Annotated in this window: 51 protein-coding genes, 1 tRNA gene and 4 pseudogenes (2 of these 56 only partly in view); 20 read left to right on the top strand and 36 right to left on the bottom strand. The window is 49.7% G+C overall.

Features of this window, described 5'->3' with window-relative positions:
* The 4 genes from IPG80_RS09965 to IPG80_RS09950 form a co-directional block, all read right to left on the bottom strand.
* Nucleotides 1-652, bottom strand: the 5' portion of a protein-coding gene (locus tag IPG80_RS09965) for a DUF6754 domain-containing protein (RefSeq protein WP_345105918.1). It extends 80 nt beyond the left edge of the window; 652 of the gene's 732 nt are visible here — the first part of the coding sequence; its start codon is at nt 650-652; its stop codon lies off the left edge, out of view.
* On the bottom strand, nt 649-894 hold the full coding sequence (locus IPG80_RS09960; protein ID WP_345105915.1) for a hypothetical protein: 246 nt from the start codon (nt 892-894) through the stop codon (nt 649-651). The genes IPG80_RS09965 and IPG80_RS09960 overlap by 4 nt, the downstream gene beginning before the upstream one ends.
* A gap of 117 nt (nt 895-1011) precedes the next feature.
* On the bottom strand, nt 1012-2259 hold the full coding sequence (locus IPG80_RS09955; protein WP_345105912.1) for a glucose-1-phosphate adenylyltransferase: 1248 nt from the start codon (nt 2257-2259) through the stop codon (nt 1012-1014).
* A gap of 372 nt (nt 2260-2631) precedes the next feature.
* Nucleotides 2632-2714, bottom strand: a tRNA-Leu gene (locus IPG80_RS09950).
* 66 nt (nt 2715-2780) lie between these two features.
* On the opposite strand from IPG80_RS09950, the gene ychF reads away from it, so the two are divergent.
* The 3 genes from ychF (at nt 2781) to IPG80_RS09935 (ending at nt 5823) form a co-directional block, all read left to right on the top strand.
* Nucleotides 2781-3839, top strand: a complete 1059-nt coding sequence (gene ychF, locus IPG80_RS09945; RefSeq protein WP_345105910.1) for a redox-regulated ATPase YchF — start codon at nt 2781-2783, stop codon at nt 3837-3839.
* Between the two features lie 110 nt (nt 3840-3949).
* Entirely contained in the window at nt 3950-5203 is a 1254-nt protein-coding gene (locus tag IPG80_RS09940; RefSeq protein WP_345105908.1) for a M3 family metallopeptidase, read from the top strand.
* Nucleotides 5116-5823, top strand: coding sequence for a M3 family metallopeptidase (locus IPG80_RS09935; RefSeq protein WP_345105906.1), 708 nt, complete (start codon nt 5116-5118; stop codon nt 5821-5823). The genes IPG80_RS09940 and IPG80_RS09935 overlap by 88 nt, the downstream gene beginning before the upstream one ends.
* A 117-nt stretch (nt 5824-5940) precedes the next feature.
* On the opposite strand, the gene IPG80_RS09930 is transcribed toward IPG80_RS09935, so the two are convergent.
* From IPG80_RS09930 to IPG80_RS09905, 6 genes are all read right to left on the bottom strand, one after another.
* A complete protein-coding gene (locus tag IPG80_RS09930) occupies nt 5941-6660 on the bottom strand; it encodes an IS3 family transposase (protein ID WP_345106046.1) in 720 nt (239 codons plus the stop codon).
* Nucleotides 6661-6702: 42 nt separating this feature from the next.
* Complete coding sequence (locus IPG80_RS09925) at nt 6703-7047, bottom strand: helix-turn-helix domain-containing protein (RefSeq protein ID WP_345105904.1); 345 nt, start codon at nt 7045-7047, stop codon at nt 6703-6705.
* Between the two features lie 90 nt (nt 7048-7137).
* On the bottom strand, nt 7138-7776 hold the full coding sequence (locus IPG80_RS09920) for a hypothetical protein (RefSeq protein WP_345105902.1): 639 nt from the start codon (nt 7774-7776) through the stop codon (nt 7138-7140).
* A gap of 119 nt (nt 7777-7895) precedes the next feature.
* Nucleotides 7896-8735: a penicillin-binding transpeptidase domain-containing protein gene (locus IPG80_RS09915; protein ID WP_345105900.1), complete on the bottom strand. Its 840-nt coding sequence runs from the start codon at nt 8733-8735 to the stop codon at nt 7896-7898.
* Nucleotides 8736-8794: 59 nt separating this feature from the next.
* Nucleotides 8795-8983 (bottom strand): hypothetical protein, encoded by a 189-nt coding sequence (locus IPG80_RS09910; protein WP_345105898.1) that lies wholly within the window; start codon nt 8981-8983, stop codon nt 8795-8797.
* Complete coding sequence (locus IPG80_RS09905; RefSeq protein ID WP_345105896.1) at nt 8980-9675, bottom strand: transglycosylase domain-containing protein; 696 nt, start codon at nt 9673-9675, stop codon at nt 8980-8982. Before IPG80_RS09905 ends, IPG80_RS09910 begins: the two co-directional genes overlap by 4 nt.
* A gap of 229 nt (nt 9676-9904) precedes the next feature.
* Here IPG80_RS09905 and IPG80_RS09900 point away from each other — a divergent pair, with 229 nt between their 5' ends.
* The 4 genes from IPG80_RS09900 to IPG80_RS09885 all read left to right on the top strand — a co-directional run bounded on the left by IPG80_RS09900 (nt 9905) and on the right by IPG80_RS09885 (nt 12094).
* The gene (locus IPG80_RS09900; RefSeq protein WP_345105894.1) at nt 9905-10453 is read left to right on the top strand and encodes a toll/interleukin-1 receptor domain-containing protein; all 549 of its coding nucleotides are present in this window, start codon (nt 9905-9907) and stop codon (nt 10451-10453) included.
* Nucleotides 10454-10477: 24 nt separating this feature from the next.
* Nucleotides 10478-11260, top strand: a complete 783-nt coding sequence (locus IPG80_RS09895; RefSeq protein ID WP_345105892.1) for a toll/interleukin-1 receptor domain-containing protein — start codon at nt 10478-10480, stop codon at nt 11258-11260.
* A gap of 8 nt (nt 11261-11268) precedes the next feature.
* The gene (locus tag IPG80_RS09890; protein WP_345105890.1) at nt 11269-11517 is read left to right on the top strand and encodes a hypothetical protein; all 249 of its coding nucleotides are present in this window, start codon (nt 11269-11271) and stop codon (nt 11515-11517) included.
* A gap of 301 nt (nt 11518-11818) precedes the next feature.
* A complete protein-coding gene (locus IPG80_RS09885) occupies nt 11819-12094 on the top strand; it encodes a DUF3764 family protein (protein WP_345105888.1) in 276 nt (91 codons plus the stop codon).
* Between the two features lie 91 nt (nt 12095-12185).
* Here the strand turns inward: IPG80_RS09885 and IPG80_RS09880 are convergent.
* From IPG80_RS09880 to IPG80_RS09845, 8 genes and pseudogenes are all read right to left on the bottom strand, one after another.
* A pseudogene (locus IPG80_RS09880) lies at nt 12186-13777 on the bottom strand (carboxylesterase/lipase family protein).
* 450 nt (nt 13778-14227) lie between these two features.
* Complete coding sequence (locus tag IPG80_RS09875; RefSeq protein ID WP_345106043.1) at nt 14228-14494, bottom strand: HNH endonuclease; 267 nt, start codon at nt 14492-14494, stop codon at nt 14228-14230.
* A 199-nt stretch (nt 14495-14693) separates the two neighbouring features.
* Nucleotides 14694-15047 (bottom strand): DUF5615 family PIN-like protein, encoded by a 354-nt coding sequence (locus IPG80_RS09870; RefSeq protein ID WP_345105886.1) that lies wholly within the window; start codon nt 15045-15047, stop codon nt 14694-14696.
* Nucleotides 15044-15283, bottom strand: a complete 240-nt coding sequence (locus tag IPG80_RS09865) for a DUF433 domain-containing protein (protein ID WP_345105883.1) — start codon at nt 15281-15283, stop codon at nt 15044-15046. Before IPG80_RS09865 ends, IPG80_RS09870 begins: the two co-directional genes overlap by 4 nt.
* Nucleotides 15284-15497: 214 nt before the next feature.
* On the bottom strand, nt 15498-15860 hold the full coding sequence (locus IPG80_RS09860; protein ID WP_345105879.1) for an HNH endonuclease: 363 nt from the start codon (nt 15858-15860) through the stop codon (nt 15498-15500).
* Nucleotides 15861-15904: 44 nt separating this feature from the next.
* Nucleotides 15905-16333 (bottom strand): putative toxin-antitoxin system toxin component, PIN family, encoded by a 429-nt coding sequence (locus IPG80_RS09855; RefSeq protein WP_345105876.1) that lies wholly within the window; start codon nt 16331-16333, stop codon nt 15905-15907.
* Nucleotides 16334-16417: 84 nt separating this feature from the next.
* The gene (locus IPG80_RS09850; RefSeq protein WP_345105873.1) at nt 16418-16591 is read right to left on the bottom strand and encodes an AbrB/MazE/SpoVT family DNA-binding domain-containing protein; all 174 of its coding nucleotides are present in this window, start codon (nt 16589-16591) and stop codon (nt 16418-16420) included.
* Nucleotides 16592-16805: 214 nt separating this feature from the next.
* Complete coding sequence (locus IPG80_RS09845) at nt 16806-17018, bottom strand: HNH endonuclease (RefSeq protein ID WP_345105870.1); 213 nt, start codon at nt 17016-17018, stop codon at nt 16806-16808.
* A 128-nt stretch (nt 17019-17146) separates the two neighbouring features.
* Here IPG80_RS09845 and IPG80_RS09840 point away from each other — a divergent pair.
* Nucleotides 17147-17393 (top strand): annotated as a pseudogene (locus IPG80_RS09840) (type II toxin-antitoxin system RelE/ParE family toxin).
* Nucleotides 17394-17404: 11 nt separating this feature from the next.
* On the top strand, nt 17405-17707 hold the full coding sequence (locus tag IPG80_RS09835) for a HigA family addiction module antitoxin (RefSeq protein ID WP_345105867.1): 303 nt from the start codon (nt 17405-17407) through the stop codon (nt 17705-17707).
* Nucleotides 17708-18166: 459 nt separating this feature from the next.
* Here the strand turns inward: IPG80_RS09835 and IPG80_RS09830 are convergent.
* The 3 genes and pseudogenes from IPG80_RS09830 to IPG80_RS09820 form a co-directional block, all read right to left on the bottom strand.
* Nucleotides 18167-18292 (bottom strand): annotated as a pseudogene (locus tag IPG80_RS09830) (HNH endonuclease); the annotation flags it as partial.
* A gap of 244 nt (nt 18293-18536) precedes the next feature.
* Nucleotides 18537-19184: a DUF3883 domain-containing protein gene (locus IPG80_RS09825; RefSeq protein ID WP_345105865.1), complete on the bottom strand. Its 648-nt coding sequence runs from the start codon at nt 19182-19184 to the stop codon at nt 18537-18539.
* Nucleotides 19185-19203: 19 nt separating this feature from the next.
* Nucleotides 19204-19473 carry a hypothetical protein gene (locus IPG80_RS09820; RefSeq protein ID WP_345105862.1) on the bottom strand — a complete coding sequence of 90 codons (270 nt, stop codon included), beginning with the start codon at nt 19471-19473 and terminating at the stop codon, nt 19204-19206.
* Nucleotides 19474-19535: 62 nt separating this feature from the next.
* Here IPG80_RS09820 and IPG80_RS09815 point away from each other — a divergent pair, with 62 nt between their 5' ends.
* Together IPG80_RS09815 and IPG80_RS09810 are read left to right on the top strand one after the other, a co-directional pair.
* Nucleotides 19536-20933 (top strand): DNA/RNA helicase domain-containing protein, encoded by a 1398-nt coding sequence (locus tag IPG80_RS09815; protein WP_345105859.1) that lies wholly within the window; start codon nt 19536-19538, stop codon nt 20931-20933.
* Nucleotides 20894-21508, top strand: a complete 615-nt coding sequence (locus IPG80_RS09810; protein ID WP_345105856.1) for a DNA/RNA helicase domain-containing protein — start codon at nt 20894-20896, stop codon at nt 21506-21508. Before IPG80_RS09815 ends, IPG80_RS09810 begins: the two co-directional genes overlap by 40 nt.
* A gap of 151 nt (nt 21509-21659) precedes the next feature.
* Here IPG80_RS09810 and IPG80_RS09805 read toward each other — a convergent pair whose 3' ends face one another.
* Nucleotides 21660-22784, bottom strand: coding sequence for a Fic family protein (locus tag IPG80_RS09805; RefSeq protein ID WP_345105853.1), 1125 nt, complete (start codon nt 22782-22784; stop codon nt 21660-21662).
* 259 nt (nt 22785-23043) lie between these two features.
* On the opposite strand from IPG80_RS09805, the pseudogene ettA reads away from it, so the two are divergent.
* The 4 genes and pseudogenes from ettA (at nt 23044) to IPG80_RS09785 (ending at nt 26518) form a co-directional block, all read left to right on the top strand.
* Nucleotides 23044-24736, top strand: a pseudogene (ettA, locus tag IPG80_RS09800) (energy-dependent translational throttle protein EttA).
* Between the two features lie 390 nt (nt 24737-25126).
* Nucleotides 25127-25696, top strand: a complete 570-nt coding sequence (locus IPG80_RS09795; RefSeq protein ID WP_345106041.1) for a TetR/AcrR family transcriptional regulator — start codon at nt 25127-25129, stop codon at nt 25694-25696.
* Complete coding sequence (locus tag IPG80_RS09790; RefSeq protein ID WP_345105851.1) at nt 25696-25827, top strand: hypothetical protein; 132 nt, start codon at nt 25696-25698, stop codon at nt 25825-25827. The genes IPG80_RS09795 and IPG80_RS09790 overlap by 1 nt, the downstream gene beginning before the upstream one ends.
* A gap of 37 nt (nt 25828-25864) precedes the next feature.
* Nucleotides 25865-26518, top strand: coding sequence for a maleylpyruvate isomerase family mycothiol-dependent enzyme (locus IPG80_RS09785; protein ID WP_345105848.1), 654 nt, complete (start codon nt 25865-25867; stop codon nt 26516-26518).
* Between the two features lie 82 nt (nt 26519-26600).
* Here IPG80_RS09785 and IPG80_RS09780 read toward each other — a convergent pair whose 3' ends face one another.
* From IPG80_RS09780 to aguA, 3 genes are all read right to left on the bottom strand, one after another.
* Complete coding sequence (locus IPG80_RS09780; RefSeq protein ID WP_345105845.1) at nt 26601-27737, bottom strand: spermidine/putrescine ABC transporter substrate-binding protein; 1137 nt, start codon at nt 27735-27737, stop codon at nt 26601-26603.
* Nucleotides 27734-28648: a nitrilase-related carbon-nitrogen hydrolase gene (locus IPG80_RS09775; RefSeq protein ID WP_345105842.1), complete on the bottom strand. Its 915-nt coding sequence runs from the start codon at nt 28646-28648 to the stop codon at nt 27734-27736. The genes IPG80_RS09780 and IPG80_RS09775 overlap by 4 nt, the downstream gene beginning before the upstream one ends.
* 101 nt (nt 28649-28749) lie before the next feature.
* Nucleotides 28750-29853, bottom strand: coding sequence for an agmatine deiminase (aguA, locus tag IPG80_RS09770; protein ID WP_345105838.1), 1104 nt, complete (start codon nt 29851-29853; stop codon nt 28750-28752).
* A 159-nt stretch (nt 29854-30012) separates the two neighbouring features.
* Here aguA and IPG80_RS09765 point away from each other — a divergent pair, with 159 nt between their 5' ends.
* Both IPG80_RS09765 and IPG80_RS09760 read left to right on the top strand, forming a co-directional pair.
* A complete protein-coding gene (locus IPG80_RS09765; protein ID WP_345105836.1) occupies nt 30013-30600 on the top strand; it encodes a TetR/AcrR family transcriptional regulator in 588 nt (195 codons plus the stop codon).
* Nucleotides 30601-30744: 144 nt separating this feature from the next.
* The gene (locus tag IPG80_RS09760; protein ID WP_345105834.1) at nt 30745-31302 is read left to right on the top strand and encodes a hypothetical protein; all 558 of its coding nucleotides are present in this window, start codon (nt 30745-30747) and stop codon (nt 31300-31302) included.
* A gap of 101 nt (nt 31303-31403) precedes the next feature.
* Here IPG80_RS09760 and IPG80_RS09755 read toward each other — a convergent pair whose 3' ends face one another.
* The 6 genes from IPG80_RS09755 to IPG80_RS09730 form a co-directional block, all read right to left on the bottom strand.
* Complete coding sequence (locus tag IPG80_RS09755) at nt 31404-32420, bottom strand: HD domain-containing phosphohydrolase (protein ID WP_345105831.1); 1017 nt, start codon at nt 32418-32420, stop codon at nt 31404-31406.
* 28 nt (nt 32421-32448) lie between these two features.
* On the bottom strand, nt 32449-33906 hold the full coding sequence (locus IPG80_RS09750; RefSeq protein ID WP_345105829.1) for a response regulator: 1458 nt from the start codon (nt 33904-33906) through the stop codon (nt 32449-32451).
* A gap of 128 nt (nt 33907-34034) precedes the next feature.
* Entirely contained in the window at nt 34035-34685 is a 651-nt protein-coding gene (locus tag IPG80_RS09745) for a response regulator transcription factor (protein WP_345105827.1), read from the bottom strand.
* Nucleotides 34682-35752, bottom strand: a complete 1071-nt coding sequence (locus IPG80_RS09740; RefSeq protein WP_345105825.1) for a response regulator — start codon at nt 35750-35752, stop codon at nt 34682-34684. The genes IPG80_RS09745 and IPG80_RS09740 overlap by 4 nt, the downstream gene beginning before the upstream one ends.
* Entirely contained in the window at nt 35749-46392 is a 10644-nt protein-coding gene (locus IPG80_RS09735) for a PAS domain S-box protein (protein WP_345105822.1), read from the bottom strand. The genes IPG80_RS09740 and IPG80_RS09735 overlap by 4 nt, the downstream gene beginning before the upstream one ends.
* A gap of 127 nt (nt 46393-46519) precedes the next feature.
* Nucleotides 46520-50140 carry a PAS domain S-box protein gene (locus IPG80_RS09730; RefSeq protein WP_345105819.1) on the bottom strand — a complete coding sequence of 1207 codons (3621 nt, stop codon included), beginning with the start codon at nt 50138-50140 and terminating at the stop codon, nt 46520-46522.
* Nucleotides 50141-50426: 286 nt separating this feature from the next.
* On the opposite strand from IPG80_RS09730, the gene IPG80_RS09725 reads away from it, so the two are divergent.
* Entirely contained in the window at nt 50427-51881 is a 1455-nt protein-coding gene (locus IPG80_RS09725; protein WP_345105816.1) for a LysM domain-containing protein, read from the top strand.
* A 78-nt stretch (nt 51882-51959) separates the two neighbouring features.
* On the opposite strand, the gene IPG80_RS09720 is transcribed toward IPG80_RS09725, so the two are convergent.
* From IPG80_RS09720 to IPG80_RS09705, 4 genes are all read right to left on the bottom strand, one after another.
* Entirely contained in the window at nt 51960-52607 is a 648-nt protein-coding gene (locus tag IPG80_RS09720) for an MOSC domain-containing protein (RefSeq protein WP_345105813.1), read from the bottom strand.
* A 240-nt stretch (nt 52608-52847) separates the two neighbouring features.
* Nucleotides 52848-53702: an ABC transporter permease gene (locus IPG80_RS09715; RefSeq protein WP_345105811.1), complete on the bottom strand. Its 855-nt coding sequence runs from the start codon at nt 53700-53702 to the stop codon at nt 52848-52850.
* Nucleotides 53703-53815: 113 nt separating this feature from the next.
* Nucleotides 53816-54664: an ABC transporter permease gene (locus IPG80_RS09710; RefSeq protein WP_345105808.1), complete on the bottom strand. Its 849-nt coding sequence runs from the start codon at nt 54662-54664 to the stop codon at nt 53816-53818.
* Nucleotides 54648-55664, bottom strand: coding sequence for an ABC transporter ATP-binding protein (locus tag IPG80_RS09705; protein WP_345105806.1), 1017 nt, complete (start codon nt 55662-55664; stop codon nt 54648-54650). The genes IPG80_RS09710 and IPG80_RS09705 overlap by 17 nt, the downstream gene beginning before the upstream one ends.
* Nucleotides 55665-55959: 295 nt before the next feature.
* On the opposite strand from IPG80_RS09705, the gene IPG80_RS09700 reads away from it, so the two are divergent.
* The gene (locus IPG80_RS09700) at nt 55960-56697 is read left to right on the top strand and encodes a PIG-L deacetylase family protein (protein WP_345105803.1); all 738 of its coding nucleotides are present in this window, start codon (nt 55960-55962) and stop codon (nt 56695-56697) included.
* Between the two features lie 47 nt (nt 56698-56744).
* On the opposite strand, the gene IPG80_RS09695 is transcribed toward IPG80_RS09700, so the two are convergent.
* Complete coding sequence (locus IPG80_RS09695; protein ID WP_345105801.1) at nt 56745-57149, bottom strand: OsmC family protein; 405 nt, start codon at nt 57147-57149, stop codon at nt 56745-56747.
* A 64-nt stretch (nt 57150-57213) separates the two neighbouring features.
* Between IPG80_RS09695 and IPG80_RS09690 the strand changes: the two genes are divergently transcribed.
* Nucleotides 57214-57671, top strand: the 5' portion of a protein-coding gene (locus tag IPG80_RS09690; RefSeq protein WP_345105798.1) for a lysoplasmalogenase. The gene runs 211 nt beyond the window's last position; only the first 458 of its 669 coding nucleotides appear in the window; it begins with the start codon at nt 57214-57216; the stop codon falls past the right edge of the window.

Raw genomic sequence — 57671 nt, 5'->3', positions numbered from 1 at the left:
TCAGGCTGGCAGCATGAGCAGTATCTTGATTAAGATATGCCACACCCGCAAAAAGTTCTTCGCCGATCAATGGGTCTTGTGTGCTGGCAAACAGAACGGCCTGCCCCGCCAGGTTATCAGAGGCGCCGATCAAATTGATGTTCGCCCGGTCAGATGCATCGGTCAGCAGCCCTACTTCAGGTCCTACATGCCCGATGATGATATTCGTGGAAACATCTTCATTCTGCGCAATATGCATGGCTCCGGCCGCATAACTGAAGGGAGTCAGACCGGTAACACGCCCCATAGTATGGACGTAGTCCTCTTCAACACCGGCAGCCAGATACCCTGCTTGCAAAGTATCCTGCGTCAGCAAACCCAGCGTTGGGTCACCTGCAGAAGCGACAGCCGGTTTATCACTAACCGAAGTGCGCTCGGCAATATTCCTTAAGAGCGCCAACCCGGCAAATGCAGAACCGCCGCGTGCATCCAACAGGTTGCCATTACCGAGCGAAATATGAAGGCGCTTGCCGTCTTCAATGCTCAAACCCAGGGTATGCACAAGTTTGGTAAAAGCCGCAATTTCACGCAAATGCGCGGGGGAACGCCGCTTCCACAGCGTAATGACAAGTAACAGGAAGGTGGCAACTACAAGGATGGCAGGGGCAATCATGAACTCGCTCCAGGGTAATTTAAAAAGGAGACGAAAGCGCGGGTCTCGGATTCATCTTCAAGCATACCGGCAAGAGCAGAAAGCTGGTCGCTTTTGAAAAAACCCCCGCCAAAATAAATCGCCTGTGCACCGAGCAGAGCAAGTGGACTTCCTGCTTCGAGGAACGAGGCGACAAGATCGTGAAGTTGATAACGGCGCAAGGACTCAGCCCAGCGTTGCCAGAATTCGCGGGTTGACTTCATATTAATGCGAGTATAGCATAATTTTAAGGTTGACCCCGCCATATCCAGCCGGGAAATGTTACAGTTTTGTGAAATTTAAAAAGACCCTAAAGGGTTTCAACCTTTAGGGTCTGATATTTACGGAGCGATCACTGTATCGGGCGGGATCTCCACATCCTTAGGGATGATGACTATACCATCACGCACATACCATTTTTCATGGTCAATATCCGTATTGCGCGGGAAGGGTCGAATGGTCACATTGGATCCAATACGCACGTTCTTATCCAGGATGGCGCCTTCGATATGGCAGTTGGTACCAATGCCAATCGGCAATACACCCGAATCACGTTCAAAATAATCCGAACCCATCACGATACTATCCTTGATGACACAGTCCGCGGCGATCTGGCTGCGAATACCAATAATGGAATGTGAGATATCCGACTTCAACACACGACTGCCTTCGGCGATCAAAACATCCTTGAACTTGCAATCCTCCACGATCGAAGCAGGCAGGTACCGAGTGTCTGTATAGATCGGCAGTTTTGCATCGTAAAAATCGAAGGGAGAATCCGAACGGGTGAGCATCAGGTTGGTCTCATAAAACGAGCGGATCGTTCCAATGTCCTGCCAGTAGCCGTCAAAATCAAAGCCAAAGACCTGATGCGTCTTGATTGCCTGCGGAATGATGTCGCCGCCGAAGTCATCATAGTCCGGAAAGTTATTAATGAAATCAACCAGAACCTTCGTGTTAAACATATAAATACCCATCGAACCAAGGTATGGGCGTTTGGGATCATCCCGGCTGACGAATCGTTTCTGGGTTTCTGGGTCTTTGGGCTTTTCAAAAAAGTCTGATATCTTGCCATCGGATTCACGCTTCAAGACTCCGAAGCGGTCTGCTTCTTCCTTGGCAACCGGCTGCACAGCGACGGTGATATCCGCCTTATTCTCCCAATGGTATTCCGCCATGGCTTTGTAATTCATTCGGTAGAGATGATCCCCCGCCAAAATGAGCACGTACTTTGCTCCAGAAGCCTGGATCTCCATCATCTGTTTACGCACGGCATCGGCAGTGCCCTGATACCAGTCGGCGCTTTCAATGGTTTGTTCCGCCGCCCAGATCTGCACCCAACCCTGGTGAAACGAGTCGAAGTTATACGTGCGGGTAATGTGACGGTGAAGCGACACCGAATTGAACTGCGTCAGGATCGCAATTCGAAATATCTCTGAGTTGATGCAATTGCTGATGGGAATATCAATGAGACGGTATTTCCCCGCAATGGGAACGGCAGGTTTCGATCTCATCTGCGTGAGCGGATAAAGACGCGCCCCGCGTCCACCCCCTAGGATCACTGCCAAAACTTCGTTATACGACGGCATACTGGAACCTCCTGGATTTTTTCGTTCAGGATTGTCGAGCAATGTCCTCTATTTTACACCCTTCATCTTACGAATGCGATGAATTACGTAGGCGATTGGGTATGCCAAAATGATAATAAGGTCAAATAGAGCAAAGAAGAGTGAAAGCTTCATTGCGGGTCTCCTTCCCAAATAAGTTAATTGACCAAATACTGATCATGTACAATTCTTATACGCATTAAGTACAAGAATTGTTGCTACTTTCACATTTTATACCCCCCAATAGGGTAGTCAATATTATTGAGGGGTTCACATATATGAATCAAACGTCCTCCATTTCTGGAGGACGCAGCCCTGGGGGTAGTAAACTACCCGTGCGGTATAATTTGCGTGTGCCGAAGGAGGGAATCGAACCCTCATTCCCGGAGGGAACACGATTTTGAGTCGTGCGCGTCTGCCTATTCCGCCACTTCGGCTCGTTGTCGAACACCCCGCTCTAGCGGGGCGAACGCAAGTATACCACTCCCAAGAACAAGGTCAAGATGAAACTAGGAATTATCGGTCTACCCCAATCAGGCAAAACAACGATCTTCAACGCCATCACCCGTGGCAACGCCCCCACCACCGCCTCCGCCGGACGCATCGAAGTTCACCAGGCTGTTGTGGATGTCCCCGACCCACGTGTGGACCTGCTCTCAAAGATGTTCAACCCGCGCAAGACGATCTACTCCAAGGTGACGTATGCCGATATTGCCGGTCTGGATAGCGGCTCTGCCAAGAGCGGCATCTCTGGTCAATTATTGAACGTCATCAATCAGATGGACGCACTGATCCTCGTAGTGCGCGCCTTTGATAATGATAACGTTGCCCACCCGAACGGCAGCATCAATCCTCTGCGCGATGTGGACACGATGACCAGCGAATTGCTGCTGAATGACCTCATCGCTGTTGAGCGCAAAATGGAACGCCTCGTGGATGAACGCAAAAAAGGCGGTACCGATAAGACCCTCAACGCCCGCCAGACAGAGTTGTTCGAGAAGTTGCACGCTGCACTTTCAGACAGCAAGCCCTTGCGTGACTTGGAATATACCCCCGAAGAAGAAAAAGAGCTCTCAAGCTTCGGCTTACTCACTCGCAAACGCCTGTTGACCGTATTCAACCTCGGCGAGGGACAGTCTGCGCCGGATGCGGATCTCGATCACCCTTCGGTAGCGCTCATGGGGAAGTTGGAAATGGAGATCGCGCAACTTTCACCACATGATGCGGCAGTCTTCATGGAAGAATACGGCATCAAAGAACTCAGCCTAAATCGCATGATCAATGTGTCTTATGAATTACTGAGCGAGCAGACCTTCTTCACCGTGGGTGAAGATGAAGTCCGCGCATGGACGACGCACCGTGGGGCGACCGCGCAGGAAGCTGCGGGCGAGATCCACACCGATCTTTCGCGTGGATTCGTTCGCGCCGAGGTGGTGGCTTATGAAGACCTGACCAGTCTTGGGTCCATGAATGAAGCGAAAGCCAAAGGCAAGTTCCGCCTTGAAGGCAAGGAATACATCGTCAAGGACGGCGATATCATGCACGTCCGATCCAGTTTGTAGATCAAAAGGTGACAGTCATTTTATAAGTGACTGTCACCTTCTAGAATCCATACTTAAGAATGGGTCGAAAAAAATCTGTTTGTGATAAAACACCAATCTAAGGAGATACCATGGCTTATAAACTTTCCAAATGGGACCTTTCCCAACTGTATAGCGGCTATGACAGCCCTGAACTTGAAAATGCGTTCGACATGATCGAAGAACAGGTCGCTTCTTTTGAAGGGGTTCGCAATAAACTGACACCGGATATTTCCACCGAGCAATTTATGGACGTGATGAAAGCCGATGAGACCTCGACCCGTATTGCGAATAAGCTCTATTCGTTCGCAGGCTTGTCGTTCACTGCGGATACGCAAGACCAGAAGGCACAAGCCTTGCAGGCGCGTGTGATGCAGTTCCTGGCGGAAAACCAGAACCGCACCTTGTTCTTCAGCTTATGGTGGAAAGAACTCGATGATGCAAACGCCAAACGCCTGATGGATGTTTCGGGAGATTATCGCTATTATCTCGAAGCAATGCGCTTATACAAGCCGCACACCTTGAGCGAAGCCGAAGAGAAGATCATCAACCTCAAGAATGTGACTGGCGTAAGTGCGCTGGGCAACCTGTACGACTCCATTACAAGCCGTTATATGTTTAAGTTGAAAGTGGGCGGCAAGGAAAAAGAAATGACGGCTGGGGAATTATATTCCTACCGTTACAGCACCGATCCGGCTGTCCGTGCTGCGAGTTATCAATCCCAATTCAAAGTTCTGGCAGAGGATGGCAACATCCTCGGGCAGATCTACCAGACCATTGTGCGCGACTGGCACAGTGAGAACATCAACCTGCGCAAGTTCAAGAACTCGATCGCACCGCGCAACTTGAGCAATGACGTCCCCGACGAGGCCGTGGAAGCTTTGTTGAGCGTAGCACGCAAGAATACGGGCATCTTCCAGCGTTACTTCAAGATGAAAGCCAAGCACCTCGGCATGAAGAAGATCCGCCGTTACGATATTTATGCGCCGCTGGCGGCTTCGAAGAAGACCTATGATTGGAATACTGCCGTCAATATGGTCTTGGATGCATTCCAGGGCTTCTCGCCCAAAGTGGCGGAACTTGCCAAGCGCGTCTTTGACCAGAATCGCATTGACAGCGAAGTTCGTAAAGGCAAACGCGGCGGCGCGTTCTGCTGGGGCTTCCTGCCGGAAGAGACGCCGTATGTGTTGGTCAACTATCAGGGCAACAGCCGCGAAGTGGCGACCTGGCGCATGAACTCGGTCATGCCATTCATGCCATGCTGGCGGAGCATCACAGCACCTACACCTTCCATTCTTCATTGCCGTTGGCAGAAACAGCCTCCACCTTTGCAGAAATGGTCTTGATCGACAAATTACTTTCAGAAGAAAAGGATGAGTCTGTGCGCCGCGACATCCTCTTCAAGCAAATGGATGATGCCTACGCTACGATCATGCGTCAATCGTATTTTGCACTGTTCGAGAAGACTGCCCATGAGCTGACCCAAAAGAACGCCTCGGTGGATGACCTTGCCAATGCCTATCTCGAAAACCTCAAAGAACAATTCGGTGACTCACTTGAGTTGAGCGATGAATTCAAATGGGAATGGGTCGGCATCCCGCACATTTACCAGACTCCTTTCTATGTCTATGCCTATGCCTTCGGTCAGTTGTTGGTCTATGCCTTGTATCAGCAGTTCAAAGCGGAAGGCGAATCGTTCAAGCCGAAGTACCTCAAGATCCTTTCGGCAGGCGGCTCCGAAGCGCCAGAGAAGATCCTGAGCGAAGCGGGCATCAACATCCGCGACCCGAAGTTCTGGCAGGGCGGCTTTGATGTGCTGGAGAAACTGGTAAGCGAGTTGGAAAAGCTGCCAGTTGAGAAAAAGCCTGCCGCACGCAAGGCGGCAAAACCTGCCAAGAAAACCACAGCTAAAAAACCAGCTACCAAAAAAGTTGTGAAGAAAACGTCTGTAAAGAAAAAGAAATAATACAAACAAGAAAAAAGACCCGGTGATGTAGACTGAACCCTTCGAGCAAGACAAAAAAAGAAAGCCCCACTGGTCAAATGGACAGACACCTGGTTTCGTAAGGTGTCTGTCTTGTTTTCAATTGTATCCGTTCATAGTTGTAAAAGTAAATGTATTCATCAATAAGTTGCTCTGTATCTTTAAAGGTGGTTTGCTTGAATTGTCGCAAATATTCCTCTTTGAGGTGTCCAAGAAGTTCTCCATCGGAGCATTATCCCAGCAGTTTCCACGACGCGACATGGAAGGCGTGATGTTATACTCGCCGACAAGGACATGATATGCCTGTGAAGTGTATTGCGTCCCCTGGTCACTATGGAGGACAAGTCCATCAGTGACCTTTTCTTTTTGCTGGGCTCGTTTCAGAGTCTGTGTTACCAGAGCGATCGAATTGGTTTGGTCAAAGACATGTGCCACAATAAAGCCATCGTAGAGATCCTTGATGGTGGACAAATACGCCCAGCCCTGCACGGTGCGAATGTAGGTGACATCCGTGACCCACTTCTGGTTTGGCTTTGTCGCGACAAAGTCTCGATTGAGAACGTTGGGATAGCGATGGTAGGTGCCGATTTCTTCCAGCTTTTTGTACATTTTGGGCTTTCTGGCTTGCGAACGAATACCCAGCTTGCCCATCAGCCGTAAAACAGCCTTGTGATTGATTTGCAGACCCAGTTTTCGCTGGAGATGGATCGTGATCCGCCGATACCCGTAGCTTTTGTGTGAAGCCTCATGGACCGCCTGGATTTTTCTCCATGCGTCCCTGATCCGGGTCTGTTTCTCCCAGTTTCCTCTCCCATGCATAATACGCCGCTCGCGAAACACCAAAGAATTTACACATCGCCTTCACTTCGTATTCTTCCTTATGGTGGTGGATCGCCCGATATTGCGCTGCGCGAGCTGCACTTTCCGCAATTCGGTATGGAATTTTTTTAGGAGTGCATTTTCCATTCGCAGTCGTTCCAGTTCCCGCTCTTCCGCTTGCGATTTCAACGGCCTCCCAATTGGTTTATGAAAGGAGGCTTCCCCTTCCTCTCGATACTTCCGTACCCAAACTTCGATCCGTTCGGCTTTACGGATTTCCAGCCGAGTCGCCACAGCCGCATACGTCAGATGCTCTTCCAGCACCTGGCGCACCGCCTCCTGCTTAATTTCCACCCGATAGTGCTTCATTCCTTTTCGTCCTGACATAAAAGCACCTCCTGTGCTTAGTTTCTCACAGGAGGGCTTTCTTTTCATGTCTGCTTTTCGGGGGTCAGTTCAATGAGCCGGGTCTTTTTTCTACTTCACCGTGACCTGAATGACTGCTGTATCCACGATGTGGTCATTGCGGACAACGATCAATTGCACAGCATATAAACCACTCAAACCTGTTGTATCCCACTCGGCGAGCAGCCCGCCATCCACAGGGGTGTACGTATCTTCTCCCAACTGCACCCATTCCTGCGGATTCAAACCTTTGCCGATCTGCACACGATAGTACATGAAGTCTTCTCCGGTTGCAGTGCCGAGAATAAGCACTTTGCCATCCACATCTGCAAATAATTGTGGGGCAGTGATATTGGCTTTGGGGTTCATAGGCGGCGCTTGAATGGCATCATACGAAGTGGGTGGAAGCGCCACGCCTGTACCCAATGCCCATTCACGCGCTTCATCCGGGATGAGCATATATACACGCTTATCGATCAATTCAGGCGGAGTGAACACCGTGGCAAGCAAACCTGTTTCGCGATTGATGGAGTATTCACGGAACAATGTATCGGCTTGGGTCGGCTCACTGCCATTCAGGAAAACTTCCGTCACCAAATTGGGACATTCGCGGGTTGGCAGCATGCCGGAAGGGTCACAGACAGCCAGCGAAGTAATGTCTTGCGGCGTGCTCCACCCGTCTGTAGGTTTGCCTTCCGAGGCAATTTGCATCAGCGCATTCCACAATACAGCCGGGAAGCGCGGAGTGACCCGCCCGGTCCGGCTTGCTGCGGAGTTGAAAGATCATCTCCATGCACACCTATCCAAACGGCGACAGAAACATACGGTGTCTATCCGACCACCCATGCATCCTTTCCATCCACAGTCTGACCTGGCTTTACACCGGCGGGTCTGCCAAGCTCCAGCACATTCTGTCTGCCCCAGGTATCCCAGCGGGCTGGCTCATCGCTCAAGACATGCGTCATCAAATACGCCATGGCAGGCGTCACCACTGTCTGCGCCTCGGGCACAGACCAATCCAGGATCACGCCATGATCCACGCCTTCGACACGCAGAACCGTCACTGGCGAAAAATCACTGCCGAGGTACTGACCGAACTTTACTCCTTGCACGCCGAAGACACCATACGCACTCGCCAGATCTAACATTGCTGAACTTTCATTAATATCCAACCCAAAGGAAGCAGCGATCTTTGTCACGTTCTCAATGCCCATTTGGGTTTTCAACGTTTCCATGGGGACTTGATAATCATTCACCAATGCTTCACGTAAAGGCAGTGCGCCATGATACTCGCCGTCAAAGTTTTGCGCAGCAACATTGCCGGGAATATCCCACGTTAAGGAAGCTGGACTTAACCCGCGAGTGAAACCTGTAAGATAGACGAACGCATCCAACACCGACCCGGAACTGTGTGCGCTGACCAGAGGCGTTTCTACACCTTGAATGGTCTCCCCTACCAGAGCCAACACCTGCCCGGTCTTGGGGTCGAGGACGACTGCGCTGGCGGATGAATCAGCATAGGTGACATCCGGCGGCAGAGATGGGAGCAGCCGCACCGCTTCACAATCGCTTTGGGGTTCGGGCAGGTCTGCCAAACGGGAAGCGTAAATTTCGGTAACACAGGCAGCGTTCTTTTGCAGGTTGTAATCGAGCGTAGAAATGATCAACAAGCCGCCGCGTTCAATCCGGTCACGCGGAATTTGCGAATCGATCTGAGCGAGAAGCAGGTTCAGAAACGCTGGCGCAATTTCGGGCGAAGAAAGAGGCGTCGTTTCGAAGGCAGGATCTCTGCCAGCGCCTGAGAGGTTTCTTCAGCAGAGACCAGTCCGAGATCACTCATCACATAAAGAAGCTCGCGTCCGCGTTGAACAGCGACTTGCGGCGCATCCAATGGATTGAGCGCGGGCGTTTCACTCACCGCCGCAAGCACTGCCGCCTCGGCAAGGTTAACTCATCCACCGGTCTGCCAAAATAAAGGTGAGCGGCTGCATCCACCCCATAGGCATAGTTGCCAAAGTTGGCGCTGTTGAGATACCACTCCATGACCTGAGTGCGCCCATATTGCGCAGTGATCTGTGAGGCAAGCAGGCGTTCGCGGATGGCACGGGAGATGGATGGCGGCTCGCCATAGAGCAGGAGTCCGCTGACGAGTTTTTGTGCAAGTGTGGGGTGCAGGTCTGAGTTGTTCAAGCCCTCAATTGAATACCCGGAATGCCGCTGGAATTGCGGGTCGGCAGCAGCGATGATGGCATTAACCAGATATGGCGGGATATGCTGTGCATTCTGTTCATTGATGGGAATGTAGCGGCGCGGCGATTCGTTCGGCGCAAAGGTGGCGAGCAACTGCAGCCCGGTACGGTCATAAATGCGGGTGGGTTGGAGCAGGAGTCCATCTGGCGGGTTAAGCAGGCGCGGAAGGATGTTCGTTGATGGCAGGTCGCGGGTAACATCTGCATAAGCAAATGCGCCGAGAATGATGCCAACCCCAAGCACGATCGAAAGAAGCAGCCCCACGCTCAAGATCGCGCCGCGTGAACGGTTCTCGTTCCGTTTTTGCCGGGCAAGCCTGCGTTCACGCCGGGTTCGGAGGATGGGAAGTGTGGAGGGCATGGGGAGTATTGTAAATTAGTAAATTGGGATTTGGTAGATGATAAAATCTGCCACCCCATACAAACAAAGACCTATAAATCCGGCTTTTCCACCTGTATAATATTGGAAATATTTTTTACCCACAAAGTGACGCGAGTTTTTTTCATTCTTTATGAAGATCCGTGGTCCTTGTGGATGACACTCTTATTTCCGATTATTTTATTGTTAACCAAGCGGCAAGGAGCCATGTATGGCACCAAACATCTTTATGAGTTATTCACGACGCGAAACCGGTTTTGTAGATGATTTAACCCACCGGCTTGAAAAAGCTGATTTCAACATCTGGCTGGACTATCGCGTGCTGGTGCCTGGCACTCCCTGGGCAGGGCAGATCGACAAGGGGATTAAGAGAAGCAGACGTGATCCTCTTTGTCGTTTCCAAGGAATCGCTTTCTTCTCCTACGTAGAGTTGGAATGGCGGCGAGGCTTGAACGATAAAAGCGCATTGTACTGGTGCTCTTTGAAGCCATTCCCTTGCCGCCCGAATTACAAGGTCTTGAATGGGTGGATTTCCCGCAGCAACTACAAAAGAGCGCTAAAACAACTGAGCACTTTATTGAATTCACCAGAACAGAAGATGCGCCCTGTGCCACAATCTGGTTTCAAGGCTCCGCTGGCGATCTGGTTCACCGCAGCGCTGGCGCTGTTCGTGGGGATATTCGTTATTCGCGTTCTGGACGATCTTGCTGCCATTGATCCTGGTGCCGTTTACATGGCGAGTCTTTACGCGAAGCTATAACTTTCAACAGGTACAAAACGCCCTATGGGCACTTCCGATCGGGTTGATCTTCAGCCTTGGGCTTCGATGGAATTCAATGACATCAACATCAGCACTATGAGCGGAATGACAGCCCTTGCCATATCCTCGCAGGTATGCGGCATTCCTTTGGTCATTATTGCGCTCAGTATGCTTTTACGCTCCGCAGCCCTGCAACGCTGGGGCAAGCCCGAAGCCAATATGCCCCTTTTCGCCAATCCATATCATCCGACGAATACAACCCCAGCCCCCATCCCATTTTTCATTGACCATGCGCCACAGGACCGTCTATTTGCAAAAGATATCGCAAAGGGATTGACCCAGTACGGACACAGCCCCGCGGCGGATATCCAGTCGGCAGATGTGGTCTTCGTGCTGATCTCACGCTTCAAAACGGACACGGAAGCTGATCCTGAACAAAAGGTCGTTTTCCCCGTTTTGGTGCAAACTGCACAACCTTCGGAAAAGCTCTCACATGTGCAATGGATCGATTATCGCAAAGGGCTGCGCGGACTTTCCGCACTGGCACAATTGCTGCCCAACCCGGCAAAATTACTGGCAGCCCTTAGTGTGCGCCCAAGCAATGGAGCCCAGATCGTTACACCAAACATCATCACCACCATGATAAATTTTCTGACTGTGATCATTGTCATTGACTTTGGCGCTTTGCTGACCTATCCGCTTGAGTTGTTGAGCAGCGGACTGGCAGATGTACTTACCAGCGACGCATCGTCTGTGGCGTTCTATCTTTTGTGCAAGCAATATGCCTGGTGGCAGCAGGTGTTTTAATCTACTTTATGGTCAAAGCCCTAAGAGAGCGGCGCGGATGGTTCGCATCGATCCCTGCTTTTCTACTTGGACAATTCCTGACCTTCATCACCCTGGGGATCCAAACCTCAACGGCCAACGATATGGATAGCCTTTTAATAAGCTATGGTATAGCCTCCAAAGCGATCTTCCCCGGAATACCTTTTATATTCTTTACGCTTGGCGCATTCTTTATTAACTTTGCTGCTCTCATCCGCATAAATGATATCCACCACTAATTTCCCGCAAAGGTAAAGTAAACCCGGTCGTACTCAATATAACCGTAACGACTTCAGCTCCTAGTGTATGCCGACCTAGGAAACCAGCGAAAAGAGTCCGACAGCTGCTGGCAGCCATGCGTTTGTGGTGCTATGTGACAGGGGATCAATCCTTGTGATTATTTTCCTAAAATTGCTATTTCGAGTAAGTACTGTATACTGAAGTCACTCAATCGGCGTAGACTCTACAAGACTAGGCGCATAAGTTGCAATGCGGTGGATGCAGCTACTCATCGTATATCTAATTTTAGGAGTACCCCCCATGGTCTATATCAATGTCCGTCACACCTGTACCGATTATGCAACTTGGCGCACCATTTTCGACGGGGATGAAACCCGACGCCACGCCGCTGGTGCAACGGGTGTCAAACACGTTTTCCGTGATGTGGACGATCCCAACACCGTCACCGTCATCATCGAATGGGACAATGAAGACAATGCCCGTAAGTTCATGAACGACCCGGCATTGAAGGAAAAGATGCAGGAATCAGGCGTTATCGGCATGCCCGCCGTGCGCACGCTCTTGTCGCAAGCGTAGGATACAACACCTTTTCCTGCTTCTCAATCTTCTCATTCACAGTCATATCTAAAGAAAAGCCCTCGTCTGAAAAAGGCGAGGGCTTTTTATATTACCTTAGCGCATCGAACACATTGAAGGATTTCATGAACTCAGACATGGCTATGTATTCTTCGTGGAAGGGCGCATTCTCAATGTGCATCTCTTCTTCAAAGACCATGGTCGGCTGGGTGTCTGGGTTAAAGACAGTCCATTCAGGTATGGTGCCGCCGTTTGGGTCGCCTGTCTTGGCGAAGTTCGTCCATGCAAGGATCGACTGGTGCATGACGGCATTCCGTGCGGCATTATCCTGTTCATCACGCGGTTCGCCGATGAAGTCGAACCCAGCCTGAGTGTTGACACTGCCAAAGACGAATGGCAGTTCGGCGCCGTGCGGAGAGCGGCGGTCCTGACAGGGCTGCTCAGGCAGATTGATCGGATAGTTAAAACGGTAATAGTACGTGTTGGCAACTTCAGATTGCTTTGATGCCACATTCAGGGCATCGACACGGAAAGCATAATCATCGCCCATTGCCAGGATGATGTCGCCTTCTGATTTCCATACCCGTTGCGGATTCTGAGCATATAGATCATACAGTTCTTTTACCTTCGGCTCGATGGTCGGGTCGATCATGGTGAAAAGATTTTCTTTTATGGTCTGTTCGCAGATGTGACTATCGGGCGTATCGTAGAACGACCAATAACTCAACTCGTCTGCCATGTTGCCGATCATCAACTCGATGCCAGCGGTGTTACCAGACGCGATCGCTTCGAGCGGACTCTGCTTGACCACGAAATCGCTTCCGTAGGTGGGAGCAAAAATGAGGTCAGAAAGAGGCGAACCGACTGCGCTCAAGACTTGATCCTGGATGTACATCAAGGCGCGGGTCGGGGCTTTTGTCCAAATGAAGGGAGAGGTGATCCCCGTTTGATCTTTGATGAGATTGGCGATCGCCTGTGAATTTTCAGCAGTATGCAAAGGGGACCCGCTCATGACAATGGCACGTTTGAACAGGTCTTGCGGATGTTCAGTGCCGAGCAGGGAAAGCAGGCTGGCGCCCCCAGCCGATTCGCCGAAGACCGTGATATTTGCGGGTCGCCGCCAAAAGCGGCTATGTTGTCTTTCACCCAGCGCAAGGCAAGGATCTGATCTTCGATACCGGCATCGGCACTGCCTGCATATTCCGCGCCGCCGATCGCCGAAAAATCAAAGAAGCCCAATATGCCCACACGATAGTTGATGGTGACCACGATCACATCGCCTTCTTTGGCGATGACACTGCCGTTGTAGAGATCTTCTTTGCTCGAACCGCCCACAAACCCGCCCCCGTGGATGTAGACCATGACGGCTCGTTTCTCTTGAGAATCGGATGGCTTCCATATGTTCAAATACAGACAGTCTTCATTATTCAATTCTTCGTTCGGGTCGTGGATAACCACGGGGTCATACGCTTGCGGGCAGAACGCGCCAAACTCGTAGGCGTTGAAGGTCTTCTGCCACGGTTCATGCGCCACCGGTGACTTGAACCGCAGGCTGCCGACTGGCGGCTCTGCGTAAGGGATTCCCAGAAAGACATCCAACCCATTTTGCGTAAATCCGCGGACGGGACCGCTGGTTGTTTGAACATCCCCCGTAGTGACACTTTCTTTGGGCAGCGTCTTCACATCGGTATAACTTCCATGCCGCCAGAACAACGATCACTATCCCCACCATCGAAAAAATATTCTTTTTCATCCATACCTCTTTTAGACAGGTTTATCAATATAAACCCCCAGTATGTCGGTACTGATGCGCTTCTTGGGAAACTCAAATGGATTGGTGCCATCCACTTGTAAAGTATAAAGAAAAAATGTTCATATTTGATTTGAAAACATTACTTTGATCTTCCCCACCACAGCGGACAGACTCCTCACGACCTCATCATTATTGAATCTGACCACCCTCAGTCCAATCTTGCTCAACACCTTCTCGCGCCGTTCATCTTCCTCTTTCTGCAGATCGTGGACATCTACCCCCACCCTTCCTCCCCCAAATCCGACAATAAAAAGTCTTGATAATTACCTAAAGTCTCAATGTCGGATTTGGGGGAGGTGCCCGCTAGGGCGGAGGGGGTTCTACCCCGCCCTCGTAAACCGACTATATCTCCATTCCAACGCCTCCCTGCTTGGATAGTGACTCTTCGAACTCGGCAAAATCAGCTTGGACTTGTGCAGTCCTTTCAAGCCATGCTGCAAAACGGAACCATCTTCCTCTTCCAAAATATCTGCGCGGACTTGGATAACGTAATCAGGCGTTACGCCGATGATAAAGGCATCGTAAGCGGAATGATGCAGCTTGCACAGCGACAATCCATTCTCGATCGTGGACTTTCCTTCGGGCATATTGTCTGGAATGATATGGGCGGCATCGAGCAATTCGCGATATTTCAAGCGGCACAAAATCCGTTCTCGTCCGCGAGTCTGTGACAAAGTCCGTTGACCAATCTTCCCTCGCCCGTATGGAGTTGAACTATTACACAACCAAAAACTCCGAGTTACCTCGGAGTTCATTCTTTTCAGCGACTGGTGAGACTTGTTGGACTTATGCATGGACAATTACATGCTCTCGTGTCAATTCCACATATCGGTTTTCAGTCAATGCTGTGATTAACTGGTCAAAATTGGCAATCAATAAAGTTTCCAGTTCAATGTTTCTTATATTACCCGTGGAAATTAGCAACAATTTCTGCGGGCGGTCTTGAAGCCAGAAAGAACTGCTGAAATCGGAATCTTTGGTTGTGATGACACAGTTATTTTGCTCGGAATAATCCAAAAGCGCAGAGTCTGCAGTTGCATTTCCTTCTGGCAATTCCAATGTATGGACAGCGCTATGCCCGCGATCTTGAAAAATGCGGGTGATACGTCTGGGAAGATTGGCATCGATCAGAAAATTCATGCGTTGACCAAACTCATCCGCTTGACCTGGCTTAATCGTGCAGCGTAAAACAAGACTGCTTGAATATCGGCGGCTTCCAAGTCTTCATAATCTGCAAGGATTTCTTCGTTGGTCATACCTGAACTGAGCGTTTCAAGCAGCCATTCCACAGAGTAACGCAATCCACGGATAGTGGGTTTCCCAAACGCCATGTTGGGGTTGATGGTAATTCGGCTAAGGAGTTCTTGATTTGTCATAAGTAAAATCTCCTGATCCAATGATACACGATTTTATCTTCCCCACCACAGCGGACAGACTCCTCACGACCTCATCATTATTGAATCTGACCACCCTCAGTCCAATCTTGCTCAACACCTTTTCCCGCCGTTCATCTTCCTCTTTCTGCAGATCGTGGACATCTGCCCCCACCCTTCCTCCCCAAATCCGACAATAAAAAGTCTTGATAATTACCTAAAGTCTCAATGTCGGATTTGGGGAAGGTCCCGCTAGGGCGGAGGGGTTCCCCGCCCTCGTAAACCGACTATATCTCCATTCCAACGACTCCCTGCTTGGATAGTGACTCTTCGAACTCGGCAAAATCAGCGTGGACTTGTGCAATCCCTTCAAACCATGCTGCAAAACGGGACCGTCTTCTTCTTCCAAAATATCTGCGCGGACTTGGATAATGTAATCGGGAGTTACGCCGATAATAAAGGCGTCATAAGCAGAATGATGCAGCTTGCACAGCGACAATCCATTCTCGATCGTGGACTTTCCTTCGGGCATATTGTCTGGAATGATGAGGGCGGCATCGAGCAATTCGCGATGTTTCAAGCGGCACAAAGCCCGTTGACCAGCTCTTCCCTCCCCGTTTGGAATTATTCTTCTGCCAAATATCGATCCAAAAACTCGCGCGGCTTCAAGACTTCAATTCCCTGATAACCAGAAACTTTCAACAAATGCTTATCTCCGCTGACAATGACTTTGCTGTCGCTCGCCAACGCACAAGCAAAGAATTTATCGTCGTCAGGGTCTTCACAGACAGGTTCACTAAGTTCCACGGGCTGATAGACTTTAGCGTGTTCAATCACAAATGTGAGAATAGGATTCAAATCCACCTTTGGGCGTTCCGCAGACAATATCTCACCGACCCTGCGATACTCGTCCAAAATTTCCTGTGAGACGACTAGCTCAAACTCGCCAGATTGCCATGCTTTCAGGATTTGATAAGGCGGACCACTAAAGAAGACCCCAGAGACAAATACATTCGTATCCATCACAACTTTCAAGTCCAGAACGATCTTCATTTCTTGCCCCGTGCCTTTGCAACCGCGGACGTGACATCTGCCTCGGTTAGCCCCGCTTCTTTGCCTGCTGACGTGCCTGCTTGATCAGTTCATCGGACGACTCATATCAGGCAAGTTGACCACTTTCAAAACGACTACATCTCCTTCGCCAACGACAAGGAATTGTGCACCTTCTTTCAGGTCAAGCTGCTTACGAATGGACTCAGGAATAACGACCTGTCCCTTCGATGACATGCGAGTGGTAGCTAATGTTTCCATGATTTACTCCTTCTTACTAGTAAGATTATAGCATAGAGCAAGGATGAAGTATGAGTGAAGTATGAGTGAAGAATGATGAATAATGTCTCGGTTGCAGGAACAATGCCCATCGCCGAGTCTCCCCTTGCGTAGCACCCTGTGGGCAAATCCGACGATTCAATTGCTCAATTTTCAACCTAAATTTTCGTTGTCGTATTTGGGGGACGTGTGCCCTTTAGGGTAGATGTCCGAAGGACAGAGGGGGTTCCTCTTCCAAAATATCTGCGCGGACTTGGATAATGTAATCAGGGGTTACGCCGATGATAAAGGCATCGTAAGCGGAATGATGCAGTTTGCACAGCGACAATCCATTTTCAATCGTGGACTTTCCTTCGGGCATATTGTCTGGAATGATATGGGCGGCATCGAGCAATTCGCGATGTTTCAAACGGCACAAAGTCCGTTGACCAACTCTTCCCTCCCCGTTTGGATTTTATAACTATAGCGCTTGACGTTTAGTGCGACGCTATATAATATCCCTGTGATTAAACCTTCAAAGACGCCGAAACGGAGAAAATTTATCAACGTGAGCGTTCGCGAAAATTACCATCCGATATTCAGCAAGTTGCGTTGCGTAAATTAAGAATGATTAACAATGCCATTAACCCTCGATGACTTGAGAGTCCCGCCTGCGAATCGACTTGAAAAACTCAGTGGTGACCGCGCAGGGCAACACAGCATCCGAATTAATGACCAATGGCGAATCTGTTTCGAGTGGCGCGGCAGTGACGCGTTCAACGTTGAAATAACAGATTACCATTAGAAGGAGCAAGAATGACCGACAAACTCTTATCCATCCACCCAGGCGAAGTTCTGTTGGAAGAATTCATCAAGCCAATGAACTTGAGTCAGAACCGCCTTGCCATTGACATCGGCGTGGACGCACGCCGCATCAACGAGATTGTCCTCGGCAAGCGTGCCATTTCCGCAGACACTGCCTTGCGTCTTTCGCATTTCTTTGGCAACTCTCCTCAATTCTGGATGGGTCTACAATCTCAATATGACCTTGATGTTGCCGAAGATCAACTCGGCAAACGGCTTGATCGTGAAGTCCGCCCATATGTAATGGCTGGATAAAACAAAGAGCGATCTCTTGCAGGTCGCTCTTTTCATTTCTCAATCATCTCATTGATCTTCCCACCACTGCGGACAGATTCCTCAAGACCTCATCATTCCCAAAGCCCTGAAACGGCAATCCTCAGCCCCATCTCACGCAACACCTTTTCCCGCCGTTCATCTTCCTCTTTATGCAGATCGTGGACATCTACCCCCACCCTTCCTCCCCAAATCCGACAATAAAAAGTCTTGATAATTACCTAAAGTCTCAATGTCGGATTTGGGGAGGTGCTTAGGGGCGGAGGGGGTTCTACCCGCTCTCGTAAACCGACTATATCTCCATTCCAACGCCTCCCTGCTGGGATAGTGACTCTTCGAACTCGGCAAAATCAGCGTGGACTTGTGCAATCCCTTCAAACCATGCTGCAAAACGGGACCGTCTTCCTCTTCCAAAATATCTGCGCGGACTTGGATAATGTAATCAGGCGTTACGCCGATAATAAAGGCATCGTAAGCGGAATGATGCAGCTTGCACAGCGACAACCCATTCTCGATCGTGGACTTTCCTTCGGGCATATTGTCTGGAATGATATGGGCGGCATCGAGCAATTCACGATGTTTCAAGCGGCATAAAGTCCGTTCTCGTCCGCGAATCCGTGACGCGAAGCAGTCCGTTGACCAACTCTTCCTGGAGTTATAGAAATCACTCAACAACTTCATCTTTTAGGTTTGCAAGTTCTTTCTCATTTACATTCCACCTAATTTGAATTGTTGAAAATACATTCTTTTAGGATTAAGCAGTTTTGCTGGGTTTTTAATTATTTGGACTAATGGCTGAGAAGATATTCTTCTAACTATGGCTAGAAAATAGAATCACCTTTTTTCTAGCAACATCCCATTCTTTACTTGTAAATACAACACCACCATCTTCATCAATCAAACCCTTTACTTCCACAAAACAGCTTGAAGCATCTTCTTTAATTTCAAAATCATATCCAACACCATAATCGCGACGATCTATCAGCATTCCAGACATTGGCTTCATAGTTTGCTGGTGATATTTAATAAATATTTCCTCAGCCTTGCGTCCAGTAATTCCTCTCACAATAAAAGGTGTATTGTTTTTTTTGCTTTTATCACCTTTTGCTATACTATCAACCAGGGAAGAAACTTCAGGTATTGCATTGAAGTTTGGATTTGTAAGTATCTCAAAAACAATATCTCTCAACTCCTCTTCTTCAAGATCCTGAAAAGATTCAACAACTTTTGCCCTACTACTACGAAGTGGACGTTGATACCAACCAACTCTTTGATTATCATGAATGGGGTCAAATTCATCACGCATATTCTTGACCGAAGCAGGTTTTACTCCAAGAATTTTCCCAATCTCTTTGTGCGTCTCATTACCAGATACGTAACCTAAATTTTTGTAAGCCAAGTCATCATATTTTGACAAATAATACCCAATAATTAAAGCAAGTATATGATTATGCTTCATGATATATCTCCCAATTTGCTTATCGGAAAAACTTCCATAACTTTCCAGCTACTTTCTCTGGAATTTTCAACTCGTGTTCCCACACTCGCACAACTTTCCATCCTGCTTTTTTCAATTCGCGAGAAGCCAATTTATCTCTATCTTTGTTTCCTTGTAGTTTCTTCGCCCAAAATTCCTGATTATTCTTTGGGAGATTGGAATGCTTGGGCAGCGGACATCCATGCCAGAAACAGCCATCTACAAACAAAGCGATTTTCTGCTTTGGAAAAATAAAATCAGGCTTGCCCATCTTTCCATTTCACTGTATCCTTACACAATAAACAAGATAACTCCTCAAAATAGAGAAAAAAAATGAGACGAGCATATTATTCGGACACCATCTCTGATTTTCAAAAAAGAAATAATGATGAAATCCTTGGCAAACTTGCCCAAGGAAATGATTTTTCGCTAGAGCAGACTCAACGAAATGCATGGTTAGAAGAAATCCGTATTTTGAAGCAAGTTTTACAGCCTTACAATGGCTCAATCTATTTCGAATATTCAATTCCTAGAATGGGACGCAGAATCGATGTAGTTCTAATCATTAGTTCTGTAATTTTTGTACTTGAATTCAAAGTTGGAGAAAAAGAATTCCCGACTTATGCGATTGACCAAGTTTGGGATTATGCTCTTGACCTGAAAAACTTCCACGAGACAAGTCACCATTCTTTTATTGCGCCTATCTTGATTGCCACAAATGCAAAGGTAAATTCTGCTGTAATATCCACCACGCTGCATAATGATAAGTTACTTATCCCAATAAAGAGCAATGAAGGTTTACTTTCCCAAGTTTTAGCGGATGTATTGAACTTCGTCGATGGTGACGAAATAAACTCAACTCTTTGGGAATCTGGTCGCTATCAACCAACGCCTAACATTATCGAAGCAGCAATGGCTTTATATAGCGGACATTCCGTCCAAGAAATTTCTAGAAGTGACGCGAGCGCAATAAATCTAAGCCAGACATCAGATGCCGTTTCTGAAATCATTCAATTTTCAAAAGAGAATTCTGCAAAATCTATTTGCTTTGTGACAGGGGTTCCAGGTGCAGGGAAAACATTGGTTGGATTAAATATTGCTACAAAGCATATTGATAAAGACAACGACCTGTACAGTGTTTTTCTGTCTGGAAATGGACCGCTTGTAGACATACTGCGCGAAGCATTAGCGCGAGATAAAGTACAAAGAGGGAAAGAGCGTGGGCAGAAAGTCAAAAAGGAAGCAATGAGTGAAGTAAAGATGTTTATTCAAAACGTCCATAACTTCCGTGATGAAGGCTTGATTGATATGAAAAAGCCTCCCATTGAGCATGTTGCTCTTTTTGATGAAGCACAACGTGCTTGGGATTTGCAGCAAACAGCAAATTTCATGCACAGAAAGCGTGGTCATTCAAATTTCCATGCTTCGGAACCTGAGTTTTTGATTTCCTGTCTTGATCGTCATCCTGATTGGGCAGTTGTTGTTTGTTTAGTAGGTGGTGGACAAGAGATTAATACTGGAGAAGCAGGTATTAGCGAATGGATCGAAGCGCTTGAACGCTCTTTTCCAGATTGGCACATGTATATTTCTTCACGCCTTACTGATAGCGAGTACGGAACAGAGAAAGTTTCAGAAATAATCAAAGGTCATAAAAAGCTACATTCAAAGATGAGTTACATCTCTCTGTCTCAATGCGTTCTTTTCGTGCAGAGCATGTGTCACTTTTGGTAAAGCAAATTTTAGATTTACAGCCCGAAGAAGCGCAAAAGACTTTGGAGAAAATCAAAGGCAAATATCCTATCGTCCTAACGCGCGACCTAGCAAAGGCGAAGCAATGGTTGAAAGCACAAGCGCGTGGATCAGAACGATATGGAATTGTAGTTTCATCACAAGCGGAAAGGCTGAAACCACATGCAATTGATGTCAAATCACCAGTTGACCCCATTCATTGGTTTTTGGATGGAAAAGACGATGTGCGGTCTTCATACTATCTTGAAGATGTTGTAACAGAATTTCAAGTGCAAGGGCTTGAACTTGATTGGGCTTGTGTAACTTGGGATGCTGATTTTCGTTACACTCCAAACGGCTGGGAGCATTTTTCCTTTGTAGGCGATAGATGGAATCGGATTAGGAAACCTGAAAGACAAACTTATCTGAAGAATGCGTATCGTGTTCTCTTAACTCGCGCAAGACAAGGGATGGTGATTGTTATCCCATCTGGAGATAAAGAAGACCACACCAGAAATAGCGATTTTTACGACCCAATATTTGACTATTTATCAGGATTAGGGTTTGAAATTATCTAACTGAATACCCAGTCCGCGATGAGCGGACTTCGTAAAAATAGCACGGGGATTAATCCCCGTGCGGGCTAACAGCCAAGCATCTTTCTATCATGTATAAAGAATCCCCAAAAATATACATGACAAGGCGTTCGTGTATAGAAAATTGTGTTTTTTATAGGTGAGGTGGGTTGCGGGTCACAATCGGCGGAGCGGAGGCAGGAATTGCCGATGAGCCTGTCAGCAGGTCAAAGAGCGGCAGGTTAACATAATAATTGCTGCGCCAGATTTTTTCTTTTTTCAAAAAACCATTCTCTGCCAGCGTGTCGAGATATTTTGCCGCCGTTAAGCGCGTGACATTGATATCTGCCATGAGGAATTCGATCTTGGTATAAGGATGGCGAAACAAGTTGTTGATCAGATCCTGGCTGTACATTTTAGGATGATTGGCGCGGATGCGGTGTTTGTAATCCATCATCAAATTACGAATGCCATCCACCAAGGAAATGGTTTCGCGGGCTGTAGTCTCAACAGCATCAAGCATGTATAAAATCCACGCATCCCATTCGCCTGTATCACGCACAGACTGTAATAGTTGATAGTATTCCGCTTTATTAGCAATGATATAACGACTCAAATAAAGAATGGGTATGGACAGTAGATTTTCAAGCACAAGATAAAGGATGTTGATAATACGTCCTGTACGCCCATTACCATCATAAAAAGGGTGAATGCTCTCAAACTGAAAGTGAATGACCGCCATTTTCACCAATGGGTCAGCATCATGAAAATCCTTTTTGTTGATGTATTCGATCAAGTTATCCATCAGGCGCAGGACGGTTTCATGGTCTTGCGGAGGTGTGTACACGATTTCGCCTGTCAGGTCATTTACCAAGGTTGTTCCTGACAATTTGCGAAATCCTACATCATTCTTTTCCAAACATCTTTGAATTTCAAGAATATGATTAGCAGTCAATAAACGGTTCTTTTTTACCAGACCAAAACCATGTTGCAAGGCTTCAATATAACTCTCCACCTCTTTGGTCTCTGCAGTTTGGAGCGTATCGGCAAGTAATTGGGCTTTATATAGTTCATCGTGAGTCGTGATGATATTTTCCACAGCAGAACTGTCTTTAGCCTCCTGCAATGCCAGCGTGTTGATAAGTATTCCCTGATTGGGAATCGTTGCAGCAACGCCTTTGAGTTCAGCCAGATACCGATGTGCAGAAGCCAGCTTTTTCAAAATGGCATTGGATTCATATAAGTTTTTTGGCGGTAAGGGCTGAACTTCAAAGCTCATTGTTGTGTTTCTCCAACTTTACATAGGCTCTTGGGAAAATTATAACCTGCTATTGGTGTTGCATCCCCATGCGGGCTAACAACTTAAGACAAAGCCTCTCGAAACCGAACCAACCTCCCCCGTCGAAAGAAGCGGTTGAGGTTTTCATCCCAATTCCCAAACCACCGATTCCCCAAATCCCCACCCCCTTCATCTGATACAATACGCCCCGTCCAATTACTAATCTCTAATCATCCAATCTCTATTATCGGAAAATACCATGGCAAACGAATCCCTAGTCATCTACTCCATGAACAAAGTGGGGCGACTCATCCCCATCAGCAACAAAATGATCCTGCGCGATATTTCGCTCGGCTTCTACTTCGGCGCCAAGATCGGCGTGCTCGGTCTTAACGGCGCGGGCAAATCCACCTTGCTGCGCATCATCGCAGGCATCGACAAAGACTACATCGGCGAGATCTCGCAAGCCAAAGGCTACACCTACGGCTACCTCGAGCAGGAACCCAAACTCGACGAAACCAAAACCGTCATCGAATGCGTCAAAGAAGCGGTGCAGCCCATCGTCGATATGCTCGCGCGCTTCGATGAGGTCAACGCCAAATTCGCCGAACCCGATGCCGACTTCGACGCCCTCGTGGCAGAGCAAGCCAAACTGCAGGAAGAACTCGACAAGCACGACGCCTGGAATCTCGACAGCCGCCTCGAACTCGCCATGGACGCCCTGCGCTGCCCGCCGTCGGATACGCCCATCAAGGTCTGCTCAGGCGGAGAAAAGCGCCGCGTCGCGCTCACCCGACTCCTGCTCACTGAACCCGATGTTCTCCTGCTCGACGAACCCACCAACCACCTCGACGCCGAATCCGTGGCGTGGCTCGAACATCACCTGCGCGACTACAAAGGCACCGTCATCGCCGTCACCCACGACCGCTACTTCCTCGACAACGTCGCAGGCTGGATCCTCGAACTCGACCGCGGCTACGGCATCCCCTACAAAGGCAACTACTCCTCCTGGCTCGAACAAAAACAAGAGCGCCTGCGCCTCGAAGAAAAGCCGAAAGCCAGCGCCAAAAGACTCTCAGCCGCGAACTCGAATGGATTCGCATGGGCGCCAAGGCGCGTCAGGCAAAGGGACAAGCCCGCGTCACCGCCTACGAAAAATTATTGGGGCAAGAAGCCGAAGCACGCCGCGAAGAACTGGATATCTACATCCCGCCTGGTCCGCGCCTCGGTGATCTCGTTTTTGAATTTGACAAGGTGACCAAGAGCTACGCCAGTCCCGACCAACGGGGCGGCGACCGCCTCATTCTCGACGGGTTTTCTGCCTCTATTCCTCCAGGCTCTATCGTCGGGATAATTGGTCCCAACGGCGCAGGCAAGACCACCCTGCTCAAGATGATCACAGGCAAAGAGAAACCCGATAGCGGCACCATCAAGATCGGTGACACCGTCAAATTCTCCTACGTCGACCAAACCCGCACCCTCGACCCTGAGAAAACCGTCTACGAAGAAATTTCAGGCGGCGCAGAAAATCTTGAGCTTGGCAAACGCAAAGTCAACGCGCGCGCTATGTCTCATCCTTCAACTTCGCAGGCTCAGACCAGCAAAAGAAAGTCGGCATCCTTTCAGGCGGAGAACGCAACCGCGTGCATTTAGCCAAGACCCTCACCGAAGGCGCCAACGTCCTGCTCCTCGATGAACCCACCAACGACCTCGACGTCAACACCCTGCGCGCCCTCGAAGAAGCCCTCAACGAATTCGCAGGCACCGCCCTAGTCGTCAGCCACGACCGCTGGTTCCTCGACCGCATCTGCACCCACCTCATCGTCTACGAAGGCGACTCGGTAGCGAAGATGTACATCGGCAACTGGTCCGATTACGAAACGATGATGACGGAAAAGTTTGGGAAGGATTTGACTCCGCATCGAGTGAAGTATCGCACATTGAAGAGATAAACCTAATCATGTCACCCTCCCGAAGGACACACCGTACTTGCGTTCGGTGCAAGTGTCGGACGATGTGAGCGACAGCGACACATGCACCGCGCTGCGGATGCAGTGCCGGTGAGGATCTCTTACACCGTCGTAGAGATTCTTCGGTCGCAAAGAACGCTCCCTCAGAATGACATATTGCCCGTAGGGGCGGGGTCTCCCCGCCCCTTTTTATCTGCATCCCCTGCTCCCAAAAGTGACAGTCACCTGTGAGGTGACTGTCACTTTTTATATCCTTGACAAAATTTATTTACCTAATATAATTAGAAAAAACTAACAATATTAGATAAATGAAAAAAACCCAAACTCCCGTCCCCCCGCGTACAACGCAACCGCGAAGCTGCGACCCAAGCTATTCTCGATGCCGCCCGCGCCATCATGCGCGAAGAAGGCGTGGCAGCCCTCTCCATGCAAGAGCTCGCCCGCCGCATGGACATGCGCGCCCCGTCCCTTTACAACTACTTCTCCAGCAAAGCCGAAATTTACGACACCCTCTTCCGCCTCGGCTTCACGATGTTCGATGCGCACATCAAGGAATTGATGCAGACCTCCACAGGTCTACATGACGAACTACGTATCTACATCGAAGGCTATATGTCCTTCGCGCTGGAAAACCCGGATCTCTATCAACTCTGTTTTGAGCGTCCCGTGCCGGGCTTTGTCCCATCCAAAGAAAGCCTCGCCTTAAGTTTTGGCATCCTCAACCAAACTTATCAGCACGCCGATCAATTCAAAAAGCAATTGAACACCAAACTCACGGGTCAACAGATCGTCGATACGGTCATCGCCATCTCTCACGGTCTCACCGCCATGCATCTTGCAAACGAGCCGCACCTTCCCATCGGGCAGGGACGCTTCGGCTCTTTAATTCCCGTCGTCTTATCCATCCTTGAAAAAGCCATGCCCATCAAAGGAGAATCTTAATGAACGCTGCTATTTCCCCTTCGACTATTGCCAACGCCGAATCCATTCCCTACACCAATGCGGATGAAGCCCATCGCCTCTTGACCACCGCCCTGAGTCGCTTCTTGACTCTTCAGATCTCTCCACGCTGACGATTGGTCCAAACCCACCGCATGCACCGCGTGGAATGTGCATGACATGCTGGCGCATCAAGCGGGCGGATATGCCAGCGGCACAAGCTACAAGGAAATGATCCGCCAGTACACCAGCAAGCCCAAGCCGGGTCAATTACCTGAGGATGCGATCAATGATTTACAAGTTGGCGAACGCGCCGATAAAACTCCCGCAGAATTGATCGCCGAATTGAAACAAGTTGGCGAAAGTGCCGCACACAACTGGGCGTACGGTTTCAATGCCATCAAGTGGATCGCCACCCCTCACCCCGTCGGCGGATTCATGCCCATTCGCCATCTCATGTGGGTCATCCACAGCCGCGATACCTGGATGCACCGCCTCGATATCTGCCGTGCCACGAACCGTCCCTTCGAGCAGACCCGTGAACACGATGGTCGCATTGTGGAATTGGTTGTGTTGGATACAGCAAAGAAGTTGAATAAAAAACTTAACGGTCAAACCATCACATTATCACTGACCGGCATGGCAGGCGGAACATGGCAAATCGGCAAAGGCGAGCCTGCAGCCGAAATGGAAATGGACGCGCTCGATTTCAACATCTTCGTTTCGGGGCGTTTCTCGTATGAAGAAGGCATGAAGCGCGCGAATATATCAGGAGACACAGCGCTCGTAAAAAACGCGTTCAAAGACTTCTTGATTCTTTATTAAGTTCTACGCCAAACGAAAGAGACAGCCTCATGATGGGGCTGTCTCTTTTTATTTTCTAGAAAACAAATGTTGTTTTAATAAATTACTTCACTTCCGTCCACAGTTGGTCAAAGATGGAGGCATTTTCTGGGGTGAGGGATTTGAGCCAGTGTCCGTTCGTGACGGCTTCGGCAGGGACACTGGAGATGTTGGATTGCATGTAACCTGCGTACACATCGGGCTGATTCGCCTTGGCGTATTCGACCGCAGCTGCATTCGGGTTCGAGCCGCTATGGTCACGCATGACCATCCAGAAGACATCGGCTTGGTTGAGGTAGTTGAGCCAGGCATAGGCGGCATCGGCATGGGGCGCGTCTTTCATCACGGCGAAATTATCCTGCCAGAGGATGACGCCTTCGCTGGGATACACATATGCAAAGGCGGGTTTCTCAATGACGGTGGTGAACGCTTCGGTGCTCCAGATGATGCCGAGGTCTGCTTCGCCGCTGATGAGCGCGGTCTTCGGGCTGTCTGAGTCAAAGATGCGGATGTTGGCGGTCAGTTCCTTGAGTTTGGCTTTGGCTTCGTCGAGTTGAGCGGGGTCGGTGGAGTTGGCATCGTAGCCGAGGGCGAGCAGGGTGATGGTAATCATCGTGCGCGAGTCGTCCACGGCAATGATGTGACCGGCGTATTCGGCATTCCACAAATCAGCGTAGGAGGTCGGCGGAGTCTTGACGGTTTCGGTGTTGTAGACGATGCCCGTTGAGCCACCCTGGTATGGCAGGCTGAATTTATTATCAGGGTCGAAGGCGGGATTCAAAAACGCAGGGTTGAAATTGCTCATCACGCTCAGTTGAGATTTGTCGAGTTCGGCGAACAAATCTTTTTCGACCATCAACTGCACCATGTCATCACTCGGTTGGACGATGTCATAGCCGGATGCGCCGCGTTCCAACTTGGCGAGTTGTTCGCTTTGGCTGGCAAAGGTATCGTGATTGACCGTCACGCCGTAGGCTTCTTCAAAGCAGTTGATGATGTCATCGGGAATGTATTCAGACCAGGTGAACATGTTGAGTTCTTTGGAAGTCACTTCCACTTTCGGAGAAGGCTGGGGGCAGGCAGAGTCTGAGGCGGGGGCTTCTGCTTGGGGCGCGGGAGTAGAGGCAGACCCACATGCGGTGAGAATCAAGATTGGGACGAGAATCAGGCTGAGGTTAAGTAAGATGCGGGTGTTCTTCATTTCAAATCTCCTTGGGTGGGCTTGATTTTTCGGAGGGGTGTTTCCTCCATCCATTCTGGCGCTTCATCACCAGACCATTTCTGAAGAATGTTTCCGTACACAGACGGGCGGCGCTGGTGCAGGAGCGGGAAGTGCCAGCGCCACTCTTTGATGACGTCGCGGCTGACTTCTGCGATGATGACTTCGGTTTTATCGCGCGAGGCGCGGGCGAGGATGCGTCCATCGGGTCCACAGACAAAACTACTGCCATAAAATGTGACGCCGTTCTCCGAGCCGACGCGATTGATGGCGGCGATGAAAATTCCATTGGCAATGGCGTGACCGCGCATGACGGTCTCCCATGAGTCTTGCGTGTCCATCACATGGTCTTCGGGTTCGTCGCCAATCGCGGTGGGATAGACGATGAGCTCCGCGCCGCCGAGGGCGTAGATGCGCGCAATTTCTGGATACCATTGGTCGTAGCAAGTGGGCGTGGCGATGGTGAGCGCGTCGAGTTTGACGACAGGGAATTGGTCGCTGCCTGCGTAGTAGTCGGTTTCGTGATAGCCGTTGCCCGATGGGATTTGAATCTTGCGCGTCACGCCGACGAGCGCGCCGGTTTCATCGTGGACAGTGGCGGTGTCGAACAGATTTCCATCCTGCGCTTCTTCATATAAACTGCCGACGATTTTGACTTTGTGAGTCTTTGCCATTTGACTGAAGAACCGCTCCGACTCTCCGCCGGGAATTGGTTCTGCAAAGTTGAATCCATCTGGCTGACGGGCGCCGGGGAAGTAAGGGATAAGCGAGAACTCTGGCAGGCAGACGAGTTCCGCTCCGCGCTGCGCGGCTTCGGCGATGAGGCTGCGGTATTGGTCTTTCATTGAGTCCATGCTGCCGGAGTAGGCAAGTTGGATGAGGGCAATTTTCATATTGGCTCCTTTTTTGAAACCACGAAGTGTCACAAAGGGTCACGAAGGGAAACCTTTTAAAAACCTTTGTGTACCTTAGTGACCCTTTGTGGTAAATCTTCTTATTTTGATTTCGCGCTGGGCTGCTGCTGGGTGATGCAATGCACCATGCCGCCGCCGAGCAGAATCTCACGTCCGCTTTTCACGCCGACGACTTTGCGTTCGGGCATGAGCTTCTGCAGAGTTTCAAGCGCAACTGCATCCGCAGGGTCGTTGTAGAGCGGCACGACACATCCGCCATTGGCGAGGTAGAAGTTAATGTAGGAAGGTCCCATGAAGGTGCCAGCCACACGCTCCAACACACCTTCGACAGAGTCAATGCCTTCGGTCTCTTCTTCGGTGACATAGATGGGAGCGGGGTTGTGCAGTTTGTGAACTTTCAACTTGCGTCCCTTTGCATCGGTGGCATTTTGCAGCAACTCATACGCTTCCATGATGATGTCGTATTCGGGGTCGTTCTTGTCATCCGTCCATTCCACGACCACTTCGCCGGGGCGGATAAACGCGCACAGACCATCGACATGTCCATCGGTTTCATCGTGTAATGAGCCGCGCGGAATCCAGATGGTCTTTTCGATGCCAAGATAATCGTGCAAATATTTTTCGATTTCTTCTTTGGTGAGGTCAGGGTTGCGATTGGGGTTTAACAAACATTGAGCGGTGGTAATGAGTGTCCCTTCGCCGTCCACGGTGATGGCTCCGCCTTCGAGTACCATGTTGGCTTTGTAACGGTCGAGCCATTCCATCTCTGCCACCTTGCGCGGGACGAGGTCATCCAGATCCCAGGGGAAATAAATGCCTTCGGTTAAACCGCCCCAGGCATTGAAGTCCCAATCCACAGCGCGGACTTCTTTTCCATTGTTGACGAAGATAGGTCCGCTGTCACGGATCCATGAATCATTGTAGGAGATTTCCACCACGCGAATATGGTCAGGGAGTTTGTTACGCGCGTTCTTGAACTGCGCCGCCGAGACTCCCACGGTCACTTTTTCAAATTGGCTGATGGCGATCGCCGTCTCAGCATATGCGGCTTGCGCAGGCTTCGCGCCGAGGCGGTAGGTATCTGTGCGGTCGGGCCACAACATCCAACAGCCATCATGCTTTTCAAATTCGCCTGGCATGTGGAAACCGTCTGCGTGTGGTGTGCTGGTCAATAGTTTGGGCATACACTCTCCTTTGGGGTGAAAATGCGAATAAATTGTCAGACTGACAATTTATTCTATGCAAGTTGATGAATTCTGTCAAGATAGATTGTCAGTTAGACAATCTATCTTTGAGCATTGGTATAATTCCCCACTAGAAACTTCAGATCATGGACGGCTGATATGGGACGCAAAAAACTGGTTGACCAAAGACAAATAGAAATTCTCGATGCCTTCGAGCGCTGTCTCCTCCAATATGGACTGGAGGAATGTACGCTTGAGCGTGTAGCGCAGGAAGCGGGCAAAAGCCGCAACATCATCCGTCACTATATCGGCAACCGTGATGACCTGATCGCTGCCTTTGTCGAGCGCATCCTGCTGCGCATCAAACAGGTGGCGGCAGATATACTGGAAAACACGCCCAAACAACGACTTATCCCCAATGTTTTGAATTTTCTATTTGAAGAACGAAAAGTAGATTCTCCCCCAGATCTCGGCGAACGAATGCTTGGCGGCATGTGGCGCATCCGCGAACAAAGCCCGCTCACCCAGCAGGCGTTGCTCAACTTCTACAAGGAATTCGAAAAGATCCTCACAGAGGGTTTATCTCATCTATACCCAAATGTACCTGTCAAGAAATGTCAGGAAATTGCCTATTCGATCATTTGCCTCGCGGAAACTAATTGGGTGCTGGGCTCTGTTGGTGTGGATATCTCCCATACGCGTATGGTACGTCGGTCAGCAGAATATCTGTTGCAAACATTGGAATGACCGCCGCACATTCAAGATCTTTCTCATGAGAGGTCCCATCAAATATAACGCCAGTACTCATGGGTACATACAGGAAGGGAACAGCTGGTTCCTAAAAGAGTAGAATAGTACATACACACATTAAACAACAACCAAAGGTCTGCTATGCGAAAAATTCCATACTACCTCCTGACCAGCATCATGATCCTGGGCTGCGCCATCCCAACTTTTCTCACGCCCTTATCGGGAGCGAACAGCGAAGACTGCTCCAATATTGAAATTACAGATACCGACGTGGAAAAGAACCTTGCATACGGTGCTTCCATGTTCTCTGATTGGAAGCGCAGTTACACCGTCCAGCAAGACCAAACCTACGCCTTCTATTTAAATAACCCGCTTGGTGCTGCTGCAAGTGTCACCACACTTGCCCTGTGTGATGCCCGGAATGAACTAAAGAGTTACGCCAATCCGGGAAACCTGGACATTCTGCTCTCGAACTATGATGAGTTCAAACAGACCGCCTCGTGCGAACAGGATGGCACCCTGCTATTCCAATTTACGGCATACAACGACGATTTTAAATACGATATCCACTTTTGGTTTGAGCCGCTTAAAGAGCGCAATCGCGCCCGCGAAGTGATGGTTGTATTCCCTGTGAGCGACCTGCAAAGCATGGAGAAATATTCCACAACATTGTTCCCGGACATCCCGTTTTGCCCCTGATTTTACAACCAGTCTTTTCATTTGATTCGCCCGCTTAAATCACAGACCGCCATGCTTAGCATGGCGGTCTGTGCAATTGTATAAGAAAATCTGAACTACGGTCATTCAGGAATTAAGACGGTGGTGATTTCCAGAATGACCTTTGAGAACAGATCAACAACCTGCGGATCAAAATGTATACCCGATTGTTCCTGAATGAATGTCAATGTCTTTTCGCGGCTCCATGCCTTACGATACGGACGATCGGAAGTCAGGGCATCCCACACATCGACCACGGCAAATATTCTTGCAGAGAGGGGAATGTCCGTGCCCTTCAATCCGCGTGGATAGCCCGTACCATCCCATTTTTCGTGATGGCAAAGCGGAATATCGAGAGCGGGTCGCAGATATTCAATGGGGTAAAGCATGTCATACGCCATTTGTGGGTGTTTACGCATTAACTCCCATTCTGATTCGGTTAACTTATCCGGTTTTAACAGGACTGAATCCGGTATTCCCAGTTTTCCCATGTCGTGTAATAACGCTCCGCGTTGGATGTGCATGAGTTCATCACCATGAATGCCGAAAAGACCGGCAAGTTTCTTGGTAAGTTCGGTGACGCGCCTGGTATGACCTTCCGTTTCTTTATCGCGCAGGTCCATGGCGTGTGACCAGCCTTCGATGGTTTTGTCATACGCCAGGAGGAGTTGTTGGTGAGTCGTCTCAAGATTCTGACGTTCTTCAAGAAGCTTGCGGTATCGATTCAAGCGCGAAATGCCCAGCAGGCGGGCACGCAATTCATAACGGTCGGGCGGCTTGGAAATGAAGTCATCCGCTCCGGCATCCAACCCACTGAGCAAAGATTGCCGATCATCCAGCGCGGTGAGGAATAGAATGGGAACTTCTGCAATGGACGGATCACTGCGGATGCGCCGGCATGTTTCAAAACCATCCATGCCCGGCATCATCACATCCAGCAATATAATATCAGGAAGAATGGCTTTTGCCACTTCAATGGCTTGATAGCCGTTCTCTGCCATTGCCAGGTCGTAGCCGTCGGCTTCCAAAATGGAAACCAGCACTTCGCGTCCAGCGGTGTCATCATCCACGATAAGAACAGTGCTTCTCAGGTCATTCATGTTAATCTCCACTAAATTTCACGTGGTTTTATCCGGTCTTCACGGCGGGAATACTCAACTTGATCACCACACCGGGTCCGCTTTCGCGGTTCATGATCCGGCTGATCCCACCGGCACCCCAAACAATGGAGTTCACCGTGGCAAGCCCCAGTCCCATACCTGGCACTTCACCCGTGAAATCTTTTTCACCCTGGAAGTACGGCAGCCAGGCAGTGGTTAACTGTTTGGGAGAGAGGGCAATACCATCATCGCTGAATTGAAAATGCACCTGATGGTCATTCCCGGGCGTCACGTTAACCGTCACATGGGGTGTGCCCGCTGGATGAAATTTCTTGGAGTTGCCAAGAATTTCCCAGACCAATACTTCAACAGACTGCAGAGGCAATACGATCTGGACATGATTCAGGATCTCGGGTAATCCTATTTCGATATCTGCTACACCTACTTCAGCCGCGATCCGCTGGACCATTTCCTTGAAACCGGAGAGTTCAAAGCCTTGCGTACTGCTAACATTCGCATAAAGGTTTGAGTACCGCAAGATCCTATCGAGGGTATCAGAGAGTCGCATGGCACCCTTTAATGCCGTTTCTGAAAGTTGGGCGATCTCTTCCGGCGATAAGCGCGGCGCATGACGCGCCAGGAGTTCAAGGCTTGATACGATATGGGTCACCGGTGTGCGGACCTTGTGGTTGATCGCTTCGCCAAAACTACGCGTATTCCTCCGATTAAGAACGTCCGCCGTAACATCGCGCATGCGGATGATACGAGACCCAGGTTCGCCATTGGGAATATCGAATACAGACGCTTCCAGCCAAAACTCATGTGAAGAATTCGTCTCCGGGCGGACAAGGTAGCGGGTTATTGAAAGTGTCTGGCTTGTCAACGCAGGCCAATCCGCCCAGGCTTCATTCGGCTGGAGTTTATACTGACGTAACGCGATCTCCATGAATTTTTCAGCAGGCGGGGTACTCGTATCCAAATTTAATCCAAGATAAAAGCGAGCCTTCGGGTTGACGTAGGACACCTTATCATTGTTTTGGAGCAGCACATACCCATCACTGGCTCGTTCGCTGATCCATGAGAACATTTGGTTCCTCTCGTAGAGGAGGCGGTATTTGTTCAGCTGGGTAATGGAACGTACACGGGCACGCAGTTCGGCACGGTCGAAGGGTTTGGTGAAAAAATCATCAGCCCCTGCGTCCAGGCTTGCAATGCGAATATCCCGGTCACTTAAAGCCGTGAGCATCACGATCGGGGTCTTGGCAAGTTCGCGGTTACTGCGAAGCATTTGACAGACCTGAACCCCATCGATCTCGGGGAGCATAATATCCAATAAGATCAGGTCGGGTTTTAGCTCCATGGCTTTTTTCAGCGCATCACGCCCGTTGGAGGCAAATTCCATTGAGTATCCCTGATCCTGCAGGATCGATTCAACCACCTGTTGACCCGAAGGCTCATCATCAACAATAAGGATCGTAGGCTTCATATGTTTATCCCTTCCTGAATCTTACCCAAGGCTAAATCTGAAAACATAATGAAATAGTATTTTGATTCGTCCGAACGATACATACCGGAAAACCCCTATTTTTAGGGGATTACCAGAATTGCAAAATACTAGAAATCACCGTCGACCAGACGATATTTGACCGCAAGCCGAACCAGACCAGCAAGATTACGAACGTGCAATTTTTCCATGAGATTGGCACGGTGTTTTTCGACCGTTTTTTCGCTGATCGAAAGTAAACTAGCGATCTCTACACTAGTGTGCTCTTCAGCGATCAATTGCATGACTTCCTTTTCACGGGGCGAAAGACTTGCCAGGGGATCCGTGTCGCTGGTCTGTCTTGGTTTGAAAGCATGCTCCAGTACGATCTCAGAGATGGGAGCGCTCAGGAATTTTTTACCGTTGGCGATCTCTCGCACAGCCTGCACAAGCTCATCACTGACGGAGGATTTAAGTACATACCCATTAACGCCGCTCTGCAATGCCTGATAGACCAACCCTTCATCTGCATACATGGAAAGCAAAAGGATATGTACCTTGGATTTCCGGCTGCGCAGCTGCTCCGCTGCCTGAATACCGTTCATGCGCGGCATCATGATATCCATGACCAGGACGTCAGGAGAAAGCTCTTCAGTTAGTTCCAGGGCTTCCTGCCCATTGGAAGCTTCACCCAGAATGGTCATATCCCCTACTTTCTCAAGAATGGCGCGGATACCCGCTCGCACCATAAGGTGATCTTCAGCGATCAATATTCGGATCATGCTGCCTCCGTGGAATGGATCGAGCCAGATCTTAATGGCAGGGATGCTGTCAGGATGGTGCCGCCGTTCTTGCCAGAACGGATACTCACTTCCCCACCGACCAAGGACACACGTTCTTTCATTCCTATGATGCCGATCCCATTAACCGGGGCATCCGGTTCCGGGAGACCTTTTCCGTTATCCTGTACGATCAAGTTGACCTGATCATCTTCCAGGCTCAGTTCCACCCAGGCATGGTTAGCGTCAGCGTGTTTGGCAATATTCGTAAGTGCTTCCTGCAAGACCCGATATAAGATGATGCCATATAGGTCGGGCAATTGATCAGCCGCGGCATCGACCTCGAGGGTAATGGGGATATGGCTAAAGTCTGAAAACTTCGAACAATGTGCCTGAATTGCAGGCTTCAAGCCGAGCGTACTTAAGAGCGGCGGGCGCAATTCATGTGCCATCCGGCGGATCTTGACGGCAATTTCATAGGTCTGGTTATGGATCTTTTCAAGCCGGTCAAATAGATCCACCGGAGTAAGGGTCAGGTCAGATTGCAGGTCGCGGATATCCATCAACTCTGCAGTGAGAAGCTGACCAAGTTCATCATGAAGTTCATGGGAGATGCGCATACGCTCATCCTCAAGCACCGTCACCATTTTCTGCGCCATTTCACGCAAACGTTCACGCTGTTCAAGCAGGCTGCGATAGCGATTAAGACGAATGATCGTGCGTACACGGGCGCGAAGTTCCTGACGATCGATCGGTTTGGAGATGAAATCATCAGCACCCGATTCGATACCTTCGAGGCGTGAGGCGGTGTCATCCAAAGCGGTGAGAAGGATAATGGGGATCTCGGCAAGCCCGGGTGTGGCGCGGATGCGCCGGCAGACTTCAAAACCGTCCATGCCAGGCATCATCACATCCAATAGGATCAAGTCCGGTTGCAGGGTTTGAACCTTTTCCAATGTCTGAATGCCGTCTTCTGCCATTTCGAGAATGTAATTCTCTCCACTAAGGATGGCATCCAGAGTTTCGCGGCTGGCAACGTTATCATCTGCGATTAAGATGGTATTGCTCATTGTTTTCCTCTTTTTGCAAGTGTAAGTTGTGTTTCGATGGTATGGAGGAGATCGCCTAATTTAACCGGCTTACTTAAATATTCATTCATCCCGGCTTCCAGACAGCGCTCACGATCACCCGCCATGGCGAGGGCGGTCATGGCAACAATGGGCACATCCTTCATCCCCAATTGACTGCGGATAAGCCGGGTAGTTTCAAGCCCGTCCATTTCCGGCATCATGACATCCATCAAGATTAGATCGGGGTGAACTTCTCCGGCACGGGCAAGCCCTTCGAAACCATCACGAGCAGTGACCACCTGGTACCCGTGGAGTTTCAAATAGTCATGGATTAACTGGGTGACGGAATCAGTATCATCGACGACCAGGATGGTTTTGTTTCCACCAGTATTAGGAAGTAGAACCTGCATGGAAGGAGCATCAGACCGAGGCAATGCTCCTATTATTTTTAGTGGAGCGGTTCCTCCAGCCTTCAACCAAGGTATGGATACGATGAAGCGGCTGCCCTTTTGAGGTTCGCTTTCAACGGTAACATTTCCGCCATGCAGGCGTGCCATCTGGCTGACCAACACCAGACCGAGCCCTGTACCCTGGCTGCCACGCGCAAGTCCGGCATCCAACTGGACGAAAGGTTGGAACAGGAGATGCAAATCTTTTTGGTGGATGCCAATACCGGTATCCCAAACGATGAAACGCAGGGTATCTGCTTTGGGGTCAGCGGTAATATCCAGCCCAATTTGCCCGCCTGTGGGGGTGAATTTGACGGCATTGCTCAACAGGTTGACAAGGATTTGTTTGAGGCGGCGCTCATCTGCCCGCACTTGTTTTACGGTTTCATCGACATTCAAGGATATATTCAATCTCTTCTTTTGCGCACTCTCGCGGACCATACGCAAGCTGGATTGCGCAATGGTGTTCACATCCACCTTGGTCAGATCTAATTCAATGCGCCCGGCGCTGATCTTGGCAAGATCGAGGATATCGTTGATCAGCTCCAGGAGATGCTGCCCGCTTTCCAGAACAGTCTGAAGGTATTTCTGTTGTTTCTCGTTCAATGGCCCGGATATCTGCTCGAGCAGGCTTTCCGTGATCCCAAGCACGGCATTAAGTGGTGTGCGTAATTCATGGCTCATGTTGGCAAGGAACTCATCCTTAAGGCGCAGGGCGCGTTCCATTTCAGCATTGGCAAGACGCAGGTTTTCCTCTGCGCGCTTGCTGGTCGTAATATCGTGAATGGAGGCAAGATAATGCTGCTGACCTTGCAGGTTAAGGGCGAAGACATGTGTATTAATATCGCGCAGTTCCCCGCTGACATGTTGAAGCTTGAAGTCGAGCTCCGCAAAGCCATCTTTATTTTGTAGAGCGTTGAGCGTTACTTCGGTCAAGTTGGTTATTATATCTTTGGGCAGGAAGTCCATTTCCTCTACCGTATGCCCAATGAATTGACTGCCAGGCAAGCCAGAAACGGTCTGGAACGCGTGATTGATGCGTACCACCCTGCCATCCTGATCGAACAAGATCACTGCTTCTGGCGCTTCTTCGAATAAAAGTCGGTTCTGTTCTTCACTTTCGCGCAGGGCATTCTCGGCAATTTTTCTGGCAGAGATATCACGCACAACACTTTGAATGAATTTAGGCTGCCCGTTTTCATCGCGGATCAAAGATAGGTTGATCTCGGCTTCGACTGTGGAGCCATCTTTTCGGAGCATTTTGCGCTCGTAAACAGGCAGGCTTTCACCTGTCAACAATCGATTTAATTGATTGCTTGCTTCAATCTCTTGACCGGGCACAATGAAATCCATGGCGTTTTTACCGATGATCTCTTCCGAAGAAAGCCCAAGCAGGTCGGTACAGCGGGGGTTGGCACGCAGAATATGACCATTGGGGTGGGTCATAAAAATGGCGTCATTGGCGCTTTCAAACAAAGCGCGATAGGTTTCCTCTCTTTCACGCAAGGCAAGCTCGATCTGTTTACGCTCTGTGTTATCAAACACGGTGGAGCGGCTGGTTATATAGTCGCCATGATCGTTCTTGACCGCCGTAGCATTGATCAAAACAGGAAATATCGACCCATTTTTTCGGCGGAATTCCATTTCAAGTCCGCTGAGCGAACCTTCTTTTTTGAAAGCTGCGAAAATTTCCCTAAAAGTATCCAAGCTGGTCGGGGAGAGGAAATCTGTAATGGGCTTTCCAATGATTTCTTCACGGGTGTACCCCAACCAGTTCAATTCGGTCTGGTTGATCAAACTGAAATTGCCATTGACATCGAGAGAGTGATAGCCTGCAGGGGCATTGTCGTACAGGTCCTGCACCTCGGCAGTCCGCTGCCTGACACGTTCTTCCAGTTCCAAGAACAGGCGTGCATTGGAAAGTGCCGCAGAAACATGCAAGGCAAGCGCCTCGGCAAAACGTAAATGATCCTGGGTATGGGCGTTTAGATTGACACTAAAGACCTGCATGGCGCCAGCCACCAGACCATTAACCTTGAGCGGAACAATGATGGCGGAACGGGTACGTTCCTCATCCTCGGAAACCTCTTTATAAATTTCCGCTTTTTCATCGAAGTACATGGTGGTATTGGCTGTATTAAGCACGCGTTCATAATCAGGCAGCAATAAAGATTCGCCGCTGCGAATGACCCGGCTCTGAGTGCCCCGACCTGGCGGTTCAAGCGGAATGGGCGGAAAGCCGGAGACATCTTGCGAACCTTCGCTGGAATGCATGTATTCACATGTGATCAATTCAGTCTTTGGATCAAAAGAAGACAGCACAAGGAAATCACACGGCATGGCACCCGCAATGTACTGGTAGATGATCGGATATATCTTATGCGGGTCGAGGGTTTCTGTCAGTGCATACCCGGCTTCAAGCAGATTCGAAAGATCCTCGGTGCGCTTTTGCAGGTCACGCTCGATCGACCGGCGCAGCAAGGCAGATTGCAAGCGCTCTGAAAGCGTTTCAAGCAAATTGCGCTCTTCAAGCAGGAATGAACCTTCGGCTTCCACTGGTCGTTCTTCCAAATAGGCGATCTCGATCTTGCCGGTCTCTCCGTTGGGTAGATTGAACGTTTCGATCTGCATCCATGGTGTTTCGACAAAACCCGGGGTGGCATAATTCAACTCACCCAGATAAATACGCACAACCGTGATCTCAGGATATTGCCAGGCAGGCGGCAGGATTCGCGCCAGTTCCTTCACAAGCTCCATCTCCGAGAGGTGTAAATTCTGGAACAAACGCGCCGCCTGGTGCAAGGCGGTTAACTCTTTGACGCGCTCACCCAGGTTGTGAATAAGGACCTGACGTTCTTTTTCCACGATCCTGCGTTCCACCAGCTCCGTTTGCACCGATTCATACAAGCGGGCATTTTCCATGGCGATCGCCACTTGATCGACAAGAGTTTGCAAGACCTGAATATCCTCTGCTGTAAAAGCATTGGGCAGTGGGCTTTGAACATCCAAGACACCGACCACCTCTCCGGCGATCTTGATCGGCAGCCCAAGCTCGGAAAGGGTATGGATATGCTCCGGGAAGTAATTGATGTAGGCGCCGCTATTCGTATCCGCCTGATTTACCAACAACATGGTGCCGCTCTCGCCAATTGAACCCACGACTCCTTTGCCAAGTTTGACACGATGTGCCTCAGGGAAGAACTGGGCATACTTCCCTGCGCGCGACCGCATCACCAACTCCGTGTGATCCTCGCTCATGGTGAACATACCCACATGGTGATACCCAAATGATTCTTGCACCAGTCCGGCAGAAAGATCAAGGATGCCTTGAATATCCAATATGCTGGCGATCTTCCGTCCCACATCATTGATGAGCGCCATTTGAGAAGCGCGCTTTTCAAGCTCGAACTCAGCTTCCTTGAGCCGGGTAATATCGGTATGTGTACCCAACAGGCGCAATGGTTTCCCCTCCACATCGTAGGCAACCAGTTTACCGATGGAAAGGATCCACTTCCAGGCTCCGGACTTTGTTTTTTGCCGAAATTCGACCCGATATTCTGAAAGCCCGCCACTTAGGTAATCAGCATAGATCTGGGAAACACGTTCACGGTCGTCAGGATGAAGACGTTCCATCCAGGCGGCGTTGGTTTCAACAAACATCGTCGGATCATACCCAAGCATTTCGGCGTATTCACGGTTAACGATCGTATGCCCGGTTTGCACGTTCAGGTCATACATGCCCAGTTTGCCAGCACTCAAGGAGAGGCGTAAACGTTCTTCGCTGTCTTGAAGCGCCTCATCCGTGCGTTTTCGCTCAGTGACATCGATGGCAATACCGGCAGTGCGGATGAGAGTGCCCGCCTCTTCATCGTAAACTGGGAAGGAGCGGTCATGAATATAGCTGATGGATCCATCCGGACGTACCACACGGTACTCTATCTCGGTAGGTTCACCATTCGATTGCTGCTCCAAAGCTGTAAATACGGTCTGCTGATCCTGCGAGTGAATACCGATCAAATAAAGCCTGCCATCTTCATACAAGGCATTCACCGAATGTCCCCAAATGAGCTCAAACCCCGGGCTGATATAAATAATCCGTTGTTCAGCGTAATCATACATCCAGAACACTTCTTTGATGCTTTCGGCGATCTGCCGGAAACGCATTTCAGATTCATACAGGCGGCGTTCGGCTTCAACCTGATCGGTGATATCGCTCGCCAACCCAACAACACGGACCACTTTACCATTTTCATCAAAGACCGGGGTGCCCTTGTCATGGATCCATCGAGTGGAACCATCCGGACGGCGAATTCGGTATTTCATATCGGTCTTAAAGCCACTGCTCTCAGTTTCGCGTCCTTTGCTAAAAGCCTCCTGGTCTTCGGGCAGAACAATATCAAGATATCCGCCTGGCATTTGTTCCACCGTTACCGGATCCCTGCCAATGATGGCAGAAAATGCAGGGCTGACATACAGGTTTGTACGGGTTCCCGGTTCGGATACCCAGAAAATATCGGATACGTTCTCAGCCAGCTCAGTGAAGCGCTGGTTGCTCTGAATGATGTTACGCTCCATGGTCTTGCGTTCGGTGATATCGCGGACGATCGCCACAACTTCATCCCTACCGCTGGGCGCCATGCGGGCTTCATAATCGTGCTGACCCTGAGTGGGAATCGACAATTGATACTCAAAGGTTTGAACCTTGCCGGTTTCGAGAGTGACCTGTATCTTTTCTTCGATCAGGTCGGCAAACTCCACAGGGGAAATATCACGGTTGCGCAAACCGACAAGAGAAGGAAGTTCCTGAGCATACAGTTCATGGGTATCTGCCTTGTAATCCAGGAAGATGCCATTGCGATCCAGCCGAAACATCATGTCTGGGATGGCATTCAACATCGCCTGCGAGCGCACCTGACTTTCGCGCAAGGCATTCTGTATCTCTGTATAAACAATAAAATTACCGACCTCTGTTACCAGGGTTTCGAGAGACTGAATACTGTATTTTGGGATCTGCGCCAAATGATGAGAACCAAGCACCAACGACCCAACCATCCTGCCTTGGTAAAGAACTGGAAGGACCAAGGCAGATGTTAAACCTTCTCGCTCATAGATCGAATTTCGAAACAGTTCATGCTCCGCAGTGTAATATCGGGTTTGGTCAGATATGCCGCTTGTCAATTTTGAGCTGCCTGCTGAGTAGTAGGCAACCTCCTTAACAAATTCTTCGCCAAGCCCTGTATGATAAAGCAGGGACAATTCCCCGGTATCAGAAAGTTTATAGAAACCCCCACTATCCAGCCCGGAAAGGTGCAAGGTGGTCTCCAGGCAGATGCGCAAGCCTTCCTGAATAGTGTTCACCTTGCTAATGGCGCGTACCAAGTCATGCTGGGCATGGACGAGCATTTCGGCACGTTTGCGTTCGGTAATATCGCGCGTGATACCCACATACCCAATCAGATTCTGTTCCCTGCCCCAAACTGGAGAAGACAACACTTCTACATCCACCCAGTGACCATCCTTATGTTTCATTAGATACTCAGTGGGAGTATTGCCGTCTTTAACTCCGGTTAACCGCGCCTTAACAACCGCCTGCATGGTTTGGAAGCCCGCCTCATCCAGAATGTCTGTGACATACAATTTAATAGACTCTTCAGACGAATACCCTAAAACACGTTCGACGGCAGGGCTGACATATACGAATCTAAAATCCGGGTTCACTTGCCAGAGAATATCATCCACATATTCGTTGATAATACGCAAGCGCTCTTCACTGGCGCGCAGGTCTTTTTCCACCAGCTTGCGCTCGGTAATATCCAACGCATTGAACAGGAGTGTATCAACCACACCATCACCGTTTTTTATCGGGCTCATACTGACGTGGAACCACATCTGCTGCCCGCGAACCTCAACCTCTAATTCGTTGGTATCCACAAGTTGTTCATCGATCACTCTGCGCACAACGGCATGGTACGCATCTGCAATCTCTCTGGGGAATAGATCGTAAAGTGTTCTTCCAACAATATTCGTATCACTCCAAACACGCATGCTGACCGGGTTGGCGTACAAGATCACTCCCTGACGGTTCAGGACCGCAATGGCACTATCGGAGGTCTCAGCCAGGCTGCGGTAATTCTCTTCACTGACTTTGAGAGCATCTCCCGCTTGTTTACTTTCGGTAATATCGTGGAAGTTGATCGCGATCCCCTCCACGGCGGGCTCTGCCATCAAGTTACTGAAGGTGCTTTCGATCCAACGCCAACTCCCGTCTTTATGCAAGAATCGATATTGAAGGGTTGGCGTCTGTTTAGGATTCTGGATCAAGTCACCAAGAACAGTTACTACCATCGTCAGGTCTTCGGGATGTGTCAAAACGTTCGGATCCAGGTCGGTGATCTCGTCATAGGAATAACCAAAGATACGAGATGCAGACTGACTGGCATACTTAAACTTGCCATCCAGCCCAACGAGAACAATGCCATCCGGTGCATGCTCGATCAATGAACGGTAGCGCTTTTCCATGCGCTGTATCTCGTCCTCTGCCCGCACCCGTTCGGTGATATCCAGCACTGTTCCGGAAAATCTCAATACGTTCCCAGCTTGATCTCTAACAACATGATAGAAGGGGCTAAGAATCTTTTCAATACCTGAGCGGGTAATGATGCGGTAATCACTTTGTTCGGGTAACCGCCCATGAAGCATGTCATCCATTGCGAGTGCAAGCCTGTCACGATCTTGGGGATGAATCATGGCAAGATATGTACTAATCTCTGGCGTACCCAGTGCGGGGTCCCACTCGAACAGGCGGCACATTTGTTTCGACCACCACCCCGTACCGCTGGAGACATCGAAGTACCAGCTTCCGAACCCTGCCTGTTCTTCTGCCCCCTCCAACTTATTGAGGGTTTCCCTCAACTGCCTTTCCATAATTTTTCGTTTCGTAATATCGCGTGAAACGCCATACACTTCCAATTTTCCTGTAGTGGAATGACGCGTGAAGCGTGTGGTGGTCTCCGTCGATACCGTAGATCCATCCTTACAGGGCTGCTCTAGCTCGTCCATATAGGTTTTCGAAATACCCTGTTCGAACTCTTCGATGCGCTGGGGCAGAACTTCAGCAAGGTAAACTGCTGAATCAGGCATCAACGAATCCATCATGGGCTGCGCCAGCACTTCTTCAACGCTATAGCCGCGCAGCTGCAGAATAGATGGACTGATATAACGGAAGCGGGCTTCTTCCAGATCCAAGATCCAGATCACATCAGAGATATTCTCCGCCAACAGGCGGTATTTTTCTTCGCTAAGTCGCAGCGCCTCGTCTGCACGCCGATAAATAAGGATATTCCCAATATCAGAGGAAAGTGCCTCTAAAGAAAGGCGCGAAACGTCTGGGATCTGATCGATCTTGTGAGATGCGACATTAATACACCCGATCAATTCCCCTTGGTGTTGAATGGGAATGATCGCAAGTGAATGCAAGCCTTCATCACGATCAAGCTCTCGAAGAGTAAGTTCTGCTTCAGAAAGGTAGAGAGCCTTGCCTGCAAGTAACTCTTGCATACCCAGGGAATTCTCCGGGATACGGCGTACAGCATTTACAAACTTCTCGCTCAACTCGGTATACTCGATCAGTTCCAACTCACGGAGGTCGGAATTAAAATAGTAGATCCCACCGCAATCCAACCCGGCAATGCGAATGGCAGACTGAAGCGCCGCCTTCCAAATCACTGAAATGGGCGCATCATCACTGACCAGCCGCGCCAGGTTGCGCTGGGCGGCATTCAACTCCTCTGCCTGTTTACGCTCGGTGATATCCTGCGAAAAGCCGATCACATACGGACTGGAAGACTCCTCGATCCCGTATGCCGTTTTCACATGAATCCATTTTAGTTTCCCATTAACCAGGATGCGATATTCAAGATCAAGATTTTTATTGTTTTTTGTAGTTTCCGACCATGCAGACAAGACCCATGAAAGGTCTTCAGGGTGGATCATGGGAAGGAGATCCTGTTGTGTATAGTCCCCAGCCTGCCACTCCATAATTTGATCATCACCAGGACCAATAGTCATGGTCCCCGTTTGGGTATTGAGCACCCAACTTTGAATGCTCGCCATTTGCTGCACTTCCTGCAACAGGTTGTTTCTTCGTAGCGCGGTTTCTTCAGCCGTTTTAAAGTCGGTAATATCTCGAATAATACCGAGCATATACTGGGGTCTGCCGGTTTCGGCATACGTGATCTTTGCATACTGGTGCAGCCAGCGTTTTCCACCTTCCAGGGTTGGAATGGAAAACTCATAATTCATGTCGGTTCGTTTCTCAAAAATGGCGCGATCGAGAATTCGCATGGGCTCCACCATGCCAGGGTTCAAAGCTTTTCCGAGATCTTGCAGGGAGATGTGATAATCCCCGACTGGCAAGCCGAAAATACGAAAGAATTCATCCGACCCGGTTAACTGCCCATCCACCCACTCCCAATGCCCAACATGCCCAAGCCGCTGAGCTTCAGAAAGAAGCGCTTCATTCTTCCTGAGTTTTTCTTCCGCTTCCTTACGTTCAGTAATATCCTGCACGGTACCCATAACGCGGACAACTTTGCCGTCTTCGCCAAGGAGCAGCTGAGTGCGTTCCTGCACATGCCGAACCTGACCATCTGCAAGAACAATGCGATGATCGATACTGGCTAATTTTTTTTCCTCCAACATTTGGGCGCGGTGACGTAAAAAATCTTCCTTATCGTCCGGGTGAATAAAGCTCTCGAACGCTTCTACTGATACAACAAAGTCGATCGGAGAAACGTTAAAGATTCGGTACACCTCATCGGACCAGGTCAACTTCTGTTCATCCAGGTTCCACTCCCAATGACCGAGATGCGACAATTGCTGGGCTTCAAGCAGCCGGTCATGGGTTTCTTTAAGTTCCCAATTCGCCTTTTTCCAGGCGGTCACATCACGGATCGAAACGATCACTCTGGAAAGGTCATGGTGATGGTCAGGAGCGGCACAAAACTTTAGCTGGATGTCGATCAATTTACCATCCACCGTCTTGTTGACACCTTCCCACTCAAACTCAGCTTGATCAGCGGTAAGAAAAACCAGTTCGTCTTCAAACCCGTGGATGGCTTCTCCATCAAGGTATCCCGCCAGATCTTTCAGCAAATCTTCTTTCTTCTGCGCCCTGAATAGTTCAACTGCCGCCTTGTTAACATCCAAGACTTTGATCAGAGCTGCACATGCTGCAACCTCGTCAGGATGCTCCTTAAAATAGGTCTTGAAATCCGAAATGCCATTTTGGCGAAGAGCAGTCAACCTGGCTTTGACGGCGGAAAAATCCTGTTCCAGGAGAGCCAAAGGCGAATCCTCAAACAAGCCGCGATACCGAATTTCACTTTCACGCAGGGCTGTTGTGGCTGCTTCCTGCTCTGTCACGTCACGAACGTTCATCACCAACCCGCGAACCGTTGGGTCATTGAACATACTTGTACCCAGGGCTTCCAACACACGCCAATTGCCATCTTTGTGAAGGATACGGACTTTGAGAGTTTCGCGCGCCCTGCCCGCCACCTGACCGCGATGCACAAAGGATTCGTTCACAACACGTAGGTCGTCCGGGTGAATGGTTTCACGAAAATCATGCCCAAGCAGTTCTTCCGGGCTATATCCCATGATATGGCTTGATGCCGGGCTGACGAATTTGAACAAGCCTTGTCCATCCACGATCACGACCATGTCTTTTGCATTGGCGATCATGGCATGGTATTGGGCTTCGCTTTGCTTGAGAGCTTCTTCCGCCTGTCTACGTTCTGTGACATCATCCATCACGGTCAACAAAAATCGGCGCTGTTCGATCTCAACATATTCTGCGGTAAAAATTCCATACCGCAGCTCTCCCGACCGGGTTCGCACCAGTACATTTTCATTCCGCAAATAGCCCTGCTGGCTCATCTTTCCCAACAGCACTGCACGCTGATCAGGGTCGACGAACAAATTCAACTCCGACGCTGTCTTGCCCACCACCTCTGCCCGGGTGAAACCCAGTGTTCGCAGGAAGGTTTCGTTCACCTCCGCATACTTTCCTGTTTGCGCATCTGTCAACGCCATTTGAGAAGGACTGGCTTGAAAAACCTTGGAAAAGAGAGCCTCTTCCTGCGATCTGGACTGCCTCTCGTCAAACACAAGGGGCACCCCGGTTGCCATTCCCAGGGCGGGCTTCCAATTCTGCGATCCGGGTTTCGGCAGAGCGCAGTTCAACGAGTAGATCAGCTTTTTTAGGGTTGCTTTTCATAAGACATATCCGTTCTTGAAGAAGTCCATATTGAATAGTTCAAGAGGCGTTTCGATTTTCTCTTAATAAGGTTTCAATTTTCGCTGCCAGGTCGGCTAATTTCAACGGTTTACTAATATAATCATTTGCGCCCGCCTCAAGGCAGCGCTCGCGGTCACCCGTCATCGAAAGCGCCGTGATGGCAATGATCGGGATCGTAGCAATGGCTGGAACAGGGTGTTTCCGGATGCGCTGAATGGTTTCAAGACCATCCATGCCAGGCATTTGAATATCTACCAAAAAAATATCGGGTTGAACTCCATCAACCTTCTCAAGCAGAGCAAGCCCGCTGGTTACTTTTTCAACATTGTATTGCTTGGCATCCAGGAATTCCGAAACCATCTCCAGTAGTGTCTCGTTATCATCCGCAACCAACACGGTCGGGCGGGCAGCTCGGTTGGCGACCTGCATAACAGCGGACGAAGTGCCCGGCACAAAGTTTGAGGTTGAAGCGGGGCGTTCCGAATCCATGCTTGGCATCCAAGGCAGGGTCACTATAAAGCGGCTGCCTTCGCCAAAGATACTTTCCATTTCCACGGTACCGTTGTGAAGTTCGACCAGACGCTGAACAAGTGAAAGCCCCAACCCGGTCCCGGCATATTGACGTGCAAGACTGCTATCGATCTGAACGAATGGTTTGAAGAGTTTCCCCATATCTTCCGGTTTGATGCCAATGCCTTTGTCCCACACGACGAACTGCACTTTACCCTCATCTTTTAAAAGGTTAATTTCCAAACCAAGTTCGCCGCCATCTGGCGTGAACTTGATGGCATTGCCAAGCAAATTCACCAGGATCTGCTTCATGCGGCGTCCATCCACATTCAACGCGATAGACTCAGTCGCCATGGTGTAATGGACTCGCTGGCGCTTCTTATTTGCCATTCCTTTAGTGAGTTGCAAGCTCGCCTGGCAAATATCTGCCAATGAAACCGGCTCGATATTTAATTCAAGTTGAGCCGCTTCGATCTTGGAAAGATCAAGAATGTCATTGATCAGGTCGAGCAAGTGACGTCCGCTGTCTTCAATGGATCTAATAGTCTTTTTCTGTTTCTCGTTCAATTCTCCGTAAATATTCAATTGCAGGGTTTCTGAAAGCCCGAGGATGCCTGCCAGCGGCGTGCGCAATTCATGGCTCATGCTGGCGAGGAATTCATCTTTTAGCCGTGCAGCTTTCTCCAGCGATTGATTGGCAAGACTGAGCTCATCACGATTACGGCGTAATTCATCCTCCGCCTTTTTGCGTTCGGTAATATCACGCACAACACTCTGAACCATGATGATCTTGCCAGAAGAATCGCGCACCGGCGAGAGGTTAACCTCGACATTTATTTTATGCCCGTCTTTGGTGCGAAAGACCCGTTCATACAATGGGACGCGCTCACCGCGCAGGACTGCAGCAAAGCGCTGGTCGGCATCTGCACGTTCATCTTCGTCTGCAGTTAGTGGGTTATTGCTCCTCCGCCCCAACTCTTCATATTCTTCAGGGGTATACCCGACCATGTCCAACGCACGTTGATTGGCGCGCAGTTCTTCCCTTTCAGGCGAAAGCATGAAGATGCCGTCGTTGGAATTCTCGAACAAGGCGCGGTAGGTTTCTTCGCTCTGGCGCATGGCTTGCTCAATGGCTTTTCGCCCGATATTATCGAACACGGCGCTGCGGGTCATGACAAAGTTGCCATCTTCATCATAAACCCCTGTGGCACTGATCAAGACCGGGATCAGGCTGCCGTCCTTGCGGATCATATCCACATCAACATCTCGTATCCAACCTGATTGCAAAAATTCAGGAAATGCTTGTTGAAACTCAGCACTGCCTTCTGCTGCCAAAAACTCTACGATCGAATGCCCAACGAATTCTTCTCGGGTATATCCAAGCCAATCCAAATGGGTCTTATTTGCCCGCACGATCATGCCGTGCGCATCAATTGAGTGGTACCCGATGGGGGCATTGTCATACAGGTCTTGCACTTCAGCTGTACGTTGTTGTACCCGCTCTTCAAGAGAGCGGTTTAACTCTACCAATTCGGTTTGAGCTTTCTTGAGCGCTGTGATCTCGATCCCCATGCATTGGACTTCAATAGGCTGGTTATTTTCGTCTGCCAGCCCGACAAATTCCCACATGGTAGTACGAACGCCGCCATCACGTGCAGGCTTGTCCAATTCCACGGTGAAGACCTGCCCCGGATAGGCAAGACATTTTTGTACCACATCGAATGTACGGGGATGGTGATGTTCGCAGATCGCCTCCATGGGAGTGGCATCTTTTATTTCTTTGTTATCGTGCAGCCAACCGAATTCCTGAAGGTATTTATTATTCCAATATGTGAATTTCCCATTCATATCAGTACGGATGACAAAGTGTGTCTGCGAATCGACCAGGGAACGCAGTTTCATTTCGCTGGCTCGGATCGCGATCTCCGCCAGTTTGCGCTCGGTGACATCCGCTGCAATGCCTGTGGTGCGGATGAGGGCGCCCTGTTGGTCAAAGATGGGGAAGGAACGGTCATGGATCCAGCGAACAGACCCATCCGGACGGATGATGCGGTATTCCATATCCGTCTTTTCGCCTTTCGATTGCCGTTCCAACCCACCAAATATGACGCTGCGGTCTTCCGGGTGAATGGCTTCGATGTAGTAGCTGTTATCTTGCAAAGTCTCTGCGACCGAATATCCCCAAATGGCTTCGTACGCCGGGTTCAGGTAAATGATACGCCCCAGTTGGTTGTCGAACATCCAGAACACTTCAAGGCTTTTTTCTGCCATTTGAGTGAAACGGTCATTGCTGGCCTTTAACGCCTGCTCCGCCAGTTTACGTTCGGTAATATCGATATACGAAGCCTGTGTGCCAATGGCATTTCCATCCGAATCCATGATCGAGCTTGCCTTAAGCAGGGTAAATACGATCCTGCCATCACTGGCAATCAACTCCCTTTCCTCGGATAAGGGAATGCCGTTCAATGCCTGGGCGTATCCTCTAACAAATTGCTCGCGTGACGCGGGTGAATAGAAATCGATCAATTCACGCCCGATCACCTGAGTTCTTTTATATCCGAGGGTGGAAAGAAACACTTGATTGCAATCCGTAATGATCGCTCTATCTGTATTTTTTTGGGTCACCAAATTCATAACCGGCGCTTCTTCGAACAAGGTACGATAACGCTGTTCTGCCATCTTGCTGGTTTCTTCGGCAATTTTACGTTCGGTAATATCCACCCCAACTGACTGAAACTCCAATAGTTTGCCTTCTTTATCGAACAAGGGGATATCGATCCACTGAAAGTGACTTAATCGCCCATCTTCAACAGTCACCGGATGTTCATAGGTTACTTTATGTGGATTCGCCGCCACTTCACGGTAATAAGCCGCTGTGCCTTCGCGCGTCTCATCGGGTAAAAAATCCAGCCACTTCTTTCCATGTGGATCATCTTTTACCCCGAAGATCACTTTATATTTTTCATTAGCAAAGGTCAAGGTGGTATCTGGCAGCCAGCGGCATAAACTAACATCCAAGGTTTCAACCAAAGTGCGGTAATGGGCTTCGCTGCGTTCCAGTTCTGCAATGCGCTTACGCGCAGCGACCAATTCTTCGGCTAAAACGGTTTTAGGAGTCTCTTTATCCATGGGCTTCCTTAATTACATGAAAATCCGAATTTTCACCAATTTTCGCATATTGTCGCAAAGCGGCACATAGGGGAATTCCCTACCCAAAAATTACAAACTATATCCATTCAAATAAAAGAATTTTTCGAGCATTAATATAGATGTATTTCATCAAAATAATGCTTAATAGTACGTCTAAACAACCCAGGAACAAAATGAAATAATGTTGTCAACGCTCTGAACACAGAGGTTCAACATGCATTATCTTATTAGTTCAAAACTCGTTTTAAAGATACTACTGCCACTCATGACCAGCGCCGCATTAGTATCACAAGTACTCACCCATACACCGGATACGTTTGTCACCCCCGAAAATCCAACCCCAACCGACAAAGCTGCGCCTCCATCCACGCCCACAACTGCCGCAACCGGCTCGAATATCTCAACTTCTGAAAAAATTTCAGTTGAACTCCCGGTACAAAACCCGGTATACGCATTCGCAAACCCGGCAGGCTGTCTGTTAACCCACCCCAACCTCTCCCCTGCAGAAATGCTCGCCAAGGTGCAAAGCGCCATTGGTTCCGAGTTTGACTTAGCCGAACGCCGACAAATGTATATTTGGAACGGCGAACAGGGCAGCATGCTCAACGTTATCAATGACCCGTTCGTATATGAATTTTCCTTCCACGAATTCCAGCACCCGTTAACCTACCGCGGCGATAAAGTCGCCACGATCTTCTTGAGTCAGGGCTTTGTGGTCTGGTTCCGCGAGTATGGAAAAGACTTTCGCCTGTTGGCAATTCCAATGGTGGATGGTGTACTGGAATCCCCTTGGGCAACTTATGTCACTGCTTACTGGCAAAAAGACGCCATCCCAAACGATGAGAAGATCTACCCGGTGATGAAAAAGCTACCCTGCCATTGGGTGATCGATGCCGGGTATGTCAGCAATGAAACCATCTCCACCATGTTTAACCTCGACTGGCATATCCCCGATTACATGACCGCCGGGCATCAATATCTGGCAGGGACATGCAAAGAAGCAAACCAGATCTCAAGAGAAAAGATCGGCTACTGGGATGCAAGCTCCATGTGCGGTCCGCTTGCTTGGACGATTTTGCACGACACCAATAGTTTCCCATACCGCATTGGCAGCTGGTCAAAAGATGCAAGTGCGTTCACCGGGGTCAACCCGCGCTGGGACGGGCAGCCTTGGAGCACCTTCGACCCGGAAACCTTTACCCGCTTCAGCACTAACGAACCTATTGCAAGCTACGATTTTGAAAAAAACGGCAACCTGTATCCCGGTGATATTATTTATTCTTTTTCCACGTTGTATCAAACGGAAGGATTCTTCGATCACATTCTGTTGGTTGCGAGCGTAAGCAAAAATAATACACGTATGGCAGTCTCCAACATGGTGCGTAATTATCCGTACGAAGATTGCTCCATCGAAGAAGTTGCCTTATATACCCCAGGTGACCTGACCACAGGAGCTTTCAATTACGAGTGGAATGGACACGGCTTCGGCAAGACAGGTACTACCGGCTTCGACGTGCTTCGTTGGAATTGGACCACATATCACAACAACAACCAACCCATGCAATACACCATCCGCTGGGGCGAAACCATCGAAACCATTGCGTTCGATTGGAAGATCTCACCGGAATCTCTACTAGCAGCCAATCAACTGACAGCCGACGCCCAACTCACACCGGGGCAAGTCATCACTCTGCCAGCCTATGCCGAAACCATGCCCTGATCATGATAAGCCCCGGCAAAAAAGAGGTCGCCTTGAATTCAAGACGACCTCTTTCGTAATTTATTCTTCTTCGACCGCTTATCCTGTTCTCTTCAACTCAGCCAGATCTTTTTCAAAATCTTCTCTTGCACGGATTGCAACCGGAGCATTGAGCAACTTTCGGAGGGTCTCTTCATTTTTATTACTCTCGTAATAATCTCGATACATTTCGACAAGCGAAACCGTTTCGCCTGAATATTTCTCTACCCAAACCTCTTCCCCTACCGCCAATCTCCCTTCACGTATCACACGGACATATAAGCCAGGGCGCTCAGCAGCCCGGAACTTCTTCACCCATTGCGGGTCGCCCATACGCGTAGCGAACGTGGAGCAAGGAATGCGCGGCGCGGTCGCTTGCAGGGTCACTTCACCAATATGAAGGAAGTCGCCAATGTTGAAAAACGCGCTTTCCAGTTCACTAATGGTCAGGTTTTCTCCAAACATGCCGGGAGGCATTTCCCTGCCAATTTCTTTTGCCCACCACTGATAATCCGCCTCGCCGTAGACGTAGAGCGCCTGGTCCGGTCCGCCGTGATGTTTGGGGCTGCCGATGAAATCATCAGCGATACCAAGCGAGGTGATCTGCACGGAACCCTGCAATGCGGTCTTATAGATACCGGTAATTTCGGTTCTGCCTTTGTTGATCTGAGTCTGCTGCTTGCCTGCATTGATACTGATAATTTTCATGGTTAATCCTCTTAAATAAATGTCGCGCTGAATGGGTGGATTTTATCTCACCTTTTCAGCGCGACAAGCTTCTATAGATTCGTCTGTTAGAACCTGTCTCAAAAATACCGTGTCACCCTGAGGGAGCGTTCTTCGCGACCGAAGGGTCTCTTATTGGGGCGTAGAGATCCTCACCAGCACTGCATCCGCATCGCGGTGCATGTGTCGCTATTGCTCAGGATGACATTTTTGAGATAACTGTTAGTAATTCGTCGTTCTATCGATCAAACCCTGCTCACGGGCGATATGGTCGCACCACTTGAACACATACACACTGACCACGCCGAAGAAGATGCTCAGTCCCAGCAATATGCCGAGGATTTGCAAATTATCCAGCCCTGCCAACGTTGGGAATGCCGAAGCGACATTTCCCACCAGAGAACGGCGCAACAACTCCAACCAATAAGTTGTCGGCATAAAATACCCGATCGGACGCAGCCACTCCGGTAAGACGCTCAACGGAAATATGGCGCCGCTGAAAATATACAACGCTCCCGCTGTGGCTTCGCCGATAAAGCCTTCGTGGCGAGCCAGCGTGAGAGTCAGACCCGCCAACAGCAAGCCTAGAAGCGCAAGCATCACCACGCCGAGGATGAGGGTGACAAAGAACAACAGCCAGTTCACTTCCGCAAAGTTGATGCGGACGTTCAGGAATAAAATCCCAGCCGCAAGAGTGATAAAGACTGCAATCGAGCCGGTGACAAAACGCGCAACGCCGCGTCCCAGCAAATACAGCGGAATATAGATAGGCGCAATGTACATATACTTGAGTGTCTTGTAATGCTCACGGTCATCGACCACCGCCCACGAGACACCCGTCATCACCGCGCCGACATAAATGTAAAAGGCATTGCCGAGGTAAATATACGGGAACAAAGCAGTATCGAACTGTCCGCCCGAGATGATGCCGTACATGATGACCAAGATCGCCGCACCCGAGATCGGCTTGACGATGGAATACACAGCGAACAGGAAGGGATCCGTCCAATTAGACTCGATCACCCATCCCAGCCAGGCTGCCATACGAAACGAACGCCATGAAGTTGATGTTTGCATAATTTTCCTATTCCGTCATTGCGAGGAGGGCTTCAGCCCGACGAAGCAATCTTATGATTAAGTTGGAGATTGCTTCGTCGCAAAGAGCAAGGGCGCTCCTCGCAATGACGAGACTATCTCCGACTCTCCGTAATTCTTCCCTCGCGCACCGCGATCTTCTCTACGTACGACAGCAAAAACTTTGCCGTCACAATAAAGACGACTGAAAGCACGGCAAGGATAATGATCTCCGTCTGCACGGTCATGAAGCCAAATTGGAATCCCGTGGGGAAGATCAACTGACGCATGGCATCCATGCCCAGCGTAAGCGGAATGATCGAAGCTCCAGCTGCCACCCAGAACGGCAGCGACTTGATCGGGAAGTAAAAGCCCGAAGCGAGAAAGATCGGTTCCTGTGCGAGGTTCGCCATGTGCCAGGCTTCACGCCCGAACATCAAAAACGCCGAAGCCATCATCATGCCCATGCCATACAAAGCCACCATCGCCAACATGAACACGGTGAACAACTGTAAATAGCTCGATACGGTAAAGGTCACACCGAACATCAACATTCCCAGTATCGTCACAGCAATGGCTCGCGTTGCGGTCGCCAGCATGCCGCCCAACGCCATACCCAACAGGATCGCCATCATTGAATTCGGTGCCATGATGTACAGAGCAAGGTTGCCCTGCTCCTTCTCCCAATATAACTGGCTGGACATGCTCCACAAAATATTCATCCAGAACGCCGTCATTGCGCCGCCCATCACCACGAAGCCGACATATTCTTCAGGGGCATTCAAGGCACGATAGACAAACACATACGCGATCACCGCCAGCATCGGCATGACCACCTCGAACACCAGCCACGAAATCTCGCGCTGCTGCCCGATAATGCGTGGATAGGCACGCGCAATAATGGTCTTCAAGAACAAGCGCCAGCCCGTATCTTTGTGCGAATATTTTCTACTCACTACTTCCATTCGATTCCTCCTCTGCCATGCTGCGCCCGACCAGATCCACGAACACATCTTCGAGAGTCGGCTGGCGTTTGTTGAGGTTGGTCACTTTGATATCTTTTTGCGCGAACAGATTGAAGACTCGCGCCAATGCGGATTCTTCCACGAGGGACAAGGTCAGGCGTGCGCCGCCTTCGATGTCGGTCAGCGCCGCTTTCTTAACCTCGGGCTGTTCCTCCATCATTTCCTTGGTCAACCCGTTGAGCGGACTCGTCTCGATCTCGAACATGACATCCTTCTGCAAACGCTGTTTCAAGGCAGTCGGTGTATCGCAGGCGAGGACACGTCCCTTGTTGATGATGGCTACACGATCACACAATTCATCGGCTTCCATCATGTAATGGGTAGTCAAAAGCAGGGTGCGTTCCTTATCCGCTTTCAACCAGTCGAGGATGAAGCGACGCACATCGCGCATCGCGCCAACGTCGAGACCCAGAGTCGGTTCATCGAGGAAGAGCACTTCCGGCTCGGTCAGGAATCCGCGCACGATGTTCATCTTCTGGCGCAGACCAGTAGAAAGGTCAGATGATTTCGTGTGCATACGGTCTTTCATGCCGACCATTTCCAGCAGGGCTTCAATGCGTTCGTTGGCTTCTTTTGAAGGCACACCGTAGAACTGTGAGAACATCCACAAGTTTTCGCGCACGGTCAAGAGACCATAGCCCGAAGACTCGCCGCCTGAGACCATATTGATGCGCGGGCGCACCGACTCGGGTGCAGCGTGGACGTCTGCTCCTGCAACGCGTGCCCAGCCCGAGGTCGGGGAGAGAAGCGTGGTGAGGATCTTGATCAAGGTCGTCTTGCCAGCGCCGTTCGGTCCTAAGAGTCCGAACAGTTCGCCGCGTTCCACGGTCAAGTTAACATCCTGTAGAGCGACCAATTCTTTGCGCGTTTCTTTCTTGCTGCCGCGCAGTTTGTAAATGCGACCAAGGTCTTTTGTTTCGATTGCAAGTGAAGAGGACATGATTCTCCTTAAAATTTTGTAATCTTTATCGTTGTGTTGGCGTGCATCAAACGTAGGGTTTACGTCAAGTACCTTTTGGAGGAGAGTGATAAATTTACCTGCGTAACAGATTCTCTTCTCCTCCTTTGTAAGAGAGCCAGGGTAGGCGACCCTGGCTCTCGCAATTTAAAAGGTCGAAAAGAGTGTGATGCCCAATAAACAACAAAATAGAATATAAGTTCTATTTTACTACGACTCGAATTTGTGATGTAAAATCCGACCATAAAACATCATCTGGCTAACAGGAGCAAACTTTATGAGTGACGAATACACACCAAAGATCGCCATGAGCATTCAGGCACACCCCGATGATCAGGAGTTTTCGATTGGAGGCACGATCTCCAAGTGGACAAAAGCAGGTTGTGAATTTATCACGGTCGTCATCACCAGCGGAGACTCGGGTTCGAATGATCCCAGCAAAGGTGCGGAATACAAGCCTGAACTGGCAAAGCTCCGTGAAGGCGAACAACTTGCCGCAAATAATGTTTTGGGCGTAAAAGAAACGGTTTTTATGCGCTACCCAGATGGTGAACTGGAGCCGACCATTGCCCTGCGCAAAGAACTCACTCGCCTCATCCGCAAATATAAACCCGATACGGTTCTATCGGGTAACCCTGAAGCATGGTTTTACGGTAACGAATATTTGAACCACCCCGACCACCGCGCCGCCGCCCGTGCCGCCTGTGAGGCGGTATTCCCCTCAGCGGGGTCCAGGTTGGTCTTTGCCGATCTGCTCGCGGAGGGGTTCGAGCCGCATGAGGTCAAACGACTCTACGTCCATGGGACGGATAAACCCGATACCTGGGTGGATATTTCCGAAACGATCGATACCAAGGTCAAGGCGCTGCAACAACACGCCAGCCAGGTGCCCGTCGATGAAGTGGAAAAATGGATGAAAGATTGGGCGAAGGAAGACGCGAAAGACAAAGGTTTTGAATACGCTGAATCATATCGTGTGATGATCTTCAAAAAAGAAGAAGAGCACGAGAAGTAGGTCAGATCAAAAGCGCAAGGCAGATGCCTTGCGCTTTTTTTCAACAGTTATCCTTCGGTCACTTCCACATCGTGGGTGATCTCGATCACATCTTTAAGTGTGGCATATACTGAGCAATATTTTTCCTCACTCAACAAGATCGCCTTTTTCACTTTATCAACATCAAGCCCTTTCCCAATGGCTTGATAATGGATATGGATCTTTTTGAACTTCCAAGGCGGATCATCATCCTGCACCGCCTCCGCACTAACCGTAAGCTGGATCAGTTCCTGACGCTGTTTCCCCAAGATTTCGATCACATCATACGAGGAGCAGCCGATCAACGCCATGGGCAACAGGTCGGAAGAACCGATCCGCCCGGCGCCATTGACTGGGAGTTGATGGTTCTCCCTATCACTAATAACGAACCTGGATTGTGTATCCCAATTGAGATGTACAGTTTTCGATGCCATGCCCGCAGTATAGCATAAACAGTGCGGGCGTCTCTTTATGGTACGATAAAGCAGGAGGGCATCCATGTATATATTACTATTCGCCGCAATCCTTTTCGCCATATTGGAAGCAGCCGCCTTGCAAAAGAACTGGTTCAAACTGGAAGTGGTGGCAAAACCCGCTGTTATGCTCTGCCTGTTCCTTTGGCTATCCATGTCAACAGGGATGCAAGGTGTAGTGCTTTGGTTCGGCATGGGCATCATCCTTTCATTAGTTGGGGACGTGCTCCTGATGATCTCCCTCGAGCGCTTCTTTCTGGGTGGATTGATCGCCTTTCTCTTCGCGCATATCTTCTACATCGTCGGTTTCAACTCCCCCATCCCTGCCATATCTGCCTGGAGTGTCATCCTCGCCATCCTGATCGGCTGGGGCGGAGCCCGGGTCATCCGCCGCATTCTCGCATCAGTGATCGCCAAAGGTCAGGGACGTATGCGCCTGCCGATCAGCGTGTATGGTGCGGTCATTTCTCTCATGCTGCTCTC

Source organism: Candidatus Villigracilis vicinus, from assembly GCF_016702885.1.
Classification (GTDB): Bacteria; Chloroflexota; Anaerolineae; order Anaerolineales; family Villigracilaceae; genus Villigracilis; species Villigracilis vicinus.
The sequence above is the reverse complement of the archived record's forward strand: the minus strand, read 5'-3'. Positions and strand labels throughout refer to the sequence as shown.

What these genes read in the sequence shown, in the direction of transcription:
- IPG80_RS09960 (WP_345105915.1), bottom strand. Translation starts at nt 894, where the DNA reads ATGAAGTCAACCCGCGAATTCTGGCAACGCTGGGCTGAGTCCTTGCGC.
- IPG80_RS09955 (WP_345105912.1), bottom strand. Translation starts at nt 2,259, where the DNA reads ATGCCGTCGTATAACGAAGTTTTGGCAGTGATCCTAGGGGGTGGACGC.
- ychF (WP_345105910.1), top strand. Translation starts at nt 2,781, where the DNA reads ATGAAACTAGGAATTATCGGTCTACCCCAATCAGGCAAAACAACGATC.
- IPG80_RS09940 (WP_345105908.1), top strand. Translation starts at nt 3,950, where the DNA reads ATGGCTTATAAACTTTCCAAATGGGACCTTTCCCAACTGTATAGCGGC.
- IPG80_RS09935 (WP_345105906.1), top strand. Translation starts at nt 5,116, where the DNA reads ATGCTGGCGGAGCATCACAGCACCTACACCTTCCATTCTTCATTGCCG.
- IPG80_RS09930 (WP_345106046.1), bottom strand. Translation starts at nt 6,660, where the DNA reads ATGCATGGGAGAGGAAACTGGGAGAAACAGACCCGGATCAGGGACGCA.
- IPG80_RS09925 (WP_345105904.1), bottom strand. Translation starts at nt 7,047, where the DNA reads ATGTCAGGACGAAAAGGAATGAAGCACTATCGGGTGGAAATTAAGCAG.
- IPG80_RS09920 (WP_345105902.1), bottom strand. Translation starts at nt 7,776, where the DNA reads ATGCAAATTGCCTCGGAAGGCAAACCTACAGACGGGTGGAGCACGCCG.
- IPG80_RS09905 (WP_345105896.1), bottom strand. Translation starts at nt 9,675, where the DNA reads ATGCCCTCCACACTTCCCATCCTCCGAACCCGGCGTGAACGCAGGCTT.
- IPG80_RS09900 (WP_345105894.1), top strand. Translation starts at nt 9,905, where the DNA reads ATGGCACCAAACATCTTTATGAGTTATTCACGACGCGAAACCGGTTTT.
- IPG80_RS09895 (WP_345105892.1), top strand. Translation starts at nt 10,478, where the DNA reads ATGGGCACTTCCGATCGGGTTGATCTTCAGCCTTGGGCTTCGATGGAA.
- IPG80_RS09890 (WP_345105890.1), top strand. Translation starts at nt 11,269, where the DNA reads ATGGTCAAAGCCCTAAGAGAGCGGCGCGGATGGTTCGCATCGATCCCT.
- IPG80_RS09885 (WP_345105888.1), top strand. Translation starts at nt 11,819, where the DNA reads ATGGTCTATATCAATGTCCGTCACACCTGTACCGATTATGCAACTTGG.
- IPG80_RS09875 (WP_345106043.1), bottom strand. Translation starts at nt 14,494, where the DNA reads ATGCCCGAAGGAAAGTCCACGATCGAGAATGGATTGTCGCTGTGCAAG.
- IPG80_RS09870 (WP_345105886.1), bottom strand. Translation starts at nt 15,047, where the DNA reads ATGAATTTTCTGATCGATGCCAATCTTCCCAGACGTATCACCCGCATT.
- IPG80_RS09865 (WP_345105883.1), bottom strand. Translation starts at nt 15,283, where the DNA reads ATGACAAATCAAGAACTCCTTAGCCGAATTACCATCAACCCCAACATG.
- IPG80_RS09855 (WP_345105876.1), bottom strand. Translation starts at nt 16,333, where the DNA reads ATGAAGATCGTTCTGGACTTGAAAGTTGTGATGGATACGAATGTATTT.
- IPG80_RS09850 (WP_345105873.1), bottom strand. Translation starts at nt 16,591, where the DNA reads ATGGAAACATTAGCTACCACTCGCATGTCATCGAAGGGACAGGTCGTT.
- IPG80_RS09835 (WP_345105867.1), top strand. Translation starts at nt 17,405, where the DNA reads ATGACCGACAAACTCTTATCCATCCACCCAGGCGAAGTTCTGTTGGAA.
- IPG80_RS09825 (WP_345105865.1), bottom strand. Translation starts at nt 19,184, where the DNA reads ATGAAGCATAATCATATACTTGCTTTAATTATTGGGTATTATTTGTCA.
- IPG80_RS09820 (WP_345105862.1), bottom strand. Translation starts at nt 19,473, where the DNA reads ATGGGCAAGCCTGATTTTATTTTTCCAAAGCAGAAAATCGCTTTGTTT.
- IPG80_RS09815 (WP_345105859.1), top strand. Translation starts at nt 19,536, where the DNA reads ATGAGACGAGCATATTATTCGGACACCATCTCTGATTTTCAAAAAAGA.
- IPG80_RS09810 (WP_345105856.1), top strand. Translation starts at nt 20,894, where the DNA reads ATGCGTTCTTTTCGTGCAGAGCATGTGTCACTTTTGGTAAAGCAAATT.
- IPG80_RS09805 (WP_345105853.1), bottom strand. Translation starts at nt 22,784, where the DNA reads ATGAGCTTTGAAGTTCAGCCCTTACCGCCAAAAAACTTATATGAATCC.
- IPG80_RS09790 (WP_345105851.1), top strand. Translation starts at nt 25,696, where the DNA reads ATGAACGCTGCTATTTCCCCTTCGACTATTGCCAACGCCGAATCCATT.
- IPG80_RS09780 (WP_345105845.1), bottom strand. Translation starts at nt 27,737, where the DNA reads ATGAAGAACACCCGCATCTTACTTAACCTCAGCCTGATTCTCGTCCCA.
- IPG80_RS09775 (WP_345105842.1), bottom strand. Translation starts at nt 28,648, where the DNA reads ATGAAAATTGCCCTCATCCAACTTGCCTACTCCGGCAGCATGGACTCA.
- aguA (WP_345105838.1), bottom strand. Translation starts at nt 29,853, where the DNA reads ATGCCCAAACTATTGACCAGCACACCACACGCAGACGGTTTCCACATG.
- IPG80_RS09765 (WP_345105836.1), top strand. Translation starts at nt 30,013, where the DNA reads ATGGGACGCAAAAAACTGGTTGACCAAAGACAAATAGAAATTCTCGAT.
- IPG80_RS09760 (WP_345105834.1), top strand. Translation starts at nt 30,745, where the DNA reads ATGCGAAAAATTCCATACTACCTCCTGACCAGCATCATGATCCTGGGC.
- IPG80_RS09755 (WP_345105831.1), bottom strand. Translation starts at nt 32,420, where the DNA reads ATGAATGACCTGAGAAGCACTGTTCTTATCGTGGATGATGACACCGCT.
- IPG80_RS09750 (WP_345105829.1), bottom strand. Translation starts at nt 33,906, where the DNA reads ATGAAGCCTACGATCCTTATTGTTGATGATGAGCCTTCGGGTCAACAG.
- IPG80_RS09745 (WP_345105827.1), bottom strand. Translation starts at nt 34,685, where the DNA reads ATGATCCGAATATTGATCGCTGAAGATCACCTTATGGTGCGAGCGGGT.
- IPG80_RS09740 (WP_345105825.1), bottom strand. Translation starts at nt 35,752, where the DNA reads ATGAGCAATACCATCTTAATCGCAGATGATAACGTTGCCAGCCGCGAA.
- IPG80_RS09735 (WP_345105822.1), bottom strand. Translation starts at nt 46,392, where the DNA reads ATGGCAACCGGGGTGCCCCTTGTGTTTGACGAGAGGCAGTCCAGATCG.
- IPG80_RS09730 (WP_345105819.1), bottom strand. Translation starts at nt 50,140, where the DNA reads ATGGATAAAGAGACTCCTAAAACCGTTTTAGCCGAAGAATTGGTCGCT.
- IPG80_RS09725 (WP_345105816.1), top strand. Translation starts at nt 50,427, where the DNA reads ATGACCAGCGCCGCATTAGTATCACAAGTACTCACCCATACACCGGAT.
- IPG80_RS09720 (WP_345105813.1), bottom strand. Translation starts at nt 52,607, where the DNA reads ATGAAAATTATCAGTATCAATGCAGGCAAGCAGCAGACTCAGATCAAC.
- IPG80_RS09715 (WP_345105811.1), bottom strand. Translation starts at nt 53,702, where the DNA reads ATGCAAACATCAACTTCATGGCGTTCGTTTCGTATGGCAGCCTGGCTG.
- IPG80_RS09710 (WP_345105808.1), bottom strand. Translation starts at nt 54,664, where the DNA reads ATGGAAGTAGTGAGTAGAAAATATTCGCACAAAGATACGGGCTGGCGC.
- IPG80_RS09705 (WP_345105806.1), bottom strand. Translation starts at nt 55,664, where the DNA reads ATGTCCTCTTCACTTGCAATCGAAACAAAAGACCTTGGTCGCATTTAC.
- IPG80_RS09700 (WP_345105803.1), top strand. Translation starts at nt 55,960, where the DNA reads ATGAGTGACGAATACACACCAAAGATCGCCATGAGCATTCAGGCACAC.
- IPG80_RS09695 (WP_345105801.1), bottom strand. Translation starts at nt 57,149, where the DNA reads ATGGCATCGAAAACTGTACATCTCAATTGGGATACACAATCCAGGTTC.